The sequence below is a fragment of the Streptococcus sp. Z554 genome (assembly GCF_053010305.1).
This window is the reverse complement of the sequence record NZ_JBRKNV010000009.1, coordinates 1-57,671: the sequence shown is the minus strand read 5'-3', so window position 1 is coordinate 57,671 and position 57,671 is coordinate 1. Positions and strand designations below refer to the sequence as shown.

Below are 57,671 nucleotides of genomic sequence, written 5' to 3'. Positions count from 1 at the left end.
TCCATCAGTCGAGTTGCGCGGTTAAAACCAACTGATAGACGACGTTGAATCATGGATGCACTTGCTTTTTGTGTCTCGATAACAAGCGCCTTGGCTTCTTCAAAGAGTGGATCCCCGCCCTCATCGCTAGAGCCAGAATCACCATCTGTCTCAGAAACTTCTCCTGGGTCAAAACTGTCATCATAATCCGCATCAGCTTGCGCCTTAATGAAGTTTACGATGCGTTCCACATCATCATCTGAGATAAAGGAACCTTGCAAGCGAACAGGATGGTTTTCGTCAATTGGTTTAAAGAGCATATCCCCTCGACCAAGCAATTTCTCCGCACCATTTTCATCCAAAATCGTACGTGAATCCGTTCCTGAAGAAACAGCGAATGCTACACGTGACGGCACATTTGCCTTAATCAGACCAGAGATAACATCTACTGAAGGACGCTGGGTTGCAAGAATCATGTGAATACCAGCCGCACGCGCCTTTTGTCCGAGACGAATAATAGCATCTTCCACTTCCTTGCTGGCAACCATCATCAAATCTGCCAACTCATCGACAATCACGACGATTAAAGGTAGCGGTACTTGCTTGTATTCAGACTGAGCATTGAATTCCTCAACTTTAGCATTGAAACCAGCAATATTCCGAACTCCGACTTTGGCAAAGAGTTCGTAGCGGTTTTCCATTTCATCAACAACCTTTTGCAAAGCCTTACTAGCCTTGCGAGGATTTGTTACAACTGGAATCAAGAGATGGGGAATATCGTTGTAGACCGACAACTCAACCATCTTAGGATCCACCATCATAAATTTGACTTGATCTGGACGAGCCTTCATCAAAATACTTGCAATAATCCCATTAACTGCAACAGATTTACCAGAACCTGTAGAACCGGCCACTAGCAAGTGAGGCATTTTAGCCAAGTCAAAGCAACGAACTGTTCCGTTAACTGCTTTTCCAAGAGGAATTTCTAGAAGATTTTCAGGCTTGGTCTGAGACTGTTCCCATAGTTCTCGGAAGGAAACAGTTGCAATTTCAGAGTTTGGAACTTCGATCCCAACTAAGGATTTTCCAGGAATCGGCGCTTCAATACGGACATCCTTAGCAGCCAAGGCCAGAGCTAAGTCGTCTGCTAGATTGGAAATACGATTGACACGAACACCAACTGCTGGTTTAACCTCATACTTGGTTACTGATGGGCCAATTTCAGCACGTTCAACCGTTACCTTGATACCAAAACTTGCAAAGGTTTCTTCCAAAATTTTGATATTCTCTCGAACAATTTTCTTTTCTTTAGACTGATCTTTTGGTTTATCAGGTGCAAAGAGTTGCAAGCTTGGGAGCTTATACTCCAAGGCCTTTTTAGCAGAAAAGTCTACTTCAACATCTTCGTCATCATCTTCTGGAAAATCTTCTTCCATCGGATAATGATCTTCCTCAGGATATTCAAAATCGGCTTGAGGGAGAATAATCTCAGGTTCTACCCATTCTTCCTCTGGTAATGGAGGAAATTCTGGTATTGATTCGTCTGATAAAATTTCTCCTGTTTCCATATCTACAGGAGGCAGATCAAGCAATGCCTGCTCCTCTTTTTCTTTCTCAAGTCTTGCTTGCTCTTCAGCTTCTCTTCTTGCCTTTTCTTCTTCACGCTTGATAAAACGCTCTTGTTTTTTCTGTTCGTGGCGTTCCATCCAGATAGCAAATCGAGCTGACAGAAAATCAGCGATATCATAGATAGACCATGGACTTATTAAAAGAGCTCCGATTATGATTAGGATGGCTCCGATAAAGTAGGTGCCAATGTTTGAGAACAAATAGGCTATCGGAATGTAGAGTCCACTCCCAATCACACCTCCACCAGCAAAACTTGTCACTTGAAAACTGGTTAAATCTTTAAAAATTTGTCCAACCGTTCCCTGGAAAACGGCGTTTGCCATGCTAAGCTTCCAGACAAGATAGGCTTGAAAAATCAGGAGTAAGCCTGTAAAAATGAAGAAGAAACCTGCTAACAATCCTTCTTGTTTATGAATCCATTTAAAAAAGAAGAGATAGATTAAGAGAGAGAAAATAGCTAGATATGCTAAACTCCCCACAAGTAAACGGATTAGGTTGTATACAGTGATTCCTACAGCTCCCCATTTGAGGGCAGCAAAAATTAAACAGATAGCCAAAACTAAGGAAATCAACATTCGTTGGATTGCATGTTTTCTTTCTAATTCTGCTTTAGACGGTCTTCGTCTTGTTTTAGTTGTATTCTTGTTTGCCATTCTTCTATTATAACATATTTCATGAACTTTTCGAGGGGTTAAAAAAATGACTGTATCTACTAGACACCATCATCTTTCGTTAATATTTTCGCAGTTTCTTTTCTGTATGATTTTCAACAACTTGGTTTCACTGCTTCTTTAAAAACCTGATCGCTGATTTTCTTGCTTTCTCAATCTTTTCGACTTCTAGATTCTCCACAGCAGATGTGGGTATCCATTTTTTCCCAAACAATACCTGGGCTGCTTCTATCATCAGAGCGCAAGCCTGCAAGTCCTTTTCTTCAATAATTGCTTCACCAAACAAATCCTTTGTTTTCTCTTTCAACACTTCTTTTTCTACTTGATAAAAAGATAATTGCATCAAACTACTGGCAGACCAGGCACGACAAAGTGGATCTTGGTCGGTCAAGAGATGTTGGCCTAAGATTTCTATTTCACTTGTTGAACCAATCCAACCTAGAGCTATGATTAGCTTTCTACGATTCGAAGCTTCTGTACTAGGTAAAAGAGAGAGCAGAACAGGAAGTACTTGCTTGCAAGAAGATGCATAAAAATCTCTATGTCTTACTTTGGAAAGGATTTTCGCTAGAAGATATACAATCAAAACGCGTTGACTCTCCGCTTCCTCTTGATCGAGAGTTTCTAAAAGATAATCGATTCCCTCCTGCCCATGCTGGTCAAAACTCGCTTCAAAATTCAAGGCAGTTCCTTCCTCCCAATCTTTGCAAATAAGCTCAAAATGAAAGGCAATTTCTTGGCTTCTACCTAAATCAGCTATAAAATGAATTCGCTTAGAATCAGGAAAATTCTCCTCCACCAAGCTGGCATAGACCTTCTGCAACTCTTCTTTTGTAAGATGTTGGTGAGGAATCTTTTCTTTCTCTAGTTTGTCGATTCCTTCTTTTCTAGAATCACTCATGACACTTATCTCCTCTAAGGTATTTGTAGAACTTTAGCATTCTATCATTCAAATTCTCTAATATTTACCTCTATTATACCACTTTAAAAACCGGGCTCCCTAACTCCATCATCAAAAAATGACTGCCCACTTTCGTGTTCAGTCATTTGAATGTATTTGTGATTATTTTACTGATGGTTTACGAAGGTAACCGTAAACGACACCACTAACAAGGGCTCCTACCAAGACAGAGACAAGGTAGAGAAGAGCGTTTGAAGTAAGGGCGATAACGAAGATTCCTCCGTGTGGTGCCATGAGTTTGATATTGGCAAGACCAACAAGACCTCCTGCTACAGCAGAACCAAGGATAAAGCTTGGGATAGCACGAGCTGGGTCTGCCGCACCAAACGGAATCGCACCTTCAGTAATGAATGACAAGCCCATAACGATATTTGTCAAACCAGAGTTGCGTTCTTCTTTGGTGAATTTATTCTTGAAGAGGAGGGTTGCAACGAAGATAGCAAGTGGTGGAACCATTCCTCCAGCCATAACCGCTGCCATAGCTACTGAACCACCTGTAGATACTGTTGCTGCAAGAGTACCTGTACCAAAGACGTAAGCTGCTTTATTGACAGGACCACCCATATCCACTGCCATCATTCCACCAAGGACGATACCTAGAAGGACAGCTGAACCACCTTCAAGTCCTGCAAGGAAGTTGTTCATACCAGTGTTGATTGCCGCCATTGGGATATTAACAGCTAGCATAACGAATCCTGTCAGGATTGTTCCAAATAGTGGCAAGAGAAGGATTGATTTTGCACCTTCAAGTGAGCGAGGAACTTTTACATATTTCTTAATCAAGAGAACCAAGGCACCAGCAATAAATCCACCAACAAGGGCTCCAAGGAAACCTGATGACACACCTGCAAGAGCTGAAGTTGCTTCTCCACCCTGAGCGTAAGGGATTTTACCAAAGGCATAACCTTCTTTAGCGATTGCACCTGCTACAAAACCAGCTACCAAACCTGGTTTTTCAGCGATTGAGTAAGCAACATATCCTGCAAACACTGGAAGCATCAAACCGAAGGCTGAGCCACCAATTTTCATGAACATAGAAGCTAGCTCATGGTAAGAGCCAAGATTCCCAAGGCTCTCATTTGGCACACCCAAAGCACCGTCAATCAAGAAAGCAAGTGCAATCATGATACCTCCACCGATAACGAATGGCAACATTTGGGATACACCACTCATCAAGTGTTTGTAGAAGGCACCACCTAAACTTTGTTTTTCGTTAGATGCTGTTGAAGCTTGTACTCCGTTAGCAGCATGGTAGACTTCAGCATTTCCAGAAAGAGCCAAGTTGATCAACTCTTCTGTCTTACGGATACCGTCTGCAACTGGACGATTGACCAAAGGTTTGCCATCAAAACGATCCATTTCAACTGCTTTATCAGCAGCGATGATGACAGCTTTAGCCTTACGAATATCTTCTGCTGTCAATTTGTTGCCAACACCGCTAGCGCCATTGGTTTCAACCTTGATCCCAACACCCATTTCTGCCGCCACCTTTTGAAGAGCTTCTTGGGCCATGTAAGTGTGGGCAATTCCTGTTGTACAAGCTGTAACTGCTACGATGAAATCTGCAGAGTCATTTGTAGGAGCTTGAGCTGGTTCTTGAGCTTTTTCTGAAACTTGGTCAAAGAGTTCAATAACTTGGTCAGCAGATGTTACTTGACGAAGTTTGTCAGCAAAGCCGTCTTTCATCAGGTATTGAGACAATTCGGCCAAGGCTGCTAAGTGAGTGTCATTAGCACCTTCTGGAGCCGCAATCATAAAGAAGAGGTCAGTTGGTTGCCCGTCTAAACTTTCGTAGTCAACACCCTTGTTTGACTTAGCAAAGAGAACTGTTGCTTCTTTAACTGCAGCATTTTTGCTGTGAGGCATTGCAATACCGTCGCCCAAGCCTGTAGAAGTCAAAGCTTCACGCGCTAAAATACCTTCTTTAAAGGTTTCAAAATCCGTCACATATCCATGCTCTACTAGACTATGAATCATTTCTTCAATAGCTGCTATTTTTTCAGTTGCTTGCAAATCGAGCAACATGACATCTTTTCTCAATAAATCTTGAATTTTCATCTTTTTTCTACCTCAACTTTTTTATAAGTTTCTTCAATAAATGCTGCAGTTGCTAAATCATCTGAAAATGTAGTTGCTGTTCCACAAGCCACTCCCCATTTGAAGGCTTCTACTGCGTCTTTTGATTTGACAAATTCACCAGTAAATCCAGCAACCATAGAGTCACCAGCACCTACTGAGTTTTTAACAGTTCCCTTGATCGGTTTAGCAAAGTATGCTCCTTCTGATGTTACTAGAAGAGCTCCGTCGCCAGCCATAGAAATAATAACGTTTTGAGCACCTTTAGCCAGCAATTCTCGAGCGTATTTCTCTATTTCATCAAGGCTTTCAAGCTTGACTCCAAAGATAGCTCCAAGTTCGTGATTGTTTGGTTTGACCAAAAGAGGTTGATAATCTAAACTATCAATCAAGGTTTGACCTTCAAAGTCACAGACTACTTGAGCGCCTGTCTGACGCGTCAAAGCAATTAATTCTTTGTAAATAACATTACCCAAGTTTTTAGCACTCGAACCCGCAAATACAACTGTATCTTCTGCTGTCAGACTTGAAAGAATGGCTTTTAACTCTTCAAGTTGTTCGGGCTCAACATTAGGTCCTGTCCCATTGATTTCTGTTTCTTGGTCAGCTTTAATCTTAACATTGATACGCGTATCTTCTGCCACTTGGACAAATTGCGTTTCAATTTGTTCTTCAGCTAAAGTATCTGTGATAAATTTTCCAGTAAAGCCTCCGATGAAACCTGTCGCTGTATTTGGAATATCCAAACGCTTCAAGACACGGCTGACATTGATACCTTTACCACCAGCAAACTTATCATCACTATCCATACGATTGACACTACCTACTTCTACTTTATCCAAACGGACAATGTAGTCAATAGATGGATTTAGCGTGACTGTATATATCATACCTCTATTACCTCCGTTTTCTCTTTGATAGCAGACAAGAGCTCGTGACCCTTGCTTGTAATGACAATAGCTCGTTTGATAGGGGCAACCTTAGCGAAGCAAGACTGACCAAGCTTGGACGAATCCGCTAATACATAAGTCTGTTTAGCATTTTCTAAGATAGCACGTTTGACAGCTCCCTCCTCCATATCAGGAGTTGTATAGTAACCTTCATCGACACCATTCATTCCGATAAAGGCACGATCAAAGTGTAGTTGGTTAATCTGGTTAAGTGCTACTCCTCCGATACTGGCATCCGTTGTCATCTTAACACCACCACCGATAATGACTGTTGGGATTTGCTTATCCACCAATTGAACTGCATGGTGAATGGAATTGGTCACTACAGTAATGTCTTTTCTCTCCAATTCGTTAATGAGAAAGGCTGTCGTACTTCCTGCATCCACAAAGATAACATCCTTCTCTTTGATGAGAGAAGCTGCCTTTTGAGCAATTAACTTTTTCTCTTGAAGGTTTTTGAAAGATTTTTCTTGAATGGTTTCTTCTTCTTGCAAGGAATGAGGCAACTCTGCTCCTCCATGAACTCGACGAAGTTTATTTTCAGACTCCAATTCATCTAAATCACGTCTAACTGTTGATTCTGAAGTCTCTAGCATGCCTACTAATTTCTCAAGCGAGACGATTTTATGCTGTTTCAATTCTTCTAAAATGAGCTTTTTTCTTTCACTTTTTAGCATTATTTCACCTCCTGTGAACGATTACATGATTTATTCTATCATAAAAAATATCAAAGTCAAGCATTTTTTGTCATTTTCTTTCATTTTCTATCACTCTTCTTTTTACTTCAAATAAATTTGCAAGAAATAAGGCTTTATGGTAGACTAGGTTAGTAAGTATTGGAAGATTACTCAAGAGGCTTAAGAGGCCGTGTTGGAAACGCGGTAGGCGTGTGAAAGCGTGCGTGGGTTCGAATCCCATGTCTTCCGTTTACATTAAAAAAGATACCCAAGAATTTTTGGGTATCTTTTTCCTTTATTGTAGACCAATGCTCAAAATATCCCTTGTAGTTCTACTAGATGAATGTGCATCTTAAAAAATATCAAAGAGCAATTTCACATTCAGAATCGTTAAGATAATGGAAACAATATAACCGAGGATCGTATTCCATTTGGCATTGGTAAATTCTCCCATCAGTGATTTCTTAGAAGTTAGATAAATCAGTGGGAAGATTGAAAATGGAAGAGCAATCGAAAGAAAGACCTGTGAATAAACCAATAACTGATCCAAAGTTTTTTCCTGATGGCCGAATAAAACAGCAACGATTATGACTGGTAGCAAGGCAAAGAGACGAGTTGCCAAACGAATGAACCACTGAGGCAATCTCATATGCAAGAAACCTTCCATAACGATTTGTCCAGTCAAGGTACCCGTAATTGTCGAATTTTGACCACTGGCTAATAAAGCCAAGGCAAACAAGGTTGATAAGGTCGAACTGGCTATTGCACCTGCTATTGTAGAATCCTGCAAGGCATTATACATTTGAGAAAAGGCAGAAATTTCAGATGCATGTCCGAAAAAGAGGGCTGCCCCTAAAATCAATAGAAGAGAGTTAACGATGAAGGCCAAAGACAGTTGAAGATTCGAATCCCAGGTCATAAAACGAACTGCTTTACGAACATCATTCTTGTCCTTGTGGTTGATTTTCCGAGTCTGAGACAAGGAAGAGTGTAAATACAAGTTATGTGGCATCACTGTCGCACCCACGATACCTAGCGCCAAGGTTAATTGACTTTCATGCCCTGGCAGAGGACTCTCAAATAAGGTTGCATTTGGCAGATAACCTTCGGCGATTCCTTGGAGACTTGGATGTGACAAGGCTACTAGATAAGTAAAAATGGCCAAAATCGTTAAAATCAGCGTTGTCACGATAGCTTCTATCTTCTTAAAGCCAAATTTCATTAGAAGTAATAAGAGAAAAACATCCAAAACGGTCAGGAGAATTGCAGCCATAATCGGTATTTTAAAGAGAAGATTAAGGGCAATTGCAGAGCCTAGTACTTCTGCTAAGTCTGTTGCCATCAAGGCCAATTCCAATATCACCCATAGGCTATACCGAAGCCATTTTGGCGAGTGATGAGCCGTTACTTGTGCCAGGTCCATTTGGGTTACAATCCCCAGTTTTCCTGCCATCTGCTGAAGTTGCATAGCAATAAGTGACGAAATCAAGATAACAAATAAGAGACTGTACTTATAGGATGCTCCTCCAACCACGCTGGTTATCCAGTTTCCTGGATCCATATACCCTACAGCCACAAGGGCTCCGGGTCCCAAGAAGGCCTTTAAATTTTGCCAGAAATGATTGTTATTTGGTGTATCGATAGATTGGTTGATCTCAGAAAGTGAAACTTTTTTATGAGACGACATTTCTCACTACCTCTTTCTAAACCTACCCTTTCATCGCTTATCATTACTGAAAGATAATCTAAAATTACAAGATACTGAAAATGAATGTAAAAATCGCCAATCATTTTCATTATTTTTCTTAAGGCACCTTAATTATAACACAAAATATGATAAAAACTTAAGAAAATTCAGGACTTGATTAGAGGTTTAGGATACAACGGAATGTTGTATCCTTTTTGTAAAAAGGAATACCAAGGAATACCAAAGAACAAAATAAAAAACGCTGTAATTACAACGTTTTAGAAAGGAATGCAAAAGAATGCAAAAGAATAATGGAGCCGGTGGGAGTCGAACCCACGTCCAAACATCTGCTAACATATTTGTCTACAACCATAGGTTATGTATTGTTTTAACAGCTCCTCGACACATAACTCAAGCCTAGGAACTGCGAGTCTATCAATCTCTTACCAAACTGCTAGACAAAGTTTGATCGTATCTCGCTAATCATAAGACCCATCATCAGACACGAGCAATCCGAATCGGGTCACGCCTGCTGGTTTTTAGGCAGCTAGAGCGTAAGAAGTGTTATTTTTTGCAGTTATATTTAACTGAGCGTTTACGTCGCCACACGAGTTGCAAAATATGCCTCATAATGCCTGTCGAATCCGTAACGACCCCAAAAGACTATAAAGATATTATACCTTATCTAGGTTAAAAAAGCAAAAAAGCAAGTAGATGTCTAGAAAATACTAGTTTTCAAAGTTTCTGATAGGGCCTGATAGCCAGAAACGCTGAGGTGAAGCCCGTCCGTTGTATAGTCTGATTTGAGTTGTCCTTCTTGATCGAGTAGGTTCTCAAAAACAGGCACATATTCTACCTGCATGTAGGCAGAAGCTAGTTCTTGATAGGCTTGGTTCCAGGCCTTGATTTTCTCATTTGTACGAATATAAACTGTCTGTTTGTACTCTTCCCCTTGATGAACTGGCAGAATGGAAACTAGCTTAATCTGTGACAGCGGATAGTCACGGGAAATACTCTGAATCACACTTTCAAGATTCGCTAGTGCTTGACTCATTGGAACATCTTTCCCGATGTCATTTGTCCCAATCAAAAGAACAATTTGATCCACCGCATCCCCATAGAGGTGGGCATCAAGGTTATCTAGTAAAAGTCCAGTCTGATAGCCTCGGATCCCTCTATTCACAATGGTCTTTGTTGTCCCTAGTAATTCTTGCAAGGGATAATATTCAACAATAGAATCTCCGATAAAGATAATATCTGGTTCAATTACCGAGATTTGATTCAGTTCACGATACTTGGTTTGAATTTTTTCCTGCTCTTTTAAAAGCCAGTTTTCTAATAGCTGTACTGCCAAGTTATTCTCCTTTTTCTAGCCAGTTTTCTAAAACTTGGTAAACACCTGCCTGACTATTTGCTGGTGCTACTTCTGTCGCAATCTCCTTGACCCTCTCCTCTGCATTTTCCATGGCATAAGAAATTCCCGCCATTTCTAACATTTCAATGTCATTTTCACTATCTCCAAAGGCCATGATTTGTTCAGGTTTCAAGTCCCAACGTTTGAGCAATTCCTCTAAGCCCCAAGCCTTATGAATGCCATCTTGCAAGATATCAATGCAGCCATATCCACTAGAAACAGCTCGGACACGACCATCAAACAAGTCATTAACTTCTTGCAAAACCGAATCCAAACGCTCTTCACCGACTACCATGCTCATCTTGAGAACGCCACCGAAGAGACTGGAGTCAAATTCATCAACAAAGTTCATGCGTTGATAGAGCTTTTTAATCATCTCTGGTGTCATAAATTTATCAAGTTCTGTAAAAACTGTACCTTCCTTGACAAAACCACCATTCATAGCAGTTACAACAAACTGATCTTGGCATTCTCTGCCTTTGAAATGAGTCAAAGCTTTATCAACCATATCGTCATCCCAAGTTTGTGCTTGAAGTAATTCATTGTTTTCAAATATCCGAGCGCCGTTAGCAACTACGAGAACTACTCTATCTGCCAGATGTCCCAGTAATTGACGCATACGATGAATTTCATTTCCTGTTGCAATGACAAAACGAACTCCACGTTGGTCTAACTGATCTAAAATTTTCTCTAGGCGCGGAAGATCCAGTTGGCCTCTAGGATCTAACAAGGTTCCATCCATGTCTGTCGCAATAACTTTAATCTCCATCTCTTTCCTCTCACTCTCAATGACTACCATTTCAAACCAACATGCTCATTCATTTCTTTATAAGCCGTGTCTATCCGTTCCTTGGTATCTTCATCTAACTGACTTCGGTATTTCCCACCCTCAATGAAATCATCTAAAATATAGGTCTGGTACAGATAGAGTGGATATCCTTCGGGAGAATAAGTCCCTTTTGGTGTTCTATTGACCCAGGTAGGATGAGCTTGAGCTGTCTCGATTGTAGTCTTACCTGCCTTTTTCTTAATGGTCACATCCATGAGAACGCCACGTTCTGTCCATTTTGCATTTTCCTCATCTTGCATGGTTTCAATTCGCTGATTTGATAGGAAATTCCCCATAGAATAGATGATGAGTTTCTTATCTCCATTTTTTTCAACTGTTTCAGCTGGTTCAACAACGTGTGGGTGTCCACCGAAGATAATATCAGCTCCCCAATCGATCATTTTATGGTAGAGTTCCTTTTGCTCTGCTGTTGGTTCCAATTGATACTCAATTCCCATCTGAGGCATGACGACGGTTATGTCTGCTTCTTTTTCAGCTCGTTCAATTTCTGCCTTCATTTTTTCTTCATTGAGGTCAGAAAGATGATTATCATAGTCTTCTTTGGAAATGTATTCTTCAATACCGTTAAAACCATAAGAATAGGCCAAAAGGGCAACTTTAATCCCATTTACTTCCTTGATGACTATTGGCGCTTTGTCTCGTGGTTCATGGGTGTAGACTCCGATTGGTGTCATTCCAGCTTTTTCAATAGCATCCGCAGTTGAGATAACTCCCTCAATCTGAGAATCCAAGATATGATTATGAGCCAAGTCTAGCACTTGGTATCCAGCATCCTTTATAGCATCCATGACTTCTCCAGGTGCATTAAATAAGGGATAACCCGCAAGATAGTGGTCTTTATTTACAGTTCCTTCAAAGTCGCCAATAACTAGATCTGCTTGCTTGAACCAAGGTTTTACATACTCAAAGTTTTCATGGAAGTCATAAGTGCCATCTTCTTTTAGGGCAGTTCTATAAATCGGAATATGGTAAAGGAGGTCACCATTTGCCATGATACGCACACTTGTTTCTTCTTCCGATACAGAATTCTTCTCTTTAGAATCCGAATTCTGACTCACTGTAGTTGCATTACTATTTCCCAATGGAACTCCCTTAATCCCTTGGGTTAATAAGGTTAAGGCCATCGAGAAAGCAACAACAATCAATAAAACCACAATAACTGTTTTATTGCTCCAATGTCGGTAATTTTTGAAAAATTGGATAGACTCTTTGACAACTGGTATGCCTGATTGCTTTTGTTTTCTTCTGCTACGTTTTTCCATATCTATTCTCCTTGCTTTTTGATGCAAGTCTCCTTACCTTATTATACCACAGACAAATAGCTATTTCCCTTTATGAGCAACTTCTGTGACTTTCTTTCTCAACTATTTTGTGTTATCATGGAATTGTAATGGAAGGAAGGAGAGAAAATGTCTGCTATAGAACGTATTACAAAAGCTTCACATTTAATCGACATGAAAGATATTATCCGCGAGGGCAATCCAACCCTACGAGCTGTCGCTGAGGAAGTGACTTTCCCATTGAGCGATCAAGATATCATCCTTGGTGAGAAAATGATGCAATTTTTAAAACACTCACAAGACCCAGTTATGGCTGAAAAGTTAGGGCTACGTGGAGGAGTTGGGCTTGCAGCACCACAGCTCGATATCTCAAAACGCATCATCGCCGTGCTGGTACCAAATATCACTGAGGAAGGTGAAACACCTCAAGAAGCCTATGACTTACAGGCTATTATGTACAATCCTAAAATTGTTTCACACTCAGTACAAGATGCTGCTCTAGGCGAAGGAGAAGGTTGCTTGTCTGTTGACCGTGCCGTTCCAGGCTATGTTATCCGCCACGCTCGAGTAACTGTCGACTACTTTGACAAGGATGGCGAAAAGCATCATATCAAGCTAAAAGGCTACAACTCTATCGTTGTTCAACATGAAATTGACCACTTAAATGGTGTCATGTTCTACGACCGTATCAACGAAAAAGATCCTTTCGCAGTCAAAGAAGGTTTACTCATTTTGGAATAAAGAAAATCCCGTTCGACAACGGGGTTTTATGTTATAATAGAGCCATGAAAACAAATGATATTGTCTATGGCGTTCACGCCGTTACTGAAGCACTGTTAGCAAATACTGGAAACAAACTCTATCTCCAGGATGATTTACGAGGTAAGAATGTAGAAAAAGTCAAGGAATTGGCTACTGAAAAGAAAGTATCTATCTCTTGGACTTCAAAAAAATCACTTTCCGAGATGACTGAAGGGGCTGTCCACCAAGGCTTCGTTTTACGTGTTTCTGAATTTGCCTATACTGAACTTGAGCAGATTCTCGCTCAGACTCGTCAAGAAGAAAACCCACTCCTATTGATTCTGGATGGACTAACGGACCCTCATAACTTAGGTTCTATCCTAAGAACGGCAGATGCAACTAATGTTTCAGGTGTTATTATTCCAAAACATCGAGCTGTTGGTGTGACACCCGTAGTTGCAAAGACAGCCACTGGTGCGATTGAGCACGTTCCTATCGCTCGCGTGACCAATCTCAGCCAAACCTTGGACAAACTGAAAGAAGAAGGCTTTTGGACTTTTGGAACGGATATGAATGGAACTCCTTGCCATAAATGGAATACCAAAGGAAAAATAGCCCTCATTATCGGGAATGAAGGTAAGGGTATCTCTAGCAACATCAAAAAACAAGTGGACGAGATGATTACCATTCCTATGAATGGCCACGTACAGAGTCTCAATGCAAGCGTTGCTGCTGCTATTCTTATGTACGAAGTCTTCCGCAATCGATTATAAAAAGTTTCCAATCATCTGATTGGAAACTTTTTTAGTTGTGTTCAGTAATATATTTATAGGCTTCTTGGCCTGCAATAGCACCATCTCCAACTGCTGTTGTGACTTGGCGAAGATCTTTCTGACGAACATCCCCAACTGCAAAGACACCTGCAACACTTGTCTTCATGTGGTCATCTGTCACAATCCAACCGGACTCATCTTGGATTTGTAAATCTTTTGTAAAATCGCTAACTGGATCTAAACCAACGTAGATAAAGACTCCTCCAAAGGCCTGTTCAGTCACTTGATTTGTTTTAACATTTTCAATCACAACCGACTCAACACGATTTTCACCCTTGATTTCTTTAACGACTGAATCCCAAATGAAGTTGATCTTTTCATTAGCAAAGGCGCGGTCTTGCAAGACTTTTTGTGCACGAAGTTTATCACGACGGTGAACGATGGTTACAGATTTTGCAAACTGAGTTAGAAAAATAGCTTCTTCAACAGCCGAATCTCCTCCACCTACAACCAACAAATCTTGGTCACGGAAAAAGGCTCCATCACAAACCGCACAGTAAGAAACCCCACGGCTATTCAGTTCTTCTTCACCTAGAACTCCCAAGAGACGATGTTTTGAACCAGTCGCTACGATGACTGTGCGAGTTTCAAACTCTTCATCATCTGTGATTACTTTCTTAATATCACCGTGGTCCTCAATCTTTTCCACAAAGCCATAGAGATGCTCAACACCTAGATTTTCAAGAGGTTCAAACATCTTTTCTGCTAATTCAGGTCCACTAATATTGGCATAACCTGGATAGTTTTCAATGTCAGAGGTATTGTTCATCTGACCGCCAGGAAGGCCACCTTCAATCAAAGCAACTTTGAGATTGCTGCGAGCTGCATACAAGGCTGCAGTCATCCCAGCAGGACCTGCACCGATAATAATCGTATCGTACATTCTATTTCCTTCTTTCTTGTTGTAACTATTCTTATTCTAACGGATAAAACCCTATTTGACAACTATTAAGCCTTGAGAACCAACAAGATGCTCATGGTTGCAAAAGACAATACTGGAATTGTTAGAACTCCAATCATAATCATATCATAGAGGTGAGCCTGACGCTCCTTAGCAGTTTTATCCACACCTGATAGAGCTCTTAAACCAATCCAAATCCCTAAGACAAGTAAGACTAGTAAAATGGTCAAAACTAAACTCTCTAAATACAAAGCAAATAGCTGAACTAGCATGCTCTCTCTCATTTCTATTATTTTTAAAGAGCAAACCCAGTTAGCTTAGCCAACTGAGTTTTTCTTATCTTCTATTATATCAAATATAGGTCCGTTTGTAACTAGCAAAGAACTCTTTTGTTCGTTCTTCTTTTGGGTGGTTAATAATCTCATCAGGAGTTCCAGTCTCGATAATTTTTCCTTTATCCAAGAATAAAACCTTATCAGCTACTTGAGCAACAAATGACATATCGTGACTAACCAAAACCATGGTTTGACCTGATTTAGCGGCATTGACGATCGATTTTTCTACCTCACCAACCAATTCTGGGTCCAGTGCTGAAGTTGGTTCATCCAAGAGTAAGACGTCTGGTTTCATGGCTAGAGCACGCGCTATTGCGACCCGTTGTTTTTGCCCCCCTGACAAGTGACGTGGATAATGCTGTTCACGATCAGAAAGCCCAACCTTAGCCAACTCTTCTTTAGCAATCTTAGTTGCTTCTTCGTCTGATAGTTTTTTAACGACAACCAGGCCTTCCTTGACATTATCAAGAGCTGTTCTGCGTTCAAACAAATTGAATTGTTGGAAAACCATGGACAGTTTACGACGAAGAGTCAGAATTTCCTCTTGAGTAATTTGAGAAAAATCGACTTTAAAGTCATCAATCTGAATACTTCCGCTATCAGGAGTTTCTAGATAATTGAGACTACGGAGAAAGGTTGATTTCCCAGCCCCTGAAGAACCAATCAAGGCAACAACCTCTCCTTTTTGAATATCTAAATTCAGATGATCTAAAACGGTTTGACCTGAAAAGGACTTGCTTAAATTTGAAATTTTAATCATTAGCGAAGCTCTCCTTTCACATCTGTTTCGATAGTATCTGGCGCGGAAATAGCCATTTTTCTTTCAATAAAGCGACCAAGATTTTCAATAGCGATATTTACCACCCAGTATACAAGGGCAACTGAGATAAAGCGTTCAAAGTAGCGATAGTCTGCACCACCCAAAATCTGAGCTTGAGCAAAGATTTCTACAACACCTGCACTAAAGGCTAGAGACGTTCCCTTGGTCAAGCCAATCAAGGAGTTAATCAAGGTTGGAGTCGCTACTACCGCTGCATTTGGAATAATAACTCGACGATAAACTTGTGCACGTGTCATACCAAGACTACGAGCGGCTTCAATCTCACCTGGATTTACAGAAAGAATTGCCGCACGGAGAGTTTCGCTGGCATAGGCTGCTTCATTAAAAGCAAAGGCCACAATCGCAAATGTTGCTGCTGGAATAGCATTAATGTTTAGAGAAGTTCCCCATTGTTGATTCAATGCTTTCAGAGCTAAGGGAATCCCGTAATAGGTCAACATCAGTTGAACTAAAATTGGAGTTCCTTTTAGGAAACTAACAAAAAAGGCTTGTACTGGGTATATAAATCGAACTCGGTTGATTTTTACAATGGCAAAGACTAGGGCTAGCATGATTCCAAAAAAGGCACCAAATACTGTTAACATCAATGTTGTAGGTAATTGCTGTAGAATTCTTGGAATCCCATCAAAAACCGAACGCCAACTAAACAGTTTGCCATCCGGGATATATTGCATCAAATTTTGATACCAATCAGATGCTAAAATCGTTGTAACATTCATAGAAACATCCTCTCAAGATAATGATTCATTCTATCATACTTATGCTCTAATTAAAAATATTTGCTACGAGCATATCAGACTTCATCTATCTTCTAGTTTATCATACTTTAAAAGTAGGAGGTTATATATTTTAACTATCAAGGAGATAGAAAAAAACTAATTCAAATCCAAGTTGCTGTATGTTTTACGATAGCCAATTTGTTTTACAGCACCATTTTCAACTAGTATTGGACGTTTTAACAACATACCATCACTGGCCAAGAGTTTGGCTGCTTCTTTCTTGGATAAAGTTCCAACCTTATCTTTCAATCCTAGTTCACGGTATTTGATTCCACTAGTGTTGAAAAATTGCTTCAATTCAAATCCCGAAGTTTCGAGCCAGTTTAAAATAACCTTTTCACTCGGAGTTTCTTCTACGATATGAACATCCTTATATTCTAGTCCAAGTTGATCTAACTCTTTCTTTGCTTTTTTACAAGTTGTACATTTTGGGTATTCGATAAATTCTAACATCTTCTTCTCTTTCTATTATTTCTTCTCTTTAAATGCCGCACCTTCATGTCTCAAGAGCCAAGCCTTCTTTTCGAGTCCCCAAGCATAGCCTGTCAGACGGCCTCCAGCACCTAGCACACGATGACAGGGTACAAGGATAGACCAGGGATTGCGACCTACTGCTCCTCCAACTGCCTGAGCAGAAGCTACCTGCAAGTCCTTGGCTATTTGTCCATAAGTAACAGTCATACCAAAAGGAATTCCAAGCAAATAGTTCCAAACTCTTTTTTCAAAGTCACTTCCGACAAGAGCTAAGGGCAATTCAGACAAGTCCGGATCTTGCCCCTTAAAATAGCTATCTAAATAGGAAATGATTTGATTTAAAATAGGATGACTTTCAACGACAGTTACAGCTTTTTCAGATAATTCTCTCTCAAAATCGCTCTCTTCTTCGACCCATATCCCAAACAGATAATGGTTATCAGCTATCAGAGATAAGGTGCCAATCGGAGAACTGTACAGCATCTTTACATACTTTTTAGACATTTGATTTTAATTTCTGATAGGCCAAACGTTCCCCGTCTACAGGAACTTTCCCAACTTGTTTAAAGCCAAGCTTCTCAAAAATATGCTGCATGACTTTATTTTGATCGTGTGTATCAGAACGAAAATCTAGGTAATCAAAGCCTTCAATCAAGCCTTCCAAGAAGGTCTGAGCAACACCTTGTCCTTGCACATCACTGGCAACTGCAATACGGTGAAATACTAAGTATTCTGCTTCTTTTCCTTCCCAGTTGCCATCATAAATAGCTTCATAAGCTTTTTCTGGGCTCTTGGTTACTGCTGCATAGGCTAAGAGCTCTCCTTCTTCCAAAGCGACATAGGCTTGCCCAGAGATAATATCGTCAATAATCGTGTCCGTATTTGGATAGCCATTTTGCCACTGGGTGCTCCCAGCATCTGCCAAGCATTTCTTGGCTTCCTCAATCACTTGCATAATTGCATCAACTTCATTTGGAAAGGCTAAGCGAATCTCCATCATCTATCCTCGTTTCATACTATTTTCTCTCATCATAGCATAATTTATTTCTTTCTACAAGCACTTGAAACTTGACTTATCATTTTTAATGTTTTATAATCTAGTTATGAAAACTAGATAAAAGGAGTTGGAAATGAAAACTACTTTTTCCTATCCAAAATGGGAAGAAATTCCAAATATCAATCTCTATCTGGACCAGGTCCTACTCTATGTCAATCAAATCTGTCCCCCAGTTTCTCCCGATAAAGAGAAAGGTCTGACAGCTTCTATGGTCAATAACTATGTCAAACACGGCTATCTGACGAAACCTGAAAAGAAAAAATACCAACGGAAACAAATCGCCCGTTTGATTGCTATTACAACTCTTAAGTCCGTTTTTTCGATCCAAGAAATTGCCCAAACCCTTAATACCCTACACACAGATGCTCACTCAGAAGAACTCTACAATGCTTTTGTGGATTATATGAACGAAGACATTGACCCAGACAATCCTATTATTCAAGCAAGTTGTCAAACAGTCAAACTCTATCATCAAACACTAGCACTCGTTTACACAGAATCTGAAAAGGAGGAACCAAATGAATACTAGTTTCAAACTTAGTAAACGCCTTAGTTTTGGAGAAGAAATTGCTAACAGTGTCACTCACGCTGTCGGTGCATTGGTGATGCTCATCTTACTTCCCATTTCATCAACCTACAGTTATGAAGCTCACGGATTCTTATCATCCATCGGTGTTTCGATTTTCGTTATTAGCCTCTTTCTCATGTTCTTATCATCAACTATTTATCATTCGATGGCTTATGGTTCGACTCACAAGTATGTCCTACGTATTATTGACCATTCCATGATTTATGTTGCCATTGCAGGTTCTTATACTCCTGTCGTTTTGACTCTGATGAATAACTGGTTTGGATATCTCATTATCGCCATTCAGTGGGGAACGACCATCTTTGGCATCCTCTATAAAATCTTTGCCAAGAAAGTCAATGAAAAATTTAGTCTCATTCTCTACCTCATCATGGGGTGGCTAGTCTTGGCTATCCTACCAGCAATCATCAGCCAGACAACTCCTATCTTCTGGAGCCTCATGGTATCTGGTGGACTCTGTTACACAGTTGGAGCTGGTTTTTACGCGAAGAAAAAACCATACTTCCACATGATTTGGCATCTGTTTATCTTAGCAGCTTCAGCTTTGCAATATATCGCTATTGTTTATTATATGTAAAAAAGAGGCTGGAACAAAAGTCCTAGCCTCTCAATTGTCTTTGGATTGTCGAGCAAGACGCAGTGGTTGAGTGGGCTCTACTACGCTGATTTCATCAGCTTTTATAGCCCTACTCAACTGTGCGGAGGTGGGACGACGAAATCGAATTCTAACGGATTACCGATTTCTGTCCCACTCTCTTTTTTATTTGCACATATCGATAAAGTACTGGTGTAAGCGAACATCGTTTGTCAATTCCGGATGAAATGAGGTCACTAGCATATTTTTTTCTCGTGCTGCAACGATTTGATCATGCACTACTGCTAGAACATCAACATCTTTACCAACTTCACGAATAATAGGGCCTCGGATAAAGGTCATGGGAATGTTACCAACCCCCTTGCAGTCAGCTTCTGTATAAAAACTTCCTAACTGACGTCCATAAGCATTGCGCTCTACTAGGATATCCATCGTCGCTAAATGACTTTCCTCCTGAGAAGTGATTTGTCTCGCTAGCAAGATCAAACCAGCACAAGTTCCAAAAACCGGTAAACCTTTGAGAATAGCTTCTCTTAGGGGAGTCAACATCTGCTGATCTCGCAGCAATTTTCCCATAGTTGTAGACTCACCTCCTGGCAAAATCAAACCTGATAAGGAGTTCTGATGTTTCTGAAAATCTTCTAGGTTTCGCAGCTCAACGCTTTCCACTCCTAGTTTATCAAGCACTTTCTCATGTTCCACAAAGGCACCTTGCAAGGCCAAGATTCCGATTTTCATCTATTTTCCTCGCTCAGCCATGAGAATTTGGATTTCATTCTCATTGATACCAACCATAGCTTCTCCCAAGTCTTCCGAGATCTCAGCTAGCATTTGAGGATTCTGATAATTTGTAACAGCCTTGACAATTGCTGCAGCCCGTTTGACAGGATCACCTGACTTGAAAATCCCTGAGCCAACAAAGACCCCTTCAGCACCAAGTTGCATCATAAGAGCAGCGTCCGCTGGTGTTGCAACCCCCCCAGCTGCAAAGTTGACAACTGGTAATTTTCCATTTTCGTGGACATATTGAACTAATTCTACAGGGACTTGCAAGTCCTTGGCAGCAACGTATAACTCGTCCTCACGGAGATTTTGAATGCGGCGAATTTCTTGATTCATCATACGCATATGGCGAACCGCCTGAACGATATCTCCTGTTCCTGGTTCTCCTTTGGTACGAATCATTGAAGCACCTTCAGCGATACGACGCAAGGCTTCTCCTAAGTCTTTAGCACCACAAACAAATGGAACTTGAAATTCTTTCTTGTCTACATGGAAGCGGTCGTCAGCTGGTGATAACACTTCACTCTCATCAATATAGTCAATCTCGATTGCTTCTAAAATTTGAGCTTCAACAAAATGCCCAATTCGAACCTTAGCCATAACTGGAATGCTGACAGCTTCTTGGATTTCCTTAATCATCTTTGGATCACTCATACGGGATACACCACCCGCTGCACGAATATCAGCCGGGATTCGCTCCAAAGCCATTACCGCTGCTGCACCTGCAGCCTCTGCAATTCTTGCTTGTTCAGGGTTTTGAACATCCATGATAACGCCGCCCTTGAGCATCTGTGCCAAATTCTTATTTAATTCATAACGATTTTCAGTCATTTCTTCTTCCTCAATAGTTTTATTGGTAGCTACACTTTTATTGTAAGATAGAAATGACTACATAACAAGATTAAAAAAGTTCAGTTGTCCGGGTACAATTATCGTAAACCAAAAAAAGCACCCATATAGGGTACTTTTATTTCTTAGATTTTTTAATGCTTTTCACAAGATAAAACAGATATCCTGAAATCAGATAAGCTACAAAGATAGTGGCTGCCCATTTAAAGACAAAGCCCCAACCATGTTTGCTAGCATTCAGAAAGAAATAAGGGAAGGGACTATCCTTGGCATTAGGGACATCCATCTTTAGAACAAAACCGTTTAAGATGGCAAATCCCATATATAGCAGAGGTAAGACTGTCCATACAATGGGATCAAACCACTTATATTGACGACTCTTATCAAAAATAATTGTATCTGCTAAAAACCAGAGAGGGACAATATAATGGCAAAGGAAGTTTTCCAAACGGTAAAAATCTGTCGTCAAGGGAGCTAGCATGAAATGATAGATGACACAAGTAATCATAATACTCATAGTGACACCACCTTTGAGTCGCAAAATACCTGGACTCTGCCAACTATCACCGCCACTACGCATCTTGAACAAAAGATAAGCTGTAAAGAGTACAACCAAAAGGTTGGAAAGGACTGTATAGTAGAGCAACATCCCTAAACCACCGCGTTTGGTAATCTCCAAGTATACACCAGTAAAGGCTGCTATAAATAAAAAGATACGGCTATAAAATATTACTTTTTCATTTTTAATCATGATTAAATCTTCTTCACAAATTCTGATTTAAGCTTCATAGCTCCAAAACCATCAATCTTACAATCGATATTATGGTCACCCTCTACAATACGGATATTTTTCACACGAGTTCCTTGTTTGAGGTCTTTAGGAGCCCCTTTGACCTTAAGGTCCTTAATCAAGGTAACTGTATCTCCATCAGCTAATTTATTTCCATTTGCATCGATAGCAACAATACCTTCTTCTGCTTCAACTTGTTCAGCAGGATTCCATTCATAAGCACATTCTGGGCAGATAAGAAGTGCACCATCTTCATATACATATTCTGAATTACATTTTGGGCAATTTGGTAGTTGACTCATGTTATCTCCTTATACATTTATAATTATTTGAATGTCAAATTTTCTTTAACAGCAACTATTATACCTTAAAACAGACTATTTGACAAATCGTGGCAAAAAAAACGATTAACCCAAACTTGGTTAATCGTTTTAAAGTTTCTTATAAATGTTTTTGAGCTTCTGCTTTGATTTTTTCAACAACTTCTAGAATAGAAAGACCTGTTGTATCCAAATAGATTGCATCTTCAGCTTGTTTAAGGGGCGAAGTTTCACGATGACTATCTTTATAATCACGCGCAGCAATCTCTTCTTTCAAAGTTTCCAAATCTGTTTCGATTCCCTTTGAAAGATTTTCTTTGTAACGACGTTCCGCACGCTCATCTACAGATGCTACTAGAAAAATCTTTAATTCAGCCTGAGGCAAGACCACAGTACCAATATCACGGCCATCCATAACAATACCGCCTTGTTTAGCAATCTCTTGCTGGAGGGCTACCAGTTTCTCTCGAACAGCCGGAATAGCGGCAAAGGCAGAAACTGCGTTGGTTACTTCATTTTCTCGAATTGGATTTGTCACGTCAACATCTCCAACGAAAACAAGCTGCTCTCCATTTTCAGCACGTCCAAAGCTAATTGGATATTGCTCCAATAATTCAAGAAGTTGAGATGGCTCATCTGGGCTAATTTGGTTTTTTAAGGCGATATAAGTCGCAGCTCGATACATAGCGCCCGTATCCAGATAAGTATAGCCAAAGTCCTTAGCGATGATCTTAGCGACTGTGCTTTTACCACTTGAAGCTGGTCCATCAATAGCAATCTGAATTGTTTTCATTGTCACTCCTATCTTGTCTTAAGGACATCACCAGGATTTGCAAACCAAGTTCCTGAAGACATATGACCAGGATTTAAGGCTTCAAGTTGAGCAATAGAGATTCCAGCACGAGCTGCAATCGCTGCTTCACCTTCCCCTGGTAAAACTGTGATAGTTCCTTCAGAGTCAGTACGCGCCTCTGTATGTTCTTGTTGAGTTGTTTCTGCTTCGGTTGTCTCTGTTGACTGAATAGTAGTAGTAGCCACTGTTGTAACTTCTTCTACTTTTGGAGCTGAAGAATCATAAAAATCTTTCAGAGCTGAAGTGCGGTCGCTTCCACCTGATGATAAGTAGACTAACACAACTACCATACCAACAACAATAACAAAGAAAATAATAGCTAAAACAGTTAAAATACGATTCGCAACGACACCTGATCCTTTTTTGTTTCGTTGACGACGCTCTGTTCTTGATTCCTCTTCTTGGTTTTCATAAATATCTTCTTGCCACGGTTCCTTTTCCATACCTTACTCCTTGAGTTTTTTTTAGTTTCTTATTACAATATAAATATGAAGATTAGACTTATACCTGAACGTTGCATCGCTTGTGGGCTCTGCCAAACTTATTCAGATTTATTTGACTACCATGATAATGGTATCGTCCGTTTTTACGATGATCCTGAGCAATTAGACCGAGAAATTACTTGCAAAGACGACATTTTAGAAGCCGTTAAATATTGCCCTACTCGTGCTCTGATCATAGATGAATCCTAACATTTAATGGAATATAAATCGCTATTTTCCACTCCTTCTAGTTTAGCATATTTTTCTAGAAAATTATAGTTTTTTGCTAGCTATTTTTATACAATTTTTCTTTTATTTCTTCCAGTATTTCAATAACCAATAAACTGTTCTTTTAAGACATTTTTCTATCACTTAAGCACTAATCAAATTTTTTATTTCAACCACATATAAAGTTATAAAAAAAGAGGAATGACTTCCTCTTTTTTTGTTTAATCAAACGATTAGTCTTCAAATCCATTTGGATGTTTACTTTGCCAACGCCATGCATCTTCACACATTTCTGTAATACCAAGTTCTGCTTCCCATCCGAGCTCTTCCTTAGCTTTTGCTGGGTCTGAGTAGCAAGCTGCGATATCACCTGGGCGACGTTCAACGATACGATAAGGAATTGGGCGCCCAACTGCTTTTTCCATATTTTGAATAATTTCAAGAACGGAGTAGCCTTTTCCAGTACCAAGGTTATAAACATTGAGTCCTGAGCCTTTTTGAAGCTTCTTAAGGGCTGCAACATGTCCTTTGGCTAAGTCAACAACGTGGATATAGTCACGAACACCTGTTCCATCTTCTGTATCGTAGTCGTCACCGAAAACTTGAACTTGTTCTAACTTACCAACTGCGACTTGTGTGACATACGGTAGAAGGTTGTTTGGAATACCATTTGGATTCTCTCCCAGGTCTCCACTCTCATGGGCACCGATTGGATTGAAGTAACGAAGCAAAACAACGTTCCACTCTGAATCTGCTTTATGGATATCTGTCAAGATTTCTTCCAGCATAAGCTTGGTACGTCCATAAGGGTTGGTAGCTGAAAGTGGGAAATCTTCTAGGATTGGAACAGTATGTGGATCTCCATACACCGTTGCTGAAGAGCTGAAGATAATGTTCTTACAGTTGTTTTCTTCCATTGCTTTTAAAAGACTCACTGTACCAGCAATATTGTTATCATAGTAGGCAAGAGGGATACGAGTTGACTCTCCAACTGCCTTCAAACCTGCAAAATGGATAACTCCTGTGGGCTCTTCCTGTTTGAAAATGTCACGAAGTGTATCTGTATCGCGGATATCAGCTTCATAAAAAGGAATCTCAACTCCTGTAATTCTTTCCACTACTTCTAAGCTTTTACGGCTACTGTTGACCAAATTATCCACCACGACAACTTGATGTCCAGCTTGGACCAGTTCAATGACAGTGTGAGTTCCAATAAAACCTGCACCACCTGTTACCAAAATCTTTTCTTGCATCATTTTTCCTCAATTCTTGAATTATTTTTTTTATTTTACCATTTTTACAAGGGAATGTCATTTGCAATCCCAATATCTTCGTAAAAAGGAAGTAAAAGTGAATCTTTCTCTATTTTTGTTTAACATATTTATCAATCGGGTAATCATTTGGATCTAGCTTTCCAGTTCTTCCTTGAATTAATTCAGCCAAATGATAACCAATAAGTGGACCAGTTGTAAGACCCGATGAGCCCAATCCACTTGCTGCATAGACTCCTGATAAGTTTGGCACCTGTCCAAAAAATGGAGAGAAGTCACTAGTGTAGGCACGAATTCCCACGCGTTCACCACTAATCATTGCATCTTTTAAGCTAGGATAAAACGAACTTGCTGCTTCAGCCATTTGCTGGAGCAACGTTTTATCCACTGTCAGGTCAAATCCCATATCATTTTCATGAGTAGCACCTAGAGATAGTTTTCCACCTGGAAATGGAATCAAATCCCATTCGCCTTCCGGCATGACAACAGGATAAGATGCCATGTCTAAATCAACTTGATAATCTCGGAGTTGTCCTTTTTGTGGGCGAACATCAACCTCATAACCTAAGGGTTCTAATAAATGACCGATCCAAGCACCAGTTGACAAGATAACTTTGTCAAAAATGAGATTGTCTATTTGATAACCCGAAACTATAGGTCTTAAACTAACCTCTTTCTTTATAACCTTAACCTGACTAGCTTCAAGTAAACGACTGACTAAGAGTTGCCCATCTACTCGAGCTCCTCCAGAAGCATAGAGCAATCTCTCGAATCCTTCTAGACCAGGAAATAAGTTACTTGCAGTCGCTTGATCTAAAATGGCTAATTCCCCAATCAAGGGAGATTCATCTTTACGTTGCAGAGCCAGTTGATAGAGTTCCTCTAGTTTGGAGTCGTCTTTTTTAAGGAGAAAGACCCCGGATCGCTGATAAAAATCAACTTTTTGACCAGATTTCTCTAAGTCAGCTAATAAATCCACATAGAAGTCTGCTCCCAAGCGTGCCATCTTGTACCAGGCTTTATTGCGACGTTTAGAAAACCAGGGACTAATAATACCAGCTGCTGCCTTGGTCGCCTGTCCTAGTCCATGGTCAAAGACAGTTACTTCCACATCAGCTTCTTTAGAGAGATAATAGGCGGCTGTGGCCCCTACAATTCCTGCTCCAATAATGGCAACTTTTTTCATTGTTTTTACCTTCTAACTAGATATGGTGGAATGGATTGGTAGAAGCTTGACTTGCGATAACTTCTAGCGCCCAAGCATTTTCTTTCTTCCATTCGTTCAAAAGCGCTGCAATTTTTTCAATAAAGAGCACCTCAATATAATGCCCAGGGTCCAGAGCCAACAGGCCATCTGATAGCATGTCCTGAGCTGTATGGTAATAAATATCACCAGTGATGTAGACATCAGCACCTTTTGCTAAAGCATCAGGATAGAAAGATTGCCCACTACCACCACAAATAGCAACCCTTGAAATTTGCTTTCTTAAATCACTATCTTGATAATAGACCATTCGTAAACTATCTAGAGCAAAGACTTCTTTGACAACCTTAGCAAATTCTTCAAAAGTTTGAGGCTCAATATTTCCAATGCGTCCAATCCCTCGTTCAGGACCTGTCTCTTGTAAATAAGTCGTATTCTCAATGCCTAGCATCTGGCAGAACCAGTCATTAAGGCCGTTTTCAACGATATCAATATTAGTATGACTAACGTAAACTGCAATATCGTGCTTGATGAGATCGATATAAATTTGATTTTGAGGTCGATCGGCAACCAAGTCCTTGATTGGACGGAAAATTGGCGCGTGCTTGACGATAATCAAATCAACATCATTTTCAATAGCTTCTGCCACTGTTTCTTCACGAATATCAAGGGCAACCATGACCTTTTGAATATCCTTATCTAGGCTACCAATTTGCAGACCACGACTATCGCCTTCCATAGAAAATTCTTGAGGACAATAGGCTTCATAACGTTTAATCACTTCACTTGCTTGCATGGAGCACCTCCTTGATGGCTTGAATTTTATCTGCTAGAACTTGACGTTCTTCCTGATTTTTTTCTGGGATTTGGCCTAGGGCAAACTCCAACTTCTCAGCTTCTTTTTGCCACTTCTGGACAAATGCCTGACTAACTTCTCTTGCTAACAAAGGACCAAAGCGGGCATCTCTTGCTGACAACTTCATTTCTCCCGCTTCCACAACCAGAATTTCATAAAACTTACCAGCTTCTTCTAGGATGCTTTCTGCAATAATTTGAAAACCGTGGTCTTGTAGCCAACTACGCAAGTCGTCCTCACGATTATTGGGTTGAAGAATCAAACGCTCAACATGAGCTAGTTTGTCAAATCCCTCTTCTAAAATCGAAGCGATCAAACGACCTCCCATTCCTGCAATAGTGATCACCGAGACCTGGTCATTTTCTTCGAAAGCTGCCAAGCCATTGGCTAAGCGAACCTGGATTTTCTCAGACAAACCGTGACTTTCAACATTTTTTACCGCAGATTGGTAAGGACCTTCTACGACCTCGCCTGCAATGGCACGCTCGATGTGACCTTTTTCAACTAATTCAATCGGTAGATAAGCATGGTCGCTCCCCACGTCAAGTAAAACGGCTCCTTGAGGCACAAAGGAAGCTACCGTTTCTAATCTCTTTGAAATCATCTTCTCTCACTTTCAAAAACTCTATTCCCCTTTATTATACCATATTTTAGCTAGCAATCCTGCACCTAAAAAAGACTGCAACCATCGATTGCAGTCTTTCTTTATTTTCTCATTTGATAACGACTTGTCAGGATGAAAATCACAATAAAGATGAACATCATGATACCATATACTGGTAGTGTTTGAGCTGTCAGTGTTGAAATTTCCAGTAGTTTTTGAATTCTTGGAAATAGAGCTGTTCCAAGGAAGCCTCCAATAGACCAGACAATCAAGAGAACTCGCCAAAGGGTAAATGGCAAGCAAGCTCTCACTACAGACATGAAACCAATTGATGCCAATAGATAATACAGAATGGTCGAAATTTCAATGGCCGACCAGCCTTGACTTGTTCCAAAAATTTTAATAAACAGAACACTAAAGACTACCATCAAGGCACTTGGTAAAGCACGGAGCATGGATTTTCTGAGGAAATTATGTTCAACAGGTTTGATGTTTCTCTCAAAAGTCAATACGAACGGTGGAAATCCTTCCACAAACTGGTCAATCATGGTAATTTGAATAGGAATGAATGGGAAAATCAAAATCCATTCCGGACGTCCCAACAAAGCACTGGCAATACAGATAACTGCTAGCAAGAAGGAATAGATGGTCTTGATCAAGAAAATCGGAGCAATGTGGGCAATGTTATTGACCACACGACGACCTTCAAAGAGAATCTCAGGAACATCATTGAAATCTGAATTCAAGAGGACCAGATTTGCAATCTGACGAGTTGCTGGGTCTCCTTCAGCCATAACGATGGAACAGTCTGCCTCACGGAGAGCTAGAATATCATTGACACCATCCCCTGTCATTGCAGTAGTATGACCTGCTTTTTTCAGAGTTTGGATAATCAGTTTCTTTTGATGAGGTGAAACACGTCCGAAAATGGCTGTTTCCTCAGCCATGGCTATCAATTCTTCATCAGTAATCTTCGAACAATCTACATAGCTATGATAGTCTGCAAATCCTGCTTTTTGAGCAATGCTTGAAACGGTGACTGGATTATCACCAGAGATGATTTTCAGTCCCACTTCCTGAGAACGAAGATAGTCTAGAGTTTCAGCAGCTCCTTCTCGGATTGGATCTAGAATCTCAAGCAGAGCCAAGGCTTGAATATCAGATGGTTTCTGTGGTTTTTGATGATCAAGTTTTTCTTGACTGAGAGCTAACACCAAGACACGAGATCCTCGTTCAAGAGCTTCTCTAGCTTGAGGAACTTCAGCATCCAACAACATCTCCGGTGCGCCTAGGAAAACAGTTCCTAGACCTTCCAACTCCATTGCTCCCCATTTTCGATCACTTGAAAATGGAAGGCTAGAAATCATCGGATAAGCTACCTCTCCCGCAAAACGCGTTCGGATAGCTTGAGCTGTTGGATTTTTATCCCCACTGTGTGCCATATAACTAGTTAGTATTTTAGCAATGGCATCCTTATCGTAAGCTTGAGTAAGGGGAAGGACAGTCTCAAGCTGCATCTTCCCTTGAGTGATGGTCCCTGTCTTATCCAGACAGAGCATATCCACTCGTGCCAAGGTTTCAACAGAATACATTTCTTGTACTAAAACCTTTTTAAGTCCTAGTTTTATCACTGCAGTCAAAAGCGAAGTTATCGTCAGTAAAGCGATACCTTTAGGCAACATCCCTAAAAGAGCTGTAGATGAATTGACTACAGAAGACTTCAGCGGCAAACCTTTTAAGACTAAAGCTTCAAGCAAAAGAGCAATTCCAAAAGGAATAATGATTTTCCCGGTAAAGCCAGCTAGTTGGTCTAGCGATTTCATGATACGTGAGTTGATTGGCTTTACCGTTTTAGCTTCAAGCATGAGCTTAGCTGCGTAGTTGTCCGCCCCCACATGTTTGACCTTGGCAAAGACGGAACCACTGACAAGAAAGCTACCTGACATCATTAAGTCTTCAACTTCCTTTTGGACCAAGTCGCTCTCACCTGTTAACATGGCTTCGTTGACCTCAGCAAAACCTTCTAATACAATGGCATCACTTGGAATCTGATCTCCTGCTGACAAGCGAATCACATCGTCTAAAACAAGTTCTTCGGGGTCCAAAACTATCTCTTGTCCATCACGAATTGTCGTAATCTTTTCTTTATTCAAGAGATTGAGTTTATCAACCATATGTTTAGCACGTAGCTCAGTCACAATTCCTGAAAAAGCATTAAAACAGATAACTGCAAAGAAAACGAGGTTGCTCCAAGCTTGAACAAAGGCGAGCGCTAGGGCAATGGCAAAATTTAAAGCATTGAATAAAGTAAAGACATTTCTCTTCACTATCTGCCAAGTACTCGTGCTAGCAGAAGCCTTAAAATCATTGACTAGTCCCTGTTTCTGACGATCTTTAACTTCTGATTGGCTTAAGCCCATAATTTTATTTTTATCCATAAATTCTATCATATCATTTTTTTTTAAATAATTCTAATTTCATATAAAAGAGCTTTTCAGACTATACAAAAAACATTTGCCTGTCCTAGTATGATAAGGTATAATAAAAGAAAGAAAACTGAAGGAGACACCATGTTTTATACTTATCTACGTGGGTTGGTTATGTTGATTCTATGGTCAATCAATGGAAATGCTCACTTTCACAATACTGACAAAATTCCAAGTATGGATGAGAATTATATCCTTGTTGCCCCTCATCGTACTTGGTGGGACCCCGTCTACATGGCTTTTGCAACCAAACCAAAACAATTTGTTTTTATGGCAAAAAAAGAACTCTTTTCAAATCGTATCTTTGGGTGGTGGATTCGTATGTGCGGTGCCTTCCCTATCGATCGTGATAACCCAAGTTCTTCTGCTATCAAATATCCAATCAATGTCCTTAAAAAGAGCAATCGCTCACTGATTATGTTCCCAAGTGGTAGTCGCCATTCCAACGACGTTAAGGGTGGTGTTGCTCTGATTGCAAAAATGGCTAAGGTTCGTATTATGCCGGTTACTTATACCGGCCCTATGACTCTAAAAGGACTCATCAGCCGCGAACGAATTGATATGAATTTCGGAAATCCTATTGACATCTCAGACATCAAAAAGATGAATGATGAGGGAATTGAGATGGTTGCAGATCGCATCCAATCTGAATTTCAACGCCTGGATGAGGAAACAAAACAGTGGCACAACAATAAAAAACCAAATCCACTCTGGTGGCTCATCCGTATCCCGGCCTTGATCCTCGCAATTATTATCGGAATTCTGACGATCCTCTTTACCTTTGTTGCAAGTTTTGTTTGGAACCCAGATAAAAAGAGAGAGCAATTACAATAATCGAATCTTCACAAGCCCAAGTTTCTTACTTGGGCTTTTCCAATGAGTTAAGCTACTAATTAGCATATTGACAAAAACTTCAATCTATAGTATACTTTCAAAGTAAGCTGATTTAGCTCAGTAGGCAGAGCGCATCCATGGTAAGGATGAGGTCGCCGGTTCGATCCCGGCAATTAGCATCATTCATCAGTTCCTATTTAAGGAGCTGTTTTTTCTTGACAAAGTATTGGCCTCTATAGTACAATAAAGTCTGCGATGAGTCGATATGTAGCGAAAGCTACAATTGCGCAAAGGAGGTCATAACGCAGGAGCGGACCTTGAGAAATTGTGTGAACCAGTTTCTCACATGGAGATGCCTCTCACACTCTCTGGTTTTCCAGAGAGTTTTTTTCTTGTCCTAAACGAATGAGGTTCTGGACCTTATGAAACAAAAAAAGACCTATCACACAAGCTGGAAAGCTTGATATGATAGGTTTTTAATGTTAGATTAACGTACTGTACGGATACGCATTGTATTTGTACGAACAGCTTCTCCAAGTGGTACACCTGCAACGATAACGATGTCGTCACCAGATTGTACAAGACCTGCTTCAACTGCTTTACGTTCAGCAATTTCAAACATGTCATCAGTTGATGATGGAACTTCTGTCAACATTGGGATAACACCCCAGTTCAACATCAATCCACGTTCTGTCAATTCGTCAAATGTCAATGCCAAGATATCAGCGTTTGGACGGTATTTAGAGATCAAACGTGCTGTATGACCAGTCTTAGTCAAAGTTACAACCAATTTAATATCCATTGAGTTTGTAGCGTCTTTAACTGCTGAAGCCATAACTTCTGTTTTAGAGTTACGTTCAAATGAATCTGAGTTCAAACGTCCGTATTCGTTAAGAAGAGTTTGAGCGTTCTTGTCGATTGTAGCCATTGTACGAACAGACTCAAGTGGGTATTTACCGTTTGCAGACTCACCTGAAAGCATAGTCGCGTCAGTTCCGTCGATAACAGCGTTAAATACGTCTGATACTTCTGAACGAGTTGCACGTGGTTTTTCAGTCATTGTTTCAAGCATGTTTGTTGCAGTGATAACAACTTTACCAGCAGCATTCACTTTAGTGATAATCATTTTTTGGTAAACTGGAACCATTTCGAATGGTACTTCGATACCCATGTCACCACGAGCGATCATGATACCGTCAGCAGCTTCAATGATTTCGTCCAAGTTATCGATACCTTGTTGGTTTTCGATTTTAGCGAACAATTGAACGTGACCGTTACCAGTTTCTTCACAGATTGCACGAACTTCGTTCACGTCTTTAGCAGTACGTACGAATGAGATCGCGATGAAGTTGATACCTTGTTCAAGACCGAAGCGGATATCATCGTTATCACGTTCAGCAAGAGCTGGGAAAGGAATTTTAGTATTAGGGATGTTTACACCTTTTTGTTTAGCGATAACACCGTCATTTTCAACTTCAACTACGAATTCACGAGTTGCGTCGTCTTTTTCTACAACGCGAAGACCCAATTTACCATCGTCAACCAATACTTGACGACCAACTTCAACGTCATCATAGATGTCAAGAGCACCTGCAACGTTCAATGCAATCACTTCACGAGTTGATTTGATTCCTTGTTTAGTTGCAACACGGATTTTTTCACCAGTTTTGTATGAGTACTCTTTAGCTTCACCTTCGAACAATTCAGTACGGATTTCTGGTCCTTTAGTATCAAGAAGGAAACCAACTTTTTTACCTGCAAGTTTTTCAGCAAGTTTAACAGTTGCCATACGCTCACCTTGTTCTTGGTGGTCACCGTGTGAGAAGTTGAAACGGAAAGTGTTAGCTCCTGCTTCAATCAATTGAGCAATGTTTTTAGCTGAAGCTTCAACGTCAAGTTTTTCACCCCAGTATCCGTCATCACCGAATTTTTTACCACCACGGATTTCTACCGCAGGACCCAAAGTTGCAACGATTTTTACACGTTTGTTCATGATTTTTGTGACTCCTTTATATAATTCGACCTTTAATGGTCATTTTACCAGATTAGTTAAAGTTGATTATGACAAGCTCTTGTTCAAATCAGAAAGTTCAAGGTCTGCTTTATGAGGATTGTTAACGACAATCTTACCGTCAGCTGTTAAGCTAAACAAAGCTCCCTCTTCTGCTGTTCCAAGAATTGGATTTTCAACCATTTTCTCGTTACGAATACCGACAGCGACTCCACCGATTCCTTGTTTAAGAAGTTTAACGGCGTGTGCTCCCATGCGTGACGCTAGGACACGGTCACGAGCAGTTGGTGATCCACCACGTTGGATGTGGCCAAGTTCAGTTACACGAAGGTCACTTGTATCGCCAGCTTCTTTTAGTTTTTGACCAAATTCAGCCGCTGACATAACACCTTCTGCTAAAACGATAATGTTGTGTTTCTTACCGTGTTCATATCCAGCTTTGATGCTTGCTACGATATCTTCAAATTTGAAACCTTCTTCAGGGATGATGATTTCATCAGCACCTGTTGCGATACCTGCCCAAAGAGCGATATCACCAGCATTACGTCCCATTACTTCAACAACGAAAGTACGACGGTGACTTGATGATGTATCACGAATCTTATCGATCGCATCCATAGCAGTTGTTACTGCAGTATCAAATCCGATTGTAAAGTCAGTACCTACGATATCGTTATCGATTGTTCCAGGAAGTCCAATAGCAGGGAATCCATGCTCGGTCAAGCGCATAGCCCCATGATAAGAACCGTCACCACCGATAACTACGACACCTTCGATACCGTGTTTTTTCAATTGCTCAATCCCTTTAAGTTGACCTTCGAGTTTCGCAAACTCAGGGTAACGAGCAGAGTGAAGGAAAGTACCACCACGTGAAATGATGTCTCCTACTGAAGCAGCATCAAGTGGATAAATTTCACCAGCAACCATACCAGCGTATCCATCATAGATACCAAAAACTTCCATTCCTTCTGAGATTGCTTGACGAACAACTGCACGAATGGCAGCATTCATACCTGGGGCGTCCCCACCACTAGTCAAAACAGCAATACGTTTCATTTGGTTTTGCTCCTTTTTCTTTTAACATTCTAACTGATTATACCATATTTAAAGTTAAAATTCTTTTATTTTCATTGATTTTTAACGATAAATCGTTTTCATGACAATTTGTTCTAAAGATTCTTGTAAGCCTGCGTCTTTTGTAACCATATAACCAGGCAAAAGAACATTTTTTTGTTCATTTTCATAACGTATGATCACGGGAATTTGTCCCTTATACTGTTCTAAAATATGATAAATTTCAGAATCGTGATCATGATTGGCAACTTGAATCCAAAAACGTTCACTCACTGCCTCTTTTAGATCATTCAAGACTAATTGAAGACGGCCGTCCCTAGCCTGAACTTTCCCGTTTAGATAATAGAAACTACCTTCGTGTAAGAGATTTTTAAATTGGCGATACTGATTCGAAAAAACAGTAACCTCCAGATTTGTTTTACTATCACTGACTTTCAAAAAGGCCATGTTTTCACCTTTTTTAGTTCGGATCACACGAATCGATTGAATCTCAACGAGCACTGTAGCTGTCTGACCTTCGGACAGTTCAGACAGACTCACGATTGGATACAAAGGATTCTTTGCTAGGGATATCAATGGGTGTTGGCTGATTCCAACTCCTAACCATTCCTGCTCTTTTTGGAATTTCTCAATATTTGAAAAGTCCTCTGTATCTGTCCAACTATAGCTAGAATCTGCAAAGAGGCTACCTAACTCTTCTACAAAGATAAATAGACTTGGTAGGTTGGTCAGGATTTTTTGACGATTTTTCTCAAAGTTATCAAACAAACCAACTTCTACCAGAGGATTTAATAAACTCTCCTTTTGATAATTTTTCGGTAATCGTGTGATAAAATCTTCAACACTAGAAAATGGACGATTCTCGATAATCCAATAGGCAAAATCACGAGGCATTCCCTTAATGCTCTTAAGACCTAGATGAATTGTCTTATCTGATAACTTATCTTGATATGGAACTGTATTGATAGAAAGCGGTGCTAATTCAAAGCCCATATCCAAAGCATCTACAATATAATCACTACTCGCATAGTTCAACATCACTTGGTAGAAAATTGACGGGTAATGTGTTTTGAAATAAGCAAGCTGAAAAGCTAAAGCTGCATAAGCATAAGCATGCGAACGGTTAAAACCATAACCAGCAAATTTCTCCATGACAGCAAAGACTTCTTGAGCCTCTTCTTTTCCATGCCCTTTTTCGAGTGCCCCTTGGATAAAACTCTCCTCCATCCGATGCATCTCTGTAGCATTCTTTTTCCCCATGGCACGACGCAAAATATCGGCTTTCCCAAGGCTAAAACCAGCATAACGCTGAGCTACTTGCATCACCTGTTCTTGATAAAGCATGATGCCATAGGTTGGAGCCAGGATATCTTGCAAAACTGGGTCAAGAACGGTCACTTTTTCTTTGCCATGTTTTCTAGCCACAAAGTTATCGATATAGTCGCTCGCACCTGGTCGGTTCAAAGAAGTCGTCGCCACTACTTCTTCAAAGTTTTGTGGCTTCACTCGTTTCAATAAACGTATAGCTCCAGGTTGCTCAAACTGAAAGATTCCCTTGGTCTTACCAGCTGCAAAGAGCGCTAAGGTTGCCTTATCCTCAAGGTCAATATCCTCAATCTTTAGTAAAATCCCTTGAGTTTCAAGTAAGAGTTCTTGCATTTTTTGAGCAAAGGTTAGGTTTCGGAGGCCCAAGAAATCCATTTTGAGCAAGCCATTTCCTTCAACTCCATGAGCATCATACTGAGTAATCAGCATATCCTCCCCATACTTGAGAGGAATGTAATCTGTTAGATTTTTGTCACTAATAACGACTCCAGCAGCATGGATAGAGGTCTGTCGTGGATAGCCTTCTATCTTTTTAGCAATAGAGAAGGCCTTTTGGTACTCAATCTTACTCTGAATGATCTGTCTAAAACCTAGATTTCCTTCATAGGCTGTCGTTAGAGTATCTTTGGAACCAATTTTTTTGGTAATAGCTGTCAACTCATACTCAGGTACGCCATAACGTTTGAAGATATCTCGAATGGCTTGCTTGGCTCCAAAGGTCGAATAAGTGACAATCTGAGCAGCATGGATACTACCATAACGGTCACGAACATAGCGAATAAACTCTGGACGATAGATATCTGGAATATCAATATCGATATCTGGCATGGTGTAGCGTTCACGATTCAAGAAGCGTTCAAAGATAAGATTCTTAGCTACTGGATCAATACCAGTGATATCTAGGGCATAGGCTACTAGACTTCCAACTGCGGATCCGCGTCCCATCCCCATATAATAACCCTGAGAACGGCCAAAACGTAAGAGATCCCAAACAACCAAGAAATAGTCATCAAATCCCATATCATGAATCACAGACAGTTCTTCTTCTAAACGTTCCTGATAGACTGAATCAAGCAAGCCTTTTTGCTCCAAGCCCTTGATAGCTCTCTCCCGAAGTTCTTCGACAGCAGGTCTCTCTGGATTGAAACGTGGAAGTTTGAGACTACTATCAATCTCGTAGGAAGTTTCCTTAATCAATCTTGCAAGATTATCCAGTGCGTTTGGAAACTTCTCTTGGAAAATCTGTTCAAGACGGTCAGCCGGTAAAAACAAGCCCTGTTGCGATTGAACATCAACCTCTCTCAGGGTCACATTTTCTTTAATCGCTTTAAGCATCTGTAGAGCTTCTAAATCCTCAGACTCGAAAGAGTTAACACGATAAAGAGGGAGAATGGGGTGAGAAACAGTCAATTGAGGTGTATCTGGATACACTCCGATATAGTAGTCATGCCCTAAGTCCAAGGAATCAACTTCAGGATAGTAAGGAACAATGACACAAATATCTTCAAGGTAGGAAGAAAAATCAGCCCATTCTTTTTTACCTGTCATTTTTCGTGACGATATCTTCATCAGGTTTCGATAACCATGGTTTGACAGGGCTAGAAAACGTAGATTGAGCACTTCTTCTTTATGATGAACTGTCATCTCAAGTCCTAATAAGGGCTGCATTCCCTGTTTTTGGCATTCTTTGATGAAATAATAGGCTCCATAGAGATTGTCTTCATCCATGATTCCAAGTGATGAATAACCATATTCTTTCCCTAGGCTGACATATCTCTTGATTGAAACCATACTCTCCATGAAACTATAGACAGTTTTTGTATCTAGTTGGGCAATCACTCACTACCACCTCCCTTATTCTCTTTATATTATACCATTTTAGAAAATAGAAACACAATTTCTTTCTAATCATTAAACTAAAAAACCATAGCCTAAAAAGCTATGGTTTTCTGATATGAAATAAGTTCGAAGAAGAGTTGCGCCTAGCTTTTTTAACTTAGTTACTTGTATCTTTGTTACTTGTATCTTTCGTTAAAAATATTCCGATTAGAACTAGAACGAGTGAGAGATAAGGAAAGACCCTAAACATCTGCCAATCCGGATCGAATGCTAAGAGTCCTGAAAGCAAATAAAACCCTGCACTCGTATACAAGACGGTTTTACTTACTTTCTTGATTCCTACCCTAGTTAAGACAGTTGCTATAGCGTATGCAATTAAATTAGGACCTAGAAAAATCAAGAATACAAATCCCCATGGACCAGCATATAAAGCAAGAGATATAAATAGAAGAATATAGGTAAGTGCCAAATAAAATGAGAAAGATAGAAGAGTCGAAGGTTTCTTGACTGCTTTTGGACCATTCTTCATATCTTCAACTGAATTATTCTCTACAATTAGTTTATCTTCTTTGTTTAGCTCTTCATTTGGATTTTGGTCTGACATTTTGTTCTCCCACTAATTTGTTAAGTTATTTTTATTATATCCCAATTTGTAAAATTAAGCTAGACTGAAAAAGCCATCTAGGTTAGCCTCAGATAAACTACAACATTTATCTGAAAGAAACTAACATAAATGACCTACACTACTCCCTATCAAGTTTTTTCTGAGTCAGGTGAGATTGCCTAACTTAATTTGATAGATGAGGAGTTTTTATTATTTTTCACGAATTACTTCTACCTTGTATCCATCTGGATCTTTAACAAAGTAATAGTTTGGTTGAGTCCCTGGAAGTCCATTAGGTGCTGTTACTTCGTAACCTTTGTCACTATGTTCTTTATGAAGAGCTTCAAGGTCAGGTGTGCTTAAAGCGATATGCGCAAAACCGTCACCCACAACATATGGTCCGTGATCATAGTTGTATGTCAACTCCAATTCATAATCATCACCATCAAGACCTAGATAAACAATGGTAAAAGCGTGTTCTGGGAAGTCCAGACGACGCAATTCCTTAAATCCAAAAGCATCTTGATAAAAAGCAATTGATTTTTCAAGATTTTCTACTCGCAAGCAAGTATGTAGCATTTTTGAAGCCATCTTCATTACCTCTTTCATTTTTATAGTTCAATTATACCTTTTATTAGAAAAATTTACTAGGAATTAAAACTATAGGACTCTACTCTATGGTTCAGTTCCAGTCAGCACTTTCACGATTTTCCTTACGAATATTTCGCACCAACAACAGCAAGATAAGAATAAAGAGTCCTTCTAAAAAGTAGAAAGCAAACTCACTATTCATAATTAGTAAATCTTTTTCAAAAAAAACTTTGCTAAAATCTGGTATAGGTGTGAATAGGATTCTAAATACGCGTCTTAAGAAAATAAATATCTGCAATCCATAAATCATAAAGGCCTTTTTAACACCAATTACTAAACGCTGTTCTTTTGTAAAATAAGACAATGCGATTCCATTTAATAAGAGTAATAACGTTAATCTTAGAGTTTCATTTCTAAGAATAACTGGATTAAAAAGATTTAATCGACTGTGAGTGAGAGGAAATAATTGAAAGAATATAATACCCATTATAATTGGCAATAAAATTCCCTTCAATGAAGGTGGCAATCCTATTTTATATCTTGTAAAATATAGAATACCAACCACTATCATAAAAATAAAGATGTAACATATCGCAACATATGAAATTATTTCGCTTTGGTTTACCAGAGAAACTAGAAAACCGGCAGATAGAAACAGTCCCAGTGGAACTAACTTGTCTAAAGAAACATCCACTCTCATACCGTAACGTACCTGGAATCCATCGATTATAGAAAAAATAGTTATAAAAAATAAACAAGCAATGAGACCAAGCGGAACAACTGGAACAAAGGAAAGTAGTATCACTGCTAAAACCCACAGATTTCTATTGTAATAAAATTTAATTTTTGATCCTCGAGCGTTGAGACCTTCTTTGATTGGTTGGTCTAACCTCCTATGCATGTAGTAATTATAGAGAGAAATCATTCCTATATAAAGCCATTTATTTGAGCCAGGTTCATCATAGACACTTAACAGCAAACTGACAATAGTTAAAGCGGCATAAGTAATGATTAGAAGCCTATTTTTTACCACTTCTTTTTTTATCCAAGCAAAATAGGATACTTTAGAATTTGGATGGCAGAGTTGATAAGCATAGCTGGTCATCTCTTCTAGTTTTTGATCTGTCTCCTCTGTCATCAAGTGGGGAGCCGTACTTGAGGTATGGAATTGTCCCAATATAAACTTCAACAGTTCTCCATCTGTAAAACGTTTATACCCCTTATAAACTTGTTCAAAAAAGATAGGATAAATACGAGGTTTCTCTTTATAGACTTGTGTCCAAATTGTCCAATCATTGATGCGTTTCTCATCTTTTAATAATTTATCGACAAAGAGATAACCTTCGTAATACCAGAAATCAAACTTCTCTTTTACATTGATTTGATATTTTTTTATAACCCAAGGATAAGAATGAATTTCTTTCCAGAAACTAAATTTTTTCAGATAAGGATTTTCTTCATCCGTGATATGGTCCCTTACAAATCCAAATACAAGATCCAGAACCTTGTCATTTGTAAAGGGATAAACATCGATTTCCTCTAATAATTGAAGTAAGAGAGATTTATCCTGGGTGGTTTCAAGGAGATAGTTCCAAGCTTCTACAAGTCTATCTTCATCTTGATATGAACTATAAACCAGGAGATATAGAGCCTCTTCAAGGTCTGCAGGATTTAACAAATTATAGCGATGAATATCGAATGGTTCGTCTGCATCTGCTTTTAATTCCTCAAAGTAAGCCAGAAGTTCATCATAAGCCTTTTGTTCCTCTTCTCCCACCTCTGGTTTAAGCTTCTCCAAGATATAGGTCAAAACTGGAATACTAGTAATCATTTGTTTACTGCTATTCAACAGAAAAAGGACCGTACTAGGAGAAAAAGATTCTTTGAAAAATGTTATCCAAACCTCTATTTGATTGGCTTTTTGGGAATCTTCAAGGATTGCTTGACATAAACGAAAAGAAGCATATAATTTCGCAATTTCTTTTTTTGCATCTTCAGGAGACTCTCCATTTTTGTAGGCAGTAGCTCTTTTAACCTTCCAATGCTTCAGTTTATAGTAATACCCCCAGTACTTAAAGTCAGGTACATACTCTTCCAGTAAGGGAATGATGATAGAGAATTGCTCAGGTTTATCAAAAATATAAACATCCATTTCCTCTAAAACGGATTGAACAGTGCTCATATCATATCGATACTGACTAAAAAACTGTTGCCAGAGATGTTCTTGTTCTTCTATGGTATAATCCGAATTCCCTACGATACTTTCGATAGAATTGCGAATCAGATACTCTGACTCTAGATAATCACTAAAATCTAAGACATGGCTAACCGTATCTACCTCTTGAGAACCTGTGTCTTCACTAACTCCTTCAAAATTTAGTGGAAGACTAGCTGTTTCCTTGTAGGTTTCATTTGAAGGATCAGACTCCTCAACATCACCGAAATCAAGAGAAGGTTTTGGCATCTCTACTTGCTCGGTTCCCCGCTCAGACTCAAAGGTTTCAAAATCAAGTGAACTAGTAACTGGATTTGTCGTTTCGACTTCTTGTTCACTGAATTGCTGAGTGGAGATGGCATTACTTCCACTACTTTCTTGACTAGTCCTATTAGATCGTGCTTCTCTCAAAGCCGACTGGTAGGCTTCTACAATTTGTTGGTAGATTTCTGGTTGGTCCTCAGGATGGTAAAGTTTCACTAACTCAGAATACCGTTTTCGAATAACCTTAATATCATGAGTTGGTTCAATTCCTAAGGTTTCCCATTTATTCATAAAATTCCCTCTCATAGACCCCGTTCTAGAAACTCTAGATAGTTAGAAAATGATTGATAGAGTTTTGGTAAATAATACACAGAAGCTTCTTTGACTTCTTCTTCAAAGCGTCTAGTTTCTGCCATTAACTCATCTCTTCTTCTCCCTAAAAGCATGCTATATACACGATTGGCCTTTTCAATCAAGAAACGGTAAACTTCAGTTTCTTGAGCATTAATCTTATAACGAGTTAATTCGGCTTGTTTTTCTTTAATTTCATCTTCAGTCAAGGTAATACTTTCCTGAAGGATCACATGATTAAAGACTTCCTGAGTTGAATCGATGGTTACTTCTACATCCAAAATCCCATTTAAGTCATAGGTAAATCGTATAGTGAGACCTTCATTAGCCTGATGATTGACAGGGACAGGGACTTCCAATTCCCCGAGGAATAAGTTTTGTGAGGCCTTCATCATTTCTCCCTGATAAACCTTGACCTTCACATGGTCTTGCCCCAATTCTGCGGTGTAATACTGTTCCTTTTTTGAAGCAGGTAAAGGAGAGTTGCGCTCGATAATCGGAGAAAAACGATCCCCGACTACTGAAGTTCCAAGTGTGAAAGGACAAATATCCGACAATAATAAGTCTCGAACTTCTCCCTGACGTCCCTTTATTCCCGCTAAAAGAGCACACCCTTTTGCAATCATTTTATCAGGATCATCAGTCAGTTGAACCGCTTGGTCAATACAATAAGATAGAAAATCTTGAACTAAACGAAGTTTTGAAGTCCCGCCGACAAGAACAACATTATCAGAGGATACATAACTATAGCGCGCATCCATCAAGGCCCTATCTAGTACGGACTTAAGTCGAGCAAGCAAAGGCTGGCAAAGCTCATAAAATCGCTGATAAGTCAGGTTCAAAGAGTATTCCTTCTCCTGATCCATCACTACCATTTTCACTTCTTCATTGGTATTCAGATTCAGCTTTGCCTTCTCTGCTTGAACCAGTGTCTTGCCGTAAAACTCCCGAGAAATAGATTTCCTAGACAAGTGATTGGACGTTAAAAATTCCTCAGCAATCGCTGCAGTAAAATCTTCTCCTCCCAAGCGATTATCTCCTGCAATAGAGACAATCTCAACAACATTATCAAACAACTCTACGACTGAGATATCCAGTGTTCCACCACCAAAATCGACGACTACAAAGGACTGGTCTTCTTGATTACTCATAGATTTTTTAGCAAGAGCAGCTGCAGAAGGTTCGTTGATGATGCGCTCGATTTTAACTCCTGCAAATTGTCCAGCTAATTTTGTCGCATAACGTTGAGCATCATTGAAATAAGCTGGTACACTGACAATAACCTCATCTACCTTCTCACCAAGAAAAGTCTCTGCATCATCCACTAGTTTTCGAATGATAAAAGAACTCAGTTCCTCTGCTTTGTAGGTTCTATCTCCCAGGACCAATTCATGTTTGCTTCCCATAAATCGCTTAAATTGGGCAAGTGTCTTGTCGGGATGTGTCACCAAACGCTCTTTAGCAATTTTGCCAACAATGATCTCGTCATTATCGTCCAATGCCACAACAGATGGCGTTAAAAATTCACCAAAAGCATTTGGAATCAGTTTTACTTGCCCATCTTGGTATACTCCTACCAAAGAATTAGTCGTTCCTAAATCAATACCTACTATCATTTTGTAACTCCATATCTTTAAACATACTACTATTATACAGGAAAAGTTCTAATTCCTTAAGCAAAATATGACATTTACTATTCATCACATAAAAAGAAAAAAGCTTCATTTCACTCACGTAGCTTAACCTACAAGAGTAGAAATGAAACTTTTAAACATTATTTACCAAGTTTTGCTTTAGCTGCATCTGCAAGAGCTGTGAAAGCTGCTGCATCGTTAACAGCCAAGTCAGCAAGCATTTTACGGTTAACTTCGATTTCAGCCAATTTCAAACCATGCATCAATTGTGAGTATGAAAGTCCGTTCATACGAGCTGCCGCATTGATACGTGTGATCCACAATTTGCGGAAGTCACGTTTCTTTTGACGACGGTCACGGTATGCATAGTAGTAAGAGTTCATTACTTGTTCTTTTGCAGTACGGAACAAGATGTGTTTAGCTCCATAGTAACCTTTTGCTAATTTTAAAATACGTTTACGACGTTTGCGTGATACAACGCCACCTTTAACACGTGCCATTTATATTTCCTCCAATATTTCCTAGAATTGTTAACTTACAAATACGCGATTATTTCAAGCGAGTAAGCATTGCTTTGATACGTTTGAAATCTCCTGAATGCACCATAGATGCTTTACGAAGATGACGACGTTGTTTCTTAGTTTTTCCGTGGAAACGGTGAGAAGTGTAAGCACGGAAACGTTTAAGTCCACCAGAACCTGTACGTTTGAAACGTTTAGCTGATGCGCGGTGTGTTTTTTGTTTTGGCATGATATTTTCTCCTTTTTTTAACTTTCTGACAGATTATTTCTTGTCAGTTGCTGGGGCCAATTGCATAAACATTTGACGTCCATCCATTTTAGCACGTTGTTCGATGATAGCAATATCTTGAGTTGCTTCAGCGAAATCGGCTAAAACTTTTGCACCAATCTCTTTATGGGTAATCATACGTCCCTTAAAGCGAATAGATACTTTTACTTTGTTTCCTTTTTCAAGGAATTTGCGAGCATTGCGAAGTTTCGTTTCGAAGTCACCCTTGTCGATAACTGGGCTCAATCGAACTTCTTTCACAGTCACAACGCTTTGTTTTTTGCGTTGTTCTTTTTGCTTCTTCTGATACTCAAACTTGAACTTGCCGTAGTCCATAATTTTCGCAACAGGAGGCTTAGCTTGAGGTTGAATGAGAACCAAGTCCACATTAGCTTCATCCGCAAGTGCTTGCGCTTCGCTAAGTGGTTTGATACCCAATTGCTCACCTTCAAGACCGATTAAGCGAACTTCGCGTACACGAATTTCATCATTGATGAATAAGTCTTGCTTTGCTATGGTTTTCACCTCTTTTTTTAGTTTAGAGAAAAACAAGAGCGGACCTGCTAACGCAAATCCGCACTACATGATTATATTTCATTTCTGAAACTTGATCTGTAGGGGCCAGACAACGTTAGTCGCAAGGCGAGAAGTTCTCACTTCTGCTTTTCTCATCTTGTATATAATATCAAGTTTTTCCCTACTTGTCAATATAAAAAATATTTTTTTCTTATCTTTCTTTTATTGATGTTGTGAGTAGTATATTTCATGAGGTTTCAAACGCGTATTGAGCATTTCTGAAACTGTCACAAAACTATAGCCTTGTCCTTGCAAATACTCAATAACCTTTGGTAATGAATTAACTGACGTCTGATGGATATCATGCATGAGGATGATAGAACCGTCTCTTGCTTGACGTTGGACTTCTGTTAGAATCGCTGCTTCATTTTTACTCTTCCAGTCCAAACTATCGACATCCCACATAATAAAGCTTAAATCGAGACTATTACGGATATCATCTGAAATTGCACCATATGGTGGACGCATCAATTTTGAACTCTTTCCAAGAACACTCGTGATTGCTGATTCTGTATCCGTGATTTGTTTTTTAGCATCTTCTAATGAAAGTTGTGTTAAAACGGGATGGTTCCAAGTATGGTTTCCAACTTCATGTCCCTCAGCCTGCATACGTTTGAGGATAGCTTCATTGCCTGCAATATTTTTTCCTTGTACAAAGAAGGTCGCTTTGATTTTGTACTTAGCCAAAATATCCAAGGCTTGTGGTGTTGTATTGCCATCGGGACCATCGTCAAAGGTCAAGGCTACCACTTTTTTATGTTTTTCTGCTTGAACTTTTTTATAAAGTTCAGCATCTTTTTCTGTTAGATAGGATGTCTGAATAAAATCAAAGAAATCTGAAATAGGCATCGCTATTTCTTCAACAGTAGTCGTTGCTTTGACTGGATAAAGAACCAATTGACTGTCTTTGTAAGCAAACTTCCAGCTTGACAACTCTGCAGCTGAGAAATCAGCTGAAACTTGGTCAACAACTGATTGCTCTACTTTTTTATCTTGGAGAGTTGACTTAACTTCCTCAAGTAATTTTTCTTTGGCCGAGGATGAGTCTGTAAAGAGTTGATCCAGGGTAAAGACAGAGCCATCTTCTTTCAGATACAGCTGGTCTAAAGTCGTATTTTCTAATTCAACGACATTTAAATTGGCCAGGTCATAGGCCTGTTTTTTAATCAAACGATTTTCAATCCCAGTCAAAGAAGAATCCCCTTTTTCTGAGTAATAAAAAATTAACTGTTCTTTACCTTCAACTTTTTCAGTGATGTCTTTTACGATGACATCCTTGACAGAGGAGATCACGCCATCTCCGACTAATGGGTAATAGGTGATTATTTCTGTTTTCTCTTTGCGGAAATGCTCTTTTTGACTCCCTTGAGAGTAGGCATCATCTTTTTCCTTCTTGAGGCTCTCAATTTTCTGTTCAAAGGCTTGTTTGTTAAACACTTTATAGGTAATCACACTACCGAGTGCTAACATTGTTAGAAATAAAAGCAAGACAAGAATGCCAAGCTTTTTATTATCTTTCTTCTTTACTTTATTCTGGGGTAATCTCTTTTTTGTCATAGTTTTATCATATCAAATAAGAACTATAATTTCAATGAAAACATGGCATAAAAATATTTAAATCAGGTAAAGAAAAGTAAAAGAATCCTAGGAAAAACTAGGATTCTTTTATAATTTAGAAACGGATACTTTCTCTTGTTTTCTCATAAGAAGTAACAAAGCGCTCTGTCACGCCTGGTTCAGCTACTTCTAATGCTTGAGAGATTTTTTCGAAAGATGCTTTATAATCAAAGGCTGTTTCAAAGATATTCAAAGCTTCTTGGAAAGCTTGTTGAATACGATCATCAAATGATCTGTAACGGTTCGAATATTGAAGCAATTGTTCCGTAAGTGTTGCATATTGAACAATACTATATGTTTCTTCTTCCAACATATTCATATCATTTGTCGCAATCTCAAGGATACGATTTACAGATTCGATATTTACTTGCGCTTGTTCCAACTCAGCCATCAAGTCTTCTGTACTGTGACTTGCATCAAAGAAGAGTTTCAAGAATTTTTGTGGAATTCCTGGAAGATTTCTCTTCTCCATGTAGCGTTTAATCGTATGCAGACGATTGACATAGACATTTGCTTTTTGACGAGCATTGATGTCGTCTTTTTCAATCTGAACTAGACGCTCACTGACACCGATTTGGTCATTTTCAATATCTTTTAATGTAGATTGGACATTTTCCAAACGTTCTTGTAATACAGAATATGCTTCTGAAACTTCTGTTTGGTCGTTTGTTAACTCTTCGATTGTAGCATCCAAAGCTGAGATATCAGCTTGAAGACGACGAACTCTATTTACATCGCTTTCAGAAATCAAGTAGGTTTTCCCAAGACGTTCAATATCTTTAACCAAGACCTGATTGTTTTCTTTCAAGTGGTTAAGATAAGTTGGAAGTGTAGCGACCAATTTTTCAAAAGCTTTATGCGCTTTAATTTCACGTTTAAAAATATCATAAAGTGCATTGATTTCTTCTTGGATTTGAGCATTTTCATACTCTGCATTGTCCAACTCCAATGTACGGATATTTTCGTGATTATTTTTCAAGGCTTCATAGAGAAGTTGAAGACGAGATTCGATATCTGTTTCTACAAAATGATAGTTCTCATCTAGTAGCTTACGGTAACCTGCTTCTAAATCTTCAAGTTGTTCTGGCAATTCAGTAGTAAGCTTGGTTACAATCGCTGGAATTCTTTCAACGATATGTGTCAAGGCTAAAATATGATTTTCAGCGTTATCTAAAATGCCTGCTGCTTCAACCGGATCCCCTGAAGAATTCAAGGTTACAAATTGAGAAAACTCAGATTGGATGTTCTCCAATTGTTTTTCAATTTCTGGAAGAGCTTGACCATATTTTTCAGAATCTTCAGCTACCGTATTTTGTAGTTTTTCGAATAAATCTAGGGCATGCAGAACTCGTCCGCTATTTTTTGATTCTTGTTTTTCCAAATCAGACAAGGCATTACGAATCGCTGTAATATCCTCTTCAACAAGTTCAATCTGGCTTTCGATTTGATCAATCTGGTGCTTAGCTTTCAAGAAACGGAATGAGTTATTGTATCCTTCAGCTTCAAAGAGGTTATTCTCAATATCTGCAAAAGAGTTCAGAGACAAATCTACCCATTTTTGGTTCCATTCTCTAAAAGCAACCTGACTTTGACCAATCAGATGCATATTTTTAACGACCTCTACCTCATCATTAACAGGAAGGTTATATAATTCTTCTTTTCTTTCTTCTAGGGCTGCAAGTCTACTCTCATTACGTTTACGTAGCAAAATGGCTACTGCAAAGGCAATCAGAAGCAGGACAGCAATTCCAATCAAAGTAATAATCAACTGATTATTTGACATATCAAACTCCTTTTATACTTGACACAATTGTAATGATTATATCATATTTTTCAAGCCTTGGGAACTATTTCCCAATTTTTTTATACGTCAAGAGTACTGTAAACAGCGTTTTCTTCGATAAATTCTCGACGTGGTTCCACGCGGTCCCCCATGAGCATATCAAAAATCTTATCTGCTTCAGCAGCGTCATCTACTGATACTCTAGCCATGAGGCGATGTTCAGGATTCATAGTAGTTTCCCAAAGTTGGTGGTCATCCATCTCTCCAAGACCTTTATAACGTTGAATGGTTGGTTTAGAACGACCTTCGCTGTAGCGAGCCAAAGCTTCTTGGAGGCGGATTTCTTGGTCTACGCCTGGTTGAATATATTCTTTAATCTCACTACCGACTTTAACACCGTAAATTGGTGGTTGAGCGATATAAACATAACCTGCCTCTAGAACGGGTTTCATATAACGATAAATCAGAGTTAACAAGAGGGTACGGATATGGGCTCCATCGACATCGGCATCTGTCATGATAACCAATTTTTGATAACGCGCCTTGCTGACATCAAATTCAGCACCAAAGCCAGTCCCCATAGCTGTGAAGAGGCTACGAATTTCCTCGTTAGCTAGGATTTTATCCATACTTGCCTTTTCAACGTTAAGGATTTTACCACGAATTGGTAAGATCGCTTGGAACTCACGATCACGTCCTGATTTTGCAGAACCACCCGCTGAGTCTCCTTCGACGATGAAGAGTTCAGTTTCAGCTGGATTGTTTGAGGAACAGTCTGCCAATTTTCCTGGAAGGTTTGAGATTTCTAAGCCTGACTTTTTACGTGTGACTTCACGCGCACGCTTGGCAGCAACACGCGCTTTCGCAGCCAAAATCCCTTTTTCTACGATGCGTTTAGCAATCTGTGGATTTTCCAGAAGGAAGTCAGAAAATGCATCGCTGAAGAGGCGATTGGTAATCTTCACAACTTCACTATTTCCAAGTTTAGTCTTGGTTTGCCCTTCAAATTGTGGGTTTGGGTGTTTAACAGAAATAACGGCAGTTAAACCTTCACGGACATCTTCCCCTGTGAGGTTGTCTTCATTGTCTTTGAGAAGTTTGTTTTTACGAGCGTAGTCGTTAATAACACGAGTTAATGCTGTACGGAAACCTTGTTCGTGTGTTCCACCTTCATGGGTATGAATATTGTTGGCGAAACTCATGACATTTTCATGGTAACCCGTTGTGTACTGCATAGCAACTTCTACTGTGATGTCATCCATTTCACCATCTGTATAAATTGGTTTTTCAAAAATAACATCCTTGTTTTCATTGAGATACTCAACGTAGCTCGCAATCCCACCCTCGTAGTGATAATGCTTGGTTTGTTCAAGTCCTTCGCGTTTATCCGTAATGGAGATTTGAAGACCGCGATTCAAAAAGGCTAACTCTTGAATCCGTTTATTTAATTTATCAAAGTCAAATGTCGTTGTCTCTGTAAAAATTTCTGGGTCTGGAGTAAAGTGAACGATTGTCCCTGTTTTATCTGTATCTCCAATCACCTCGAGATCAGCAACAACATGACCACGACGGTATTCTTGGTAATGAATCTTACCGTTTCTATGAACACGAACATCCAACTGTGTTGAAAGAGCATTTACAACGGATGAACCCACACCGTGCAATCCACCTGACACCTTGTATCCGCCACCGCCGAATTTTCCTCCGGCGTGAAGAACAGTAAAGACTGTTTCAACGGCAGGTCGTCCTGTTTTTTCTTGGATATCAACCGGAATACCACGTCCATCATCGACAACTGTAATAGAATTATCAGGTTCAATAAAGACCTCGATATGACTAGCGAATCCTGCCAAGGCCTCATCGATAGAATTATCTACAATTTCCCAGACTAGATGGTGAAGGCCTTCTTTGGCAGTTGATCCAATATACATCCCTGGACGCATACGAACGGCTTCCAGACCTTCCAAAACTTGAATTTGACTGGCATCATAATCTTGTGCCTGTTGGTTTTTAATATCTTCTGTCATTTTTCCCCTTTTTCTTACATGTCTATTGCTTGTTTTAAGGCTATAACGTTCTCAAAGAGATAGGCATCTAAGCCTGCAGCATGTCCTGCTTCTACATCAATGGCACGGTCACCAATGACTAGACCTGATGTAATATGATACTTATCACGTAAATAAATCATCGACTCAGGATCAGGCTTGCGTTTAAAGCCTGAACTAGCCGTCACTACTTCTGTAAAGTATGGAGCTATCTTCGTTTTCGAAAGAATCTCCAATACTTGATCATTTCGATGAGAAACCAAGAAGTTACGACCACCTTGGTCTGAAATGTTTTCTAAAAGAGTAGGAATCCCATCAAACAAAACAGGATGTTCGAGCTCTCGGGCTTCATTTTCCTTATATTTCTCAAGAAAGTTTTCAATACCTGGAGCATACTTTTCGATGGCAAAGGCAGTCGAAACCTTCAAGGCTTCGTATACACTGTCGTGATCCTGCTCAATCCCAAACTCTGCTAATGTTTCTACAAAAGCTGCTGTAGAAGTTTCATAATTATCAAGCAGGGTTCCACCTAAATCCCAGATGTAATCGTGATATTTCATACCCTTCATTATACCATTTTTTTATAAAAAATGCGATGGTTACCTTGCTTTTTGCCCTTAAAAAAGAGAAGAATCTTCTCCAACAAGAAAGATTCTCCTCCGTTTGTCATTATTTTTCAAATACGTCTGTGTAGAGCATACCATTTCTGAGAACTTTGGCATCTCCACCAAGTGTTTCAACCAAGTGATAAGCAAAGGCTAAAGCTGTTGCTGGACCACGACTAGTAATGATATTTCCATCTACTACTACTGTTTCTTTATGATAGTGACCATTTGAGATTTGTTCTTGTACTCCATCGTAGCAAGTATAGTTTCTTCCTTCCAGAAGACCTGCTTGATTTAAAGCAATAGGAGCTGCACAAATAGCTGCTACTTTTTTCCCGTTTTTCTCAAATTTTTGAAGTTCAGCAATCAATTGCTCATTGTCTCGTAAGTGAGCAGAACCAGGCATTCCTCCTGGCAGAACTACCATGTCATACTCTGACAAATCACCATCAAAGACACGATCAGTTTGAACTTGAATGTCATGTGAACCCGTAATTTGAGCTTCAAATCCCACCATATGACAGGTAATATTTGCGCGACGCAAGACATCTACGACGGTCAAAGCTTCGATTTCTTCAAAGCCGTTTGCTAGAATAACTGCAACTTTAGGCATAGTGACCTCCTTATTTCACTTTTTTCAGTACAACTTTTTTGCGTTTGAATCTTGTTCGACCACTCTTTTCATCAGCTAAATGAGTTTGGTAGCTCATGGATAAAAGCAGACCGACACCGATAAGATTACTGATAATAGCTGATCCCCCTTGAGAAATAAATGGCAAAGGAATCCCTGTCAGAGGCAATAAGCCAGTAACAGCACCAATATTTTCAAAGATGTGGAACAAGAGCATCATGATAAATCCAGTTGAAATGTAGGTGTAAAATTGATTATTAGATTTTAGGGTGATTTTTAGCATGCGATAAATAAGCAGTAGATATAGTGCAACTACTACAACCGAACCAATAAATCCAAAATCTTCCGCAATCACTGTGAAAATCATGTCACTCTCTCGAACAGGAATGAGGAGATTCGACACATTAAATCCTTGACCAAAAATACCACCGCTACCAATCGCAATTTGACCCTGTGCTTGCTGATAGGTAGTCGTTTGAGCATAATCAAATGGATTGAGCCAGGCTAGGATACGATTTATCTGATATGTCGGCATCCCGATCTGATGCATAAACGCACGTCCGTCTTTTGTGATAAAGATGGCTAGGAATCCTGTAATTGCAGATACAACTGCTACAAAAATTGGAATAATGATTTTCCAAGAAACACCAGACAATAAAACAAGTCCTGCAAAGATTGCAATAAAAACCATAGCTGTCCCAAGGTCACTTTGCAAGGCTAGTAAAATCATAATAGGTAACGTGAAAATAATCATCCACAAAATCAATAGGAAATCTAAGCCAATTGTTCGTTCTTTGTCTTTATGTTTCGTGGTAAAGGTTACGATAACGTATGCCAACATCAAGATATAAGATATCTTCATAAATTCGGAAGGTTGAAAGAGTGTATAACCACCGATTGATACCCAGTTTTTTGCACCAGTTGCAGCTACTAAACTTGGGTTGTAGAAGACCAAAGGCAAAACCATCAAGGCTAGACCAAGACCATATAAATAAGGGGTGGACTGCCATAGAAATTTTGTGTTAAAAAACATAACTATAAAGCTAAAGATAATCCCTAGCGATATCCAAGCCAGCTGTTGTCCAAGTATGGTCCAAACATTGTTTGGGTAGTCATGACTAACTGCTATATAAATAGCTACAACTCCAATGACCAACAAACAAAATACTGGCAATATTAAACTATAATCGACCCTAGAGTCGAGCGAACGTTTCATAAAAGGCCTCCCTCATTCTTTCAGATATTCATTGTTTATTTAAAAATTCTTGAACTTTGATAAAAGCTTGCTCTCTGCTAATGACTCTAACTCGACTAGTACGAGACAAAGCCTTGCTGATTTGCTTGCCATAACGTTTACTTGCCATACGGCTGTCTAAAATCAGAACCGCAGAGCGTTGCCCCACTCGACGCATGGTTCGTCCAATCGCTTGCTTGAGACGAATAATAGCCATAGGAAGCTGGTAATCATAAAAAGGATTTTTCCCTTCCAAACGGAGTTCTTGATTCATCTTTTTAGTAAAGGGATCATCTGGATTTTGGAAGGGCAAGCGAGTCACTACTTCAATCACTCGAGGATGTCTTGAAAAATCAACACCTTCCCAAAAACTTCCCGCCCCGAGCAAGAGCTCACGCTCGCCTCTTTCAAAGCGTTTTTTCAATTGGGCTGGTTCTCCGTGCTTGTACTGGGCCAGATGGGGAACCCTCAAAGCATCTGAAACTTGCAACAATAAATCTTTTGCAGTAAATAAGACTAGAATGGGTTCTTCAAGCTGGAATAATTCTTCTAGAACTTCTACAATTGCTTGTGCATATTCCTCGGATGAAATTTCTGTCACCAACGGAAAATCCTTCACCAACAAGATTTCCTGATTTTCCTGAAACTGTTCGTCCATGCAGTAAAAGGCAGCTTGAGGAAAACCTAACAATTCTGGTAAAGAAACCCTACTACTAATTTCAAGGGTTGCAGAGATTCCTAATAGCTGACAGGATTCTGGGAAAATCTGAGAAAAGAGCAAACGATGATTGCGACTAGAAGTAATTTCAACCTTCTTACTAGACACATCTGAAGTCGATAACCAAAATTCTCCCTCAGATGTAAAAAATCTCTGATAGTCTTTAAATTCTGGTAAATTCAACTCAGAAAAATCTTGGCGGAGCTTGTCAATGCTACTAGCTGGACACATCCTACGTTTACCAGATAAGAACTGATCGAGTAGGTAAGAAACTTCAAAACGAATACTTTCTAGCAAGCGTCTTTGAAGCATACCTTCTTCCCTCGATAGAGCTTGGTCTAGTTGATCTAGCAAATCCGTTAGCATATAAGATTTTCGAGAAAGATTTTCCATTGTCAACAAGATTTTCTGGGCTTCATCTAAAATCAAGAGACGCCCTTCTAGAAGACTTGGATCATCTTCAAGCCGGGTAACTAGGTAAGCATGATTGGTCACAAGCAACTTGCAAGAACGAGCCTTTTCCTGACCTCGTTTCCAAAAATCCTCGAGCCAAAAAAGAGAGTCTTTATGAAGGTTTCCATCATGAACCAAGTTTGGTAAAAACTGCTGGTAGCGATATAACTGACCAATCTCGTCTAAGTCTCCTGTATCTGTCTCTGTCAACCAAACTAGGAGTTGCATCTTGAAACGAGTATACAGACGGTTGGACTCTTCTTCCTCTAGCGCTGCATGAAAGGCATCTAGCTTCAAGTAATTCTGAGGACCTTTGAGACTATGAATAGAGATATGGAAAATCTCTTCTAGCCTTTTGGCCTCCTCTTGCATTACCTGATTTTGAAGAATTTTAGTCGGAACACTGAGCAGGATTCCCCCTTCATTTTCAAGCGATAGTGCTGGTAGCAGGTAACCATAGGTTTTCCCGATTCCTGTTTGAGCCTGAATGAAGGATATGTCTTCCCCTTCTAAAAACTCTTGAACCTTTTGAGCAAAGTGTTCTTGTGTGACTCTCTCTTCTAACCCCAACAAGGCAATATTGGTCTGGAAATCTTTAGATAACTTTCTCGGAGAAAGAGGAGGCTTTTCTTTTCTTAAAAATAAACCTTGCACCTCTACCAAATCATGCTCAACGAGGAGAGACTGTTTCTGATAAACTTCCTCGATGACTAGGTAAGATTCATAGAGTAAGCTGTCTGATAAACTCAATAAGCGCTCCAATAACCCTTTTGGCAGTTGGAACATCTTTTGTCTCATACAAAGAAAGAGTTCTGCTGTTGCTTGGGCATCAGATAGGGCTGTATGAGCTTGCTCTAAGGGAATCCCCAACTCTTGGCAAAGAATACCCAGATTATACTTCTCTAGTTGAGGGTAAAAAACTTGAGCCAACTCCACTGTATCGATACGAGGCGTGCGCAATTCATAACCCTCAAAAAAGAGAAATTCTGCCAATAAATTCGCATCGAACTGAACATTGTGCGCAACAAAAATACCGTCTTTGACCAGTTCAAAAATCTTTCCAGCCACCTGAGAAAACTCTGGAGCCTTTGCCAAACGTTTATCAGTCAAACCCGTTAATTCTTTGATATGAGAATCCAAGCGTTCATGAGGGTTGACATCAGTCGCATACTGCTCAACAATCTCACCATCTTCAATGACTACAATTCCCACTTGGATAATTTTTGCCTTACTTCCGGTACTTGTTGCTTCTAAATCTACAACCACATACCGATTATTTCTAAAATTCATCACTAAAAATTATATCAAAATTTGCACCATTTGACACCCCTGAACTTTATTTGAAGAGTCAAGTTTCTTGCAAGATTTGAAAAAAAATGATTGAATAGAATTGTAGAAAAGGAGGGAACTCATGAACCCATTAGATTTGTTTAACCAAGTAAAAGAACTCATTGAGAACAAAGATTTTTCTGCAGCAAAAACTTTTGTTGAAGAAAACAAGGATCAACTCGGTGAGTACCTAAGCCAAGCACAAGCTTTGGTCTCAGGATCAGAAGGACTTGACGGTCTTGTAGATAAGGTCAAAGGCCTCTTCTAATCATCAAAAGACACCTGAAAAAATCAGGTGTCTTTTTGTATTTTCTTCATGAATGCTGGGATATGTTGACTAATCGTGGTCGGCAGAACTACAAAGTTGTCCTCAGCTAGTTCTTGGGCAATTGCTGAATGTAGATAGGTCGCCACTGTCACTCTTTCATAAAGATTTGCTTGAGGAAATTGCCCTGCAAAGCCAGCAATCATCCCAGCTAAGGTATCTCCCATTCCTCCAGTCGCCTGATAAGGACCACCAACACTCAACTGATAACAATCAGTTTGACCAGCTTGCCAAATTCGAGTCGCAGGACCTTTTTGAACTAGAATCGTTCCTGAAGGAAATCTTTTCAAAGTCTCTCCTGTTTCCTCAGTTCCTTGGGAATCCAAATCTAAGCCTGACAAGACTTGCCATTCCCTTTGATGTGGAGTTAAAACAAGCTGAGCCTTAGGAAATTTCATTCCCGTCTTCGCAAAAATGGATAGGGCACCACCATCCAGTATGAGGGTATGGTCTTGATTTGAATGATGAAAGACTGTTTGGAGAAGCTCTTCTCCAAACTCATCATCCACTAGCCCAGGTCCAACCAAGACAACACTTGCTTTCTTCAACTGTTGCTCCAATAATTGCTGATCATCAAGGTCAAAAGCCATAGCCTCCGGCAGATGGCTATGGAGAGCTTGAATGTTCTCCTTGTCCGTTGCTACTGTCACCAAGCCTGCGCCGCTTCTAACAGAGGCTAAAGCAGCCATAATAATCGCTCCCCCATAGGGATACGTTCCCCCAATCAAGAGAAGACGACCATAGTCTCCCTTATGACTAGAACGAGGACGCTCGATGATTACTTTTTTCAGTAGAGCTTGATCAATCTCTTTCATACACTACTCCTTCAACTTATCCTTACTTTGTAGCACTTGATTAACCTTGGTATTCCAAGCCTGTAACCCTTCTCCCTCATAGTCTAGGTAAATCACCCTATCTTGTAATTGACAAGGAATCAAACCTTCAAAACAAGCCTTATCTTTTGACGGGATGATACACAAATGAAGAAAGGTATCCAAATCTAAACTATCTCTTACCTTCGCAACATGATAGCCATCAAAGATATAACCTGGCGCTTGAATTAATTCTTCATACAGAAAATGAAAACTAACGCCAGGAATGAACTTTTCTTGCAATTCCTCCTCAGATGGTGCCCGTCCTAACAAACGCTCCATAGCGAGTCGGTAACCCGAAGACGTATTAGACCATCCGAACATGATATAGTCAAAATAGTCTGCTGGATCAGAAGCTGCATTACGACTATCTGTAACTAGCTCAGCCCCACTTTTACCAAATATTTTTACCGCCGACATGAGTTTTCCAGTCTTAAAAATCGCCTGAGCCACCTCAACTGTACAAGTATGACTACAATAATTTGAAGTAACCAACTTCCTATGAATATCATAGGTAGAAGCTACAAGGCGATGACTTGGTCTGTAGGGAGGAAAAAAGCTATGCTCTTGCAAGTAATCATGAATTTGTATATTTAATTCAAGATCCTCACATTCCATAATGGTCTGACGACAATGGTCCTGTTCATAAGCAATAAACTTTGCTAGCTTCTCCAATTCCCATTCTTGAATCTGTGGATAGTTTTCAAGAGCAAATTGATAGATTCCATCCCACTGGAGACTATAATCTGCATTACAAACTTTTACAATCATGGTCCTGCTCCTCAAACTCTCTTACTTTCATTATACACCTCACTACCCAATTAATAAAGGAGAAGACTATATAGTCTTCTCCTTTTTTTTAATAATCAGCCTTTTGAGAATAGTGAGTTATGAATCATTATTCTTCCTTGCGTTTCCCATTTAGGAATGCTGCTGATAAGGCTAGACTGAGACCTGCTAGGAAAATAGCTGTATCTGATTGACTTTCCCCAGTTTCTGGAAGTCTTGCTGAGTCTGCTTTTTCCGAAGTATTTCCAAGAACTTGTGAACCCTGAGTTTGCTCAGCAGGAGCTAGAGCTTCTGAAGGCTTATCAGATAAAGCTCGAACATCTGCAACTGGTTTGTCAATTGTTGGAGCCGCTTGGTCGCCTGCGGTTCCTAGAGTTCCTGTATATTCTGGGAGTTCGTTCTTGTCTGCTTGCACAGCATTGACTCCACCCTTGAATTCAGGCACTTCATTTTTAGCAGCTTCAACCCAATTAGCTCCTCCCGTGTACTCTGGAACTTCATTTGTAGCAGCTTCGACCCAATTAGCTCCTCCCGTGTACTCTGGAACTTCAAGAACTGGGGCTGCTTGGTCGCCTGCTGTACCAATAGAATCACTATATTCTGGAACTTCTACTACTGGGGCTGGCTCCTCACCTACAGTTCCAATAGGGTCCGTGTACTCTGGAACTTCAAGAACTGGGGCTGCTTGGTCGCCTGCTGTACCGATAGAATCGCTATATTCTGGAACTTCTACTACTGGGGCTGGCTCCTCACCTACAGTTCCAATAGGGTCCGTATACTCTGGAACTTCAAGAACTGGAGCTACTTGGTCACCTGCTGTACCAATAGAATCACTATATTCTGGAACTTCTACTACTGGTGCCGGATCCTCACCTACAGTTCCAATAGGGTCCGTGTACTCTGGAACTTCAAGAACTGGGGCTGCTTGGTCGCCTGCTGTACCGATAGAATCGCTATATTCTGGAACTTCTACTACTGGGGCTGGCTCCTCACCTACAGTTCCAATAGGGTCCGTATACTCTGGAACTTCAAGAACTGGAGCTGCTTGGTCGCCTGCTGTACCGATAGAATCGCTATATTCTGGAACTTCTACTACTGGGGCTGGCTCCTCACCTAC

At 39.7% G+C, this 57,671-nt stretch carries 54 protein-coding genes, 2 tRNA genes, 1 other RNA gene and 1 other annotated feature (1 of these 58 running past the window's edge); of the genes, 9 read left to right on the top strand and 48 right to left on the bottom strand.

What is annotated here, in order from left to right; genetic code table 11:
* The 5 genes from ACVC7R_RS07875 to ACVC7R_RS07855 all read right to left on the bottom strand — a co-directional run.
* A protein-coding gene (locus ACVC7R_RS07875; protein WP_447264240.1) for a DNA translocase FtsK crosses the window boundary here: on the bottom strand, nucleotides 1–2,261 show its 5' portion. The gene continues 70 nt to the left of window position 1, outside the view; only the first 2,261 of its 2,331 coding nucleotides appear in the window; its start codon is at nucleotides 2,259–2,261; its stop codon lies beyond the left edge, outside the window.
* Between the two features lie 127 nt (nucleotides 2,262–2,388).
* Nucleotides 2,389–3,180, bottom strand: a complete 792-nt coding sequence (locus tag ACVC7R_RS07870) for a HEAT repeat domain-containing protein (RefSeq protein ID WP_447264239.1) — start codon at nucleotides 3,178–3,180, stop codon at nucleotides 2,389–2,391.
* 162 nt (nucleotides 3,181–3,342) lie between these two features.
* Entirely contained in the window at nucleotides 3,343–5,298 is a 1,956-nt protein-coding gene (locus ACVC7R_RS07865; protein ID WP_447264238.1) for a PTS fructose transporter subunit IIABC, read from the bottom strand.
* A complete protein-coding gene (gene pfkB, locus ACVC7R_RS07860; protein ID WP_447264237.1) occupies nucleotides 5,295–6,206 on the bottom strand; it encodes a 1-phosphofructokinase in 912 nt (303 codons plus the stop codon). The genes ACVC7R_RS07865 and pfkB overlap by 4 nt, the downstream gene beginning before the upstream one ends.
* Complete coding sequence (locus ACVC7R_RS07855; protein WP_447264236.1) at nucleotides 6,203–6,943, bottom strand: DeoR/GlpR family DNA-binding transcription regulator; 741 nt, start codon at nucleotides 6,941–6,943, stop codon at nucleotides 6,203–6,205. Before ACVC7R_RS07855 ends, pfkB begins: the two co-directional genes overlap by 4 nt.
* Nucleotides 6,944–7,104: 161 nt before the next feature.
* On the opposite strand from ACVC7R_RS07855, the gene ACVC7R_RS07850 reads away from it, so the two are divergent.
* A tRNA-Ser gene (locus ACVC7R_RS07850) sits at nucleotides 7,105–7,192 on the top strand.
* Between the two features lie 103 nt (nucleotides 7,193–7,295).
* Here ACVC7R_RS07850 and ACVC7R_RS07845 read toward each other — a convergent pair.
* From ACVC7R_RS07845 to ACVC7R_RS07825, 5 genes are all read right to left on the bottom strand, one after another.
* Nucleotides 7,296–8,630, bottom strand: a complete 1,335-nt coding sequence (locus ACVC7R_RS07845) for an Nramp family divalent metal transporter (RefSeq protein ID WP_447264235.1) — start codon at nucleotides 8,628–8,630, stop codon at nucleotides 7,296–7,298.
* A gap of 309 nt (nucleotides 8,631–8,939) precedes the next feature.
* Nucleotides 8,940–9,287, bottom strand: a transfer-messenger RNA (tmRNA) gene (ssrA, locus tag ACVC7R_RS07840).
* A 61-nt stretch (nucleotides 9,288–9,348) separates the two neighbouring features.
* Nucleotides 9,349–9,984 (bottom strand): SGNH/GDSL hydrolase family protein, encoded by a 636-nt coding sequence (locus ACVC7R_RS07835; protein ID WP_447264234.1) that lies wholly within the window; start codon nucleotides 9,982–9,984, stop codon nucleotides 9,349–9,351.
* 1 nt (nucleotide 9,985) lies between these two features.
* Nucleotides 9,986–10,813: a Cof-type HAD-IIB family hydrolase gene (locus ACVC7R_RS07830; RefSeq protein WP_447264233.1), complete on the bottom strand. Its 828-nt coding sequence runs from the start codon at nucleotides 10,811–10,813 to the stop codon at nucleotides 9,986–9,988.
* A 23-nt stretch (nucleotides 10,814–10,836) separates the two neighbouring features.
* On the bottom strand, nucleotides 10,837–12,156 hold the full coding sequence (locus ACVC7R_RS07825; RefSeq protein ID WP_447264232.1) for a CapA family protein: 1,320 nt from the start codon (nucleotides 12,154–12,156) through the stop codon (nucleotides 10,837–10,839).
* 147 nt (nucleotides 12,157–12,303) lie between these two features.
* Here ACVC7R_RS07825 and def point away from each other — a divergent pair, with 147 nt between their 5' ends.
* Both def and rlmB read left to right on the top strand, forming a co-directional pair.
* Nucleotides 12,304–12,915 (top strand): peptide deformylase, encoded by a 612-nt coding sequence (gene def, locus ACVC7R_RS07820; RefSeq protein WP_447264231.1) that lies wholly within the window; start codon nucleotides 12,304–12,306, stop codon nucleotides 12,913–12,915.
* A 44-nt stretch (nucleotides 12,916–12,959) separates the two neighbouring features.
* Nucleotides 12,960–13,688 (top strand): 23S rRNA (guanosine(2251)-2'-O)-methyltransferase RlmB, encoded by a 729-nt coding sequence (gene rlmB, locus ACVC7R_RS07815; RefSeq protein WP_447264230.1) that lies wholly within the window; start codon nucleotides 12,960–12,962, stop codon nucleotides 13,686–13,688.
* 31 nt (nucleotides 13,689–13,719) lie between these two features.
* Here rlmB and trxB read toward each other — a convergent pair whose 3' ends face one another.
* From trxB to ACVC7R_RS07780, 7 genes are all read right to left on the bottom strand, one after another.
* Complete coding sequence (trxB, locus tag ACVC7R_RS07810) at nucleotides 13,720–14,631, bottom strand: thioredoxin-disulfide reductase (protein ID WP_447264229.1); 912 nt, start codon at nucleotides 14,629–14,631, stop codon at nucleotides 13,720–13,722.
* Between the two features lie 65 nt (nucleotides 14,632–14,696).
* A complete protein-coding gene (locus ACVC7R_RS07805) occupies nucleotides 14,697–14,921 on the bottom strand; it encodes a DUF4059 family protein (protein WP_447264228.1) in 225 nt (74 codons plus the stop codon).
* A gap of 79 nt (nucleotides 14,922–15,000) precedes the next feature.
* Entirely contained in the window at nucleotides 15,001–15,744 is a 744-nt protein-coding gene (locus ACVC7R_RS07800) for an amino acid ABC transporter ATP-binding protein (RefSeq protein WP_447264227.1), read from the bottom strand.
* A complete protein-coding gene (locus tag ACVC7R_RS07795) occupies nucleotides 15,744–16,544 on the bottom strand; it encodes an amino acid ABC transporter permease (RefSeq protein ID WP_447264226.1) in 801 nt (266 codons plus the stop codon). The genes ACVC7R_RS07800 and ACVC7R_RS07795 overlap by 1 nt, the downstream gene beginning before the upstream one ends.
* A 156-nt stretch (nucleotides 16,545–16,700) precedes the next feature.
* Nucleotides 16,701–17,057 carry a Spx/MgsR family RNA polymerase-binding regulatory protein gene (locus ACVC7R_RS07790; protein ID WP_447264225.1) on the bottom strand — a complete coding sequence of 119 codons (357 nt, stop codon included), beginning with the start codon at nucleotides 17,055–17,057 and terminating at the stop codon, nucleotides 16,701–16,703.
* Nucleotides 17,058–17,072: 15 nt separating this feature from the next.
* On the bottom strand, nucleotides 17,073–17,582 hold the full coding sequence (locus ACVC7R_RS07785; protein ID WP_447264224.1) for a methylated-DNA--[protein]-cysteine S-methyltransferase: 510 nt from the start codon (nucleotides 17,580–17,582) through the stop codon (nucleotides 17,073–17,075).
* Complete coding sequence (locus ACVC7R_RS07780; RefSeq protein ID WP_447264242.1) at nucleotides 17,575–18,075, bottom strand: N-acetyltransferase family protein; 501 nt, start codon at nucleotides 18,073–18,075, stop codon at nucleotides 17,575–17,577. The genes ACVC7R_RS07785 and ACVC7R_RS07780 overlap by 8 nt, the downstream gene beginning before the upstream one ends.
* A gap of 133 nt (nucleotides 18,076–18,208) precedes the next feature.
* Here ACVC7R_RS07780 and ACVC7R_RS07775 point away from each other — a divergent pair, with 133 nt between their 5' ends.
* Nucleotides 18,209–18,664, top strand: a complete 456-nt coding sequence (locus ACVC7R_RS07775) for a DUF1836 domain-containing protein (protein ID WP_447264223.1) — start codon at nucleotides 18,209–18,211, stop codon at nucleotides 18,662–18,664.
* Nucleotides 18,654–19,301 (top strand): PAQR family membrane homeostasis protein TrhA, encoded by a 648-nt coding sequence (trhA, locus tag ACVC7R_RS07770; protein ID WP_447264222.1) that lies wholly within the window; start codon nucleotides 18,654–18,656, stop codon nucleotides 19,299–19,301. Before ACVC7R_RS07775 ends, trhA begins: the two co-directional genes overlap by 11 nt.
* Nucleotides 19,302–19,484: 183 nt before the next feature.
* Here the strand turns inward: trhA and pdxT are convergent, their stop codons facing one another.
* The 6 genes from pdxT to ACVC7R_RS07740 form a co-directional block, all read right to left on the bottom strand.
* On the bottom strand, nucleotides 19,485–20,057 hold the full coding sequence (gene pdxT, locus ACVC7R_RS07765; RefSeq protein WP_447264221.1) for a pyridoxal 5'-phosphate synthase glutaminase subunit PdxT: 573 nt from the start codon (nucleotides 20,055–20,057) through the stop codon (nucleotides 19,485–19,487).
* On the bottom strand, nucleotides 20,058–20,933 hold the full coding sequence (gene pdxS / locus ACVC7R_RS07760) for a pyridoxal 5'-phosphate synthase lyase subunit PdxS (RefSeq protein WP_447264220.1): 876 nt from the start codon (nucleotides 20,931–20,933) through the stop codon (nucleotides 20,058–20,060). It lies immediately after the preceding gene.
* 136 nt (nucleotides 20,934–21,069) lie between these two features.
* Entirely contained in the window at nucleotides 21,070–21,702 is a 633-nt protein-coding gene (locus tag ACVC7R_RS07755) for a Pr6Pr family membrane protein (protein WP_447264219.1), read from the bottom strand.
* 2 nt (nucleotides 21,703–21,704) lie between these two features.
* Entirely contained in the window at nucleotides 21,705–22,043 is a 339-nt protein-coding gene (locus ACVC7R_RS07750; protein WP_447264218.1) for a zinc ribbon domain-containing protein YjdM, read from the bottom strand.
* Nucleotides 22,044–22,182: 139 nt separating this feature from the next.
* On the bottom strand, nucleotides 22,183–22,854 hold the full coding sequence (gene cmk, locus ACVC7R_RS07745; protein WP_447264217.1) for a (d)CMP kinase: 672 nt from the start codon (nucleotides 22,852–22,854) through the stop codon (nucleotides 22,183–22,185).
* A gap of 8 nt (nucleotides 22,855–22,862) precedes the next feature.
* Complete coding sequence (locus ACVC7R_RS07740) at nucleotides 22,863–23,357, bottom strand: SAG1386/EF1546 family surface-associated protein (protein ID WP_447264216.1); 495 nt, start codon at nucleotides 23,355–23,357, stop codon at nucleotides 22,863–22,865.
* Nucleotides 23,358–23,402: 45 nt separating this feature from the next.
* Between ACVC7R_RS07740 and ACVC7R_RS07735 the strand changes: the two genes are divergently transcribed.
* Nucleotides 23,403–23,606, top strand: coding sequence for a ferredoxin (locus ACVC7R_RS07735; RefSeq protein WP_447264215.1), 204 nt, complete (start codon nucleotides 23,403–23,405; stop codon nucleotides 23,604–23,606).
* Between the two features lie 251 nt (nucleotides 23,607–23,857).
* On the opposite strand, the gene galE is transcribed toward ACVC7R_RS07735, so the two are convergent.
* The 5 genes from galE to ACVC7R_RS07710 form a co-directional block, all read right to left on the bottom strand.
* Nucleotides 23,858–24,877, bottom strand: a complete 1,020-nt coding sequence (gene galE / locus ACVC7R_RS07730) for a UDP-glucose 4-epimerase GalE (protein ID WP_447264214.1) — start codon at nucleotides 24,875–24,877, stop codon at nucleotides 23,858–23,860.
* Between the two features lie 109 nt (nucleotides 24,878–24,986).
* A complete protein-coding gene (locus ACVC7R_RS07725; protein ID WP_447264213.1) occupies nucleotides 24,987–26,081 on the bottom strand; it encodes an NAD(P)/FAD-dependent oxidoreductase in 1,095 nt (364 codons plus the stop codon).
* A 16-nt stretch (nucleotides 26,082–26,097) separates the two neighbouring features.
* The gene (locus ACVC7R_RS07720) at nucleotides 26,098–26,895 is read right to left on the bottom strand and encodes a Nif3-like dinuclear metal center hexameric protein (RefSeq protein ID WP_447264212.1); all 798 of its coding nucleotides are present in this window, start codon (nucleotides 26,893–26,895) and stop codon (nucleotides 26,098–26,100) included.
* Entirely contained in the window at nucleotides 26,882–27,559 is a 678-nt protein-coding gene (locus tag ACVC7R_RS07715) for a tRNA (adenine(22)-N(1))-methyltransferase (RefSeq protein ID WP_447264211.1), read from the bottom strand. Before ACVC7R_RS07715 ends, ACVC7R_RS07720 begins: the two co-directional genes overlap by 14 nt.
* A gap of 101 nt (nucleotides 27,560–27,660) precedes the next feature.
* Nucleotides 27,661–29,997, bottom strand: a complete 2,337-nt coding sequence (locus tag ACVC7R_RS07710) for a cation-translocating P-type ATPase (RefSeq protein WP_447264210.1) — start codon at nucleotides 29,995–29,997, stop codon at nucleotides 27,661–27,663.
* A gap of 132 nt (nucleotides 29,998–30,129) precedes the next feature.
* Between ACVC7R_RS07710 and ACVC7R_RS07705 the strand changes: the two genes are divergently transcribed.
* On the top strand, nucleotides 30,130–30,879 hold the full coding sequence (locus ACVC7R_RS07705; RefSeq protein ID WP_447264209.1) for a lysophospholipid acyltransferase family protein: 750 nt from the start codon (nucleotides 30,130–30,132) through the stop codon (nucleotides 30,877–30,879).
* Between the two features lie 106 nt (nucleotides 30,880–30,985).
* Nucleotides 30,986–31,058, top strand: a tRNA-Thr gene (locus tag ACVC7R_RS07700).
* Between the two features lie 308 nt (nucleotides 31,059–31,366).
* Here ACVC7R_RS07700 and pyk read toward each other — a convergent pair.
* The 17 genes from pyk to ACVC7R_RS07615 all read right to left on the bottom strand — a co-directional run bounded on the left by pyk (nucleotide 31,367) and on the right by ACVC7R_RS07615 (nucleotide 54,529).
* Entirely contained in the window at nucleotides 31,367–32,872 is a 1,506-nt protein-coding gene (gene pyk / locus ACVC7R_RS07695) for a pyruvate kinase (protein ID WP_447264208.1), read from the bottom strand.
* Nucleotides 32,873–32,938: 66 nt separating this feature from the next.
* A complete protein-coding gene (gene pfkA / locus ACVC7R_RS07690) occupies nucleotides 32,939–33,946 on the bottom strand; it encodes a 6-phosphofructokinase (protein ID WP_004253883.1) in 1,008 nt (335 codons plus the stop codon).
* Nucleotides 33,947–34,027: 81 nt separating this feature from the next.
* Nucleotides 34,028–37,129, bottom strand: coding sequence for a DNA polymerase III subunit alpha (locus ACVC7R_RS07685; RefSeq protein WP_447264207.1), 3,102 nt, complete (start codon nucleotides 37,127–37,129; stop codon nucleotides 34,028–34,030).
* 157 nt (nucleotides 37,130–37,286) lie between these two features.
* On the bottom strand, nucleotides 37,287–37,733 hold the full coding sequence (locus ACVC7R_RS07680) for a hypothetical protein (RefSeq protein WP_447264206.1): 447 nt from the start codon (nucleotides 37,731–37,733) through the stop codon (nucleotides 37,287–37,289).
* Nucleotides 37,734–37,943: 210 nt separating this feature from the next.
* The gene (gene gloA, locus ACVC7R_RS07675; RefSeq protein WP_254804229.1) at nucleotides 37,944–38,324 is read right to left on the bottom strand and encodes a lactoylglutathione lyase; all 381 of its coding nucleotides are present in this window, start codon (nucleotides 38,322–38,324) and stop codon (nucleotides 37,944–37,946) included.
* Nucleotides 38,325–38,415: 91 nt separating this feature from the next.
* Nucleotides 38,416–41,094, bottom strand: coding sequence for a J domain-containing protein (locus ACVC7R_RS07670; RefSeq protein ID WP_447264205.1), 2,679 nt, complete (start codon nucleotides 41,092–41,094; stop codon nucleotides 38,416–38,418).
* Between the two features lie 11 nt (nucleotides 41,095–41,105).
* The gene (locus ACVC7R_RS07665; RefSeq protein ID WP_447264204.1) at nucleotides 41,106–42,770 is read right to left on the bottom strand and encodes an Hsp70 family protein; all 1,665 of its coding nucleotides are present in this window, start codon (nucleotides 42,768–42,770) and stop codon (nucleotides 41,106–41,108) included.
* A 158-nt stretch (nucleotides 42,771–42,928) separates the two neighbouring features.
* Nucleotides 42,929–43,288, bottom strand: coding sequence for a 50S ribosomal protein L20 (gene rplT, locus ACVC7R_RS07660; RefSeq protein ID WP_000124834.1), 360 nt, complete (start codon nucleotides 43,286–43,288; stop codon nucleotides 42,929–42,931).
* Between the two features lie 49 nt (nucleotides 43,289–43,337).
* Entirely contained in the window at nucleotides 43,338–43,538 is a 201-nt protein-coding gene (gene rpmI, locus ACVC7R_RS07655; protein WP_001125942.1) for a 50S ribosomal protein L35, read from the bottom strand.
* A gap of 33 nt (nucleotides 43,539–43,571) precedes the next feature.
* The gene (gene infC / locus ACVC7R_RS07650) at nucleotides 43,572–44,102 is read right to left on the bottom strand and encodes a translation initiation factor IF-3 (RefSeq protein WP_006149857.1); all 531 of its coding nucleotides are present in this window, start codon (nucleotides 44,100–44,102) and stop codon (nucleotides 43,572–43,574) included.
* Between the two features lie 15 nt (nucleotides 44,103–44,117).
* Nucleotides 44,118–44,248: a sequence feature (ribosomal protein L20 leader region), on the bottom strand.
* A 67-nt stretch (nucleotides 44,249–44,315) separates the two neighbouring features.
* Complete coding sequence (gene pgdA, locus ACVC7R_RS07645) at nucleotides 44,316–45,710, bottom strand: peptidoglycan-N-acetylglucosamine deacetylase PgdA (RefSeq protein ID WP_447264203.1); 1,395 nt, start codon at nucleotides 45,708–45,710, stop codon at nucleotides 44,316–44,318.
* Between the two features lie 115 nt (nucleotides 45,711–45,825).
* Nucleotides 45,826–47,553, bottom strand: coding sequence for a septation ring formation regulator EzrA (gene ezrA, locus ACVC7R_RS07640; protein ID WP_447264202.1), 1,728 nt, complete (start codon nucleotides 47,551–47,553; stop codon nucleotides 45,826–45,828).
* Between the two features lie 80 nt (nucleotides 47,554–47,633).
* Nucleotides 47,634–49,580, bottom strand: coding sequence for a DNA topoisomerase (ATP-hydrolyzing) subunit B (gene gyrB / locus ACVC7R_RS07635; protein WP_447264201.1), 1,947 nt, complete (start codon nucleotides 49,578–49,580; stop codon nucleotides 47,634–47,636).
* A gap of 14 nt (nucleotides 49,581–49,594) precedes the next feature.
* Nucleotides 49,595–50,158, bottom strand: a complete 564-nt coding sequence (locus ACVC7R_RS07630) for an HAD family hydrolase (RefSeq protein ID WP_447264200.1) — start codon at nucleotides 50,156–50,158, stop codon at nucleotides 49,595–49,597.
* Nucleotides 50,159–50,267: 109 nt separating this feature from the next.
* Entirely contained in the window at nucleotides 50,268–50,816 is a 549-nt protein-coding gene (locus ACVC7R_RS07625) for a DJ-1 family glyoxalase III (protein WP_447264199.1), read from the bottom strand.
* Between the two features lie 10 nt (nucleotides 50,817–50,826).
* Nucleotides 50,827–52,050 (bottom strand): FtsW/RodA/SpoVE family cell cycle protein, encoded by a 1,224-nt coding sequence (locus tag ACVC7R_RS07620; protein ID WP_447264198.1) that lies wholly within the window; start codon nucleotides 52,048–52,050, stop codon nucleotides 50,827–50,829.
* 28 nt (nucleotides 52,051–52,078) lie between these two features.
* Entirely contained in the window at nucleotides 52,079–54,529 is a 2,451-nt protein-coding gene (locus ACVC7R_RS07615; RefSeq protein ID WP_447264197.1) for a bifunctional DnaQ family exonuclease/ATP-dependent helicase, read from the bottom strand.
* Nucleotides 54,530–54,650: 121 nt separating this feature from the next.
* Here ACVC7R_RS07615 and ACVC7R_RS07610 point away from each other — a divergent pair, with 121 nt between their 5' ends.
* Nucleotides 54,651–54,836: a hypothetical protein gene (locus ACVC7R_RS07610; protein WP_006148859.1), complete on the top strand. Its 186-nt coding sequence runs from the start codon at nucleotides 54,651–54,653 to the stop codon at nucleotides 54,834–54,836.
* Nucleotides 54,837–54,859: 23 nt separating this feature from the next.
* Here ACVC7R_RS07610 and ACVC7R_RS07605 read toward each other — a convergent pair whose 3' ends face one another.
* From ACVC7R_RS07605 to ACVC7R_RS07595, 3 genes are all read right to left on the bottom strand, one after another.
* The gene (locus ACVC7R_RS07605; RefSeq protein WP_447264196.1) at nucleotides 54,860–55,708 is read right to left on the bottom strand and encodes an NAD(P)H-hydrate dehydratase; all 849 of its coding nucleotides are present in this window, start codon (nucleotides 55,706–55,708) and stop codon (nucleotides 54,860–54,862) included.
* A gap of 3 nt (nucleotides 55,709–55,711) precedes the next feature.
* Entirely contained in the window at nucleotides 55,712–56,536 is an 825-nt protein-coding gene (locus tag ACVC7R_RS07600) for a phosphate ABC transporter ATPase (RefSeq protein ID WP_447264195.1), read from the bottom strand.
* A gap of 127 nt (nucleotides 56,537–56,663) precedes the next feature.
* Nucleotides 56,664–57,671 (bottom strand): SIALI-17 repeat-containing surface protein (locus tag ACVC7R_RS07595; RefSeq protein WP_447264194.1); only part of this gene is annotated, 1,008 nt, incomplete at its 5' end.

Coding starts and splice junctions, on each gene's coding strand:
- ACVC7R_RS07735 (WP_447264215.1), top strand. CDS start 23,403: ATGAAGATTAGACTTATACCTGAACGTTGCATCGCTTGTGGGCTCTGC.
- pyk (WP_447264208.1), bottom strand. CDS start 32,872: ATGAACAAACGTGTAAAAATCGTTGCAACTTTGGGTCCTGCGGTAGAA.
- ACVC7R_RS07600 (WP_447264195.1), bottom strand. CDS start 56,536: ATGATTGTAAAAGTTTGTAATGCAGATTATAGTCTCCAGTGGGATGGA.
- rplT (WP_000124834.1), bottom strand. CDS start 43,288: ATGGCACGTGTTAAAGGTGGCGTTGTATCACGCAAACGTCGTAAACGT.
- ACVC7R_RS07780 (WP_447264242.1), bottom strand. CDS start 18,075: ATGGAGATTCGCTTAGCCTTTCCAAATGAAGTTGATGCAATTATGCAA.
- ACVC7R_RS07870 (WP_447264239.1), bottom strand. CDS start 3,180: ATGAGTGATTCTAGAAAAGAAGGAATCGACAAACTAGAGAAAGAAAAG.
- ACVC7R_RS07605 (WP_447264196.1), bottom strand. CDS start 55,708: ATGAAAGAGATTGATCAAGCTCTACTGAAAAAAGTAATCATCGAGCGT.
- pdxS (WP_447264220.1), bottom strand. CDS start 20,933: ATGACTGAAAATCGTTATGAATTAAATAAGAATTTGGCACAGATGCTC.
- ACVC7R_RS07755 (WP_447264219.1), bottom strand. CDS start 21,702: ATGATTAAAAATGAAAAAGTAATATTTTATAGCCGTATCTTTTTATTT.
- ACVC7R_RS07805 (WP_447264228.1), bottom strand. CDS start 14,921: ATGCTAGTTCAGCTATTTGCTTTGTATTTAGAGAGTTTAGTTTTGACC.
- rlmB (WP_447264230.1), top strand. CDS start 12,960: ATGAAAACAAATGATATTGTCTATGGCGTTCACGCCGTTACTGAAGCA.
- ezrA (WP_447264202.1), bottom strand. CDS start 47,553: ATGTCAAATAATCAGTTGATTATTACTTTGATTGGAATTGCTGTCCTG.
- ACVC7R_RS07625 (WP_447264199.1), bottom strand. CDS start 50,816: ATGCCTAAAGTTGCAGTTATTCTAGCAAACGGCTTTGAAGAAATCGAA.
- pfkB (WP_447264237.1), bottom strand. CDS start 6,206: ATGATATATACAGTCACGCTAAATCCATCTATTGACTACATTGTCCGT.
- ACVC7R_RS07800 (WP_447264227.1), bottom strand. CDS start 15,744: ATGATTAAAATTTCAAATTTAAGCAAGTCCTTTTCAGGTCAAACCGTT.
- ACVC7R_RS07855 (WP_447264236.1), bottom strand. CDS start 6,943: ATGCTAAAAAGTGAAAGAAAAAAGCTCATTTTAGAAGAATTGAAACAG.
- ACVC7R_RS07750 (WP_447264218.1), bottom strand. CDS start 22,043: ATGAGTCAACTACCAAATTGCCCAAAATGTAATTCAGAATATGTATAT.
- ACVC7R_RS07790 (WP_447264225.1), bottom strand. CDS start 17,057: ATGTTAGAATTTATCGAATACCCAAAATGTACAACTTGTAAAAAAGCA.
- ACVC7R_RS07830 (WP_447264233.1), bottom strand. CDS start 10,813: ATGGAGATTAAAGTTATTGCGACAGACATGGATGGAACCTTGTTAGAT.
- pdxT (WP_447264221.1), bottom strand. CDS start 20,057: ATGAAAATCGGAATCTTGGCCTTGCAAGGTGCCTTTGTGGAACATGAG.
- ACVC7R_RS07785 (WP_447264224.1), bottom strand. CDS start 17,582: ATGTCTAAAAAGTATGTAAAGATGCTGTACAGTTCTCCGATTGGCACC.
- gyrB (WP_447264201.1), bottom strand. CDS start 49,580: ATGACAGAAGATATTAAAAACCAACAGGCACAAGATTATGATGCCAGT.
- ACVC7R_RS07775 (WP_447264223.1), top strand. CDS start 18,209: ATGAAAACTACTTTTTCCTATCCAAAATGGGAAGAAATTCCAAATATC.
- pfkA (WP_004253883.1), bottom strand. CDS start 33,946: ATGAAACGTATTGCTGTTTTGACTAGTGGTGGGGACGCCCCAGGTATG.
- trhA (WP_447264222.1), top strand. CDS start 18,654: ATGAATACTAGTTTCAAACTTAGTAAACGCCTTAGTTTTGGAGAAGAA.
- rpmI (WP_001125942.1), bottom strand. CDS start 43,538: ATGCCAAAACAAAAAACACACCGCGCATCAGCTAAACGTTTCAAACGT.
- ACVC7R_RS07665 (WP_447264204.1), bottom strand. CDS start 42,770: ATGATAGTAGGTATTGATTTAGGAACGACTAATTCTTTGGTAGGAGTA.
- ACVC7R_RS07630 (WP_447264200.1), bottom strand. CDS start 50,158: ATGAAATATCACGATTACATCTGGGATTTAGGTGGAACCCTGCTTGAT.
- ACVC7R_RS07705 (WP_447264209.1), top strand. CDS start 30,130: ATGTTTTATACTTATCTACGTGGGTTGGTTATGTTGATTCTATGGTCA.
- ACVC7R_RS07610 (WP_006148859.1), top strand. CDS start 54,651: ATGAACCCATTAGATTTGTTTAACCAAGTAAAAGAACTCATTGAGAAC.
- ACVC7R_RS07725 (WP_447264213.1), bottom strand. CDS start 26,081: ATGAAAAAAGTTGCCATTATTGGAGCAGGAATTGTAGGGGCCACAGCC.
- pgdA (WP_447264203.1), bottom strand. CDS start 45,710: ATGACAAAAAAGAGATTACCCCAGAATAAAGTAAAGAAGAAAGATAAT.
- ACVC7R_RS07845 (WP_447264235.1), bottom strand. CDS start 8,630: ATGTCGTCTCATAAAAAAGTTTCACTTTCTGAGATCAACCAATCTATC.
- ACVC7R_RS07720 (WP_447264212.1), bottom strand. CDS start 26,895: ATGCAAGCAAGTGAAGTGATTAAACGTTATGAAGCCTATTGTCCTCAA.
- ACVC7R_RS07825 (WP_447264232.1), bottom strand. CDS start 12,156: ATGGAAAAACGTAGCAGAAGAAAACAAAAGCAATCAGGCATACCAGTT.
- ACVC7R_RS07680 (WP_447264206.1), bottom strand. CDS start 37,733: ATGTCAGACCAAAATCCAAATGAAGAGCTAAACAAAGAAGATAAACTA.
- ACVC7R_RS07795 (WP_447264226.1), bottom strand. CDS start 16,544: ATGAATGTTACAACGATTTTAGCATCTGATTGGTATCAAAATTTGATG.
- trxB (WP_447264229.1), bottom strand. CDS start 14,631: ATGTACGATACGATTATTATCGGTGCAGGTCCTGCTGGGATGACTGCA.
- ACVC7R_RS07615 (WP_447264197.1), bottom strand. CDS start 54,529: ATGAATTTTAGAAATAATCGGTATGTGGTTGTAGATTTAGAAGCAACA.
- ACVC7R_RS07715 (WP_447264211.1), bottom strand. CDS start 27,559: ATGATTTCAAAGAGATTAGAAACGGTAGCTTCCTTTGTGCCTCAAGGA.
- cmk (WP_447264217.1), bottom strand. CDS start 22,854: ATGAAAACAATTCAGATTGCTATTGATGGACCAGCTTCAAGTGGTAAA.
- ACVC7R_RS07620 (WP_447264198.1), bottom strand. CDS start 52,050: ATGAAACGTTCGCTCGACTCTAGGGTCGATTATAGTTTAATATTGCCA.
- ACVC7R_RS07670 (WP_447264205.1), bottom strand. CDS start 41,094: ATGAATAAATGGGAAACCTTAGGAATTGAACCAACTCATGATATTAAG.
- ACVC7R_RS07710 (WP_447264210.1), bottom strand. CDS start 29,997: ATGGATAAAAATAAAATTATGGGCTTAAGCCAATCAGAAGTTAAAGAT.
- def (WP_447264231.1), top strand. CDS start 12,304: ATGTCTGCTATAGAACGTATTACAAAAGCTTCACATTTAATCGACATG.
- ACVC7R_RS07740 (WP_447264216.1), bottom strand. CDS start 23,357: ATGGAAAAGGAACCGTGGCAAGAAGATATTTATGAAAACCAAGAAGAG.
- gloA (WP_254804229.1), bottom strand. CDS start 38,324: ATGGCTTCAAAAATGCTACATACTTGCTTGCGAGTAGAAAATCTTGAA.
- ACVC7R_RS07865 (WP_447264238.1), bottom strand. CDS start 5,298: ATGAAAATTCAAGATTTATTGAGAAAAGATGTCATGTTGCTCGATTTG.
- galE (WP_447264214.1), bottom strand. CDS start 24,877: ATGCAAGAAAAGATTTTGGTAACAGGTGGTGCAGGTTTTATTGGAACT.